General features: G+C 59.2%; 53 protein-coding genes (2 of these 53 only partly in view). 27 read left to right on the plus strand and 26 right to left on the minus strand.

From position 1 onward, the window contains the following. From H4317_RS16075 to H4317_RS16095, 5 genes are all read left to right on the plus strand, one after another. Window positions 1-448 carry the 3' portion of a hypothetical protein gene (locus H4317_RS16075; RefSeq protein WP_185887582.1) on the plus strand. 257 nt of this gene lie to the left of the window's left edge, so only the last 448 of its 705 coding nucleotides appear in the window; the start codon falls outside the window, past its left edge; the stop codon is at window positions 446-448. Window positions 449-463: 15 nt separating this feature from the next. Then, window positions 464-1,009, plus strand: a complete 546-nt coding sequence (locus H4317_RS16080) for a hypothetical protein (protein WP_185887583.1) — start codon at window positions 464-466, stop codon at window positions 1,007-1,009. Window positions 1,010-1,051: 42 nt separating this feature from the next. Further along, window positions 1,052-2,290, plus strand: coding sequence for a pyridoxal phosphate-dependent aminotransferase (locus tag H4317_RS16085; RefSeq protein WP_185887584.1), 1,239 nt, complete (start codon window positions 1,052-1,054; stop codon window positions 2,288-2,290). Window positions 2,291-2,378: 88 nt separating this feature from the next. Continuing rightward, window positions 2,379-2,870 (plus strand): hypothetical protein, encoded by a 492-nt coding sequence (locus H4317_RS16090; protein WP_185887585.1) that lies wholly within the window; start codon window positions 2,379-2,381, stop codon window positions 2,868-2,870. Between the two features lie 59 nt (window positions 2,871-2,929). After that, window positions 2,930-4,477 carry a serine hydrolase gene (locus H4317_RS16095; RefSeq protein WP_185887586.1) on the plus strand — a complete coding sequence of 516 codons (1,548 nt, stop codon included), beginning with the start codon at window positions 2,930-2,932 and terminating at the stop codon, window positions 4,475-4,477. 108 nt (window positions 4,478-4,585) lie between these two features. Here the strand turns inward: H4317_RS16095 and H4317_RS16100 are convergent, their stop codons facing one another. Next, complete coding sequence (locus H4317_RS16100) at window positions 4,586-5,626, minus strand: NAD(P)-dependent alcohol dehydrogenase (RefSeq protein ID WP_185887587.1); 1,041 nt, start codon at window positions 5,624-5,626, stop codon at window positions 4,586-4,588. A 159-nt stretch (window positions 5,627-5,785) separates the two neighbouring features. Here H4317_RS16100 and H4317_RS16105 point away from each other — a divergent pair, with 159 nt between their 5' ends. Then, window positions 5,786-6,433, plus strand: coding sequence for a cytochrome b/b6 domain-containing protein (locus H4317_RS16105; RefSeq protein ID WP_185887588.1), 648 nt, complete (start codon window positions 5,786-5,788; stop codon window positions 6,431-6,433). Between the two features lie 10 nt (window positions 6,434-6,443). Here H4317_RS16105 and H4317_RS16110 read toward each other — a convergent pair whose 3' ends face one another. Together H4317_RS16110 and H4317_RS16115 are read right to left on the minus strand one after the other, a co-directional pair. Then, window positions 6,444-7,172, minus strand: a complete 729-nt coding sequence (locus H4317_RS16110; RefSeq protein ID WP_185887589.1) for a DUF1990 domain-containing protein — start codon at window positions 7,170-7,172, stop codon at window positions 6,444-6,446. Next, window positions 7,165-7,734, minus strand: coding sequence for a DUF1990 family protein (locus tag H4317_RS16115; protein WP_185887590.1), 570 nt, complete (start codon window positions 7,732-7,734; stop codon window positions 7,165-7,167). Before H4317_RS16115 ends, H4317_RS16110 begins: the two co-directional genes overlap by 8 nt. A 236-nt stretch (window positions 7,735-7,970) precedes the next feature. Here H4317_RS16115 and H4317_RS16120 point away from each other — a divergent pair, with 236 nt between their 5' ends. The 3 genes from H4317_RS16120 (at window position 7,971) to H4317_RS16130 (ending at window position 11,037) form a co-directional block, all read left to right on the plus strand. Beyond that, on the plus strand, window positions 7,971-9,176 hold the full coding sequence (locus H4317_RS16120) for a glycosyltransferase family 87 protein (RefSeq protein WP_185887591.1): 1,206 nt from the start codon (window positions 7,971-7,973) through the stop codon (window positions 9,174-9,176). Window positions 9,177-9,261: 85 nt separating this feature from the next. After that, on the plus strand, window positions 9,262-9,948 hold the full coding sequence (gene nfi / locus H4317_RS16125) for a deoxyribonuclease V (RefSeq protein WP_185887592.1): 687 nt from the start codon (window positions 9,262-9,264) through the stop codon (window positions 9,946-9,948). 60 nt (window positions 9,949-10,008) lie between these two features. Next, the gene (locus tag H4317_RS16130; RefSeq protein ID WP_185887593.1) at window positions 10,009-11,037 is read left to right on the plus strand and encodes a T9SS type A sorting domain-containing protein; all 1,029 of its coding nucleotides are present in this window, start codon (window positions 10,009-10,011) and stop codon (window positions 11,035-11,037) included. Between the two features lie 28 nt (window positions 11,038-11,065). Here the strand turns inward: H4317_RS16130 and H4317_RS16135 are convergent, their stop codons facing one another. Then, a complete protein-coding gene (locus H4317_RS16135; RefSeq protein ID WP_185887594.1) occupies window positions 11,066-11,971 on the minus strand; it encodes a glutamate--tRNA ligase family protein in 906 nt (301 codons plus the stop codon). Window positions 11,972-12,160: 189 nt separating this feature from the next. Between H4317_RS16135 and H4317_RS16140 the strand changes: the two genes are divergently transcribed. The 7 genes from H4317_RS16140 to H4317_RS16170 all read left to right on the plus strand — a co-directional run bounded on the left by H4317_RS16140 (window position 12,161) and on the right by H4317_RS16170 (window position 19,116). Continuing rightward, a complete protein-coding gene (locus H4317_RS16140; protein WP_185887595.1) occupies window positions 12,161-12,532 on the plus strand; it encodes a hypothetical protein in 372 nt (123 codons plus the stop codon). A 66-nt stretch (window positions 12,533-12,598) separates the two neighbouring features. Beyond that, a complete protein-coding gene (locus H4317_RS16145) occupies window positions 12,599-13,660 on the plus strand; it encodes a serine hydrolase domain-containing protein (RefSeq protein ID WP_185887596.1) in 1,062 nt (353 codons plus the stop codon). 145 nt (window positions 13,661-13,805) lie between these two features. Further along, on the plus strand, window positions 13,806-14,525 hold the full coding sequence (locus H4317_RS16150) for a pirin family protein (protein ID WP_185887597.1): 720 nt from the start codon (window positions 13,806-13,808) through the stop codon (window positions 14,523-14,525). Between the two features lie 60 nt (window positions 14,526-14,585). Continuing rightward, window positions 14,586-15,164 carry a nitroreductase family protein gene (locus tag H4317_RS16155; RefSeq protein WP_185887598.1) on the plus strand — a complete coding sequence of 193 codons (579 nt, stop codon included), beginning with the start codon at window positions 14,586-14,588 and terminating at the stop codon, window positions 15,162-15,164. Between the two features lie 4 nt (window positions 15,165-15,168). Next, window positions 15,169-15,879, plus strand: coding sequence for a pirin family protein (locus H4317_RS16160; RefSeq protein WP_185887599.1), 711 nt, complete (start codon window positions 15,169-15,171; stop codon window positions 15,877-15,879). A gap of 316 nt (window positions 15,880-16,195) precedes the next feature. Continuing rightward, window positions 16,196-18,643, plus strand: coding sequence for an alpha/beta hydrolase family protein (locus H4317_RS16165; protein ID WP_185887600.1), 2,448 nt, complete (start codon window positions 16,196-16,198; stop codon window positions 18,641-18,643). 185 nt (window positions 18,644-18,828) lie between these two features. Then, window positions 18,829-19,116, plus strand: a complete 288-nt coding sequence (locus H4317_RS16170) for a YMGG-like glycine zipper-containing protein (RefSeq protein WP_185887601.1) — start codon at window positions 18,829-18,831, stop codon at window positions 19,114-19,116. Window positions 19,117-19,194: 78 nt separating this feature from the next. On the opposite strand, the gene H4317_RS16175 is transcribed toward H4317_RS16170, so the two are convergent. Then, the gene (locus tag H4317_RS16175; RefSeq protein ID WP_185887602.1) at window positions 19,195-20,244 is read right to left on the minus strand and encodes a methyltransferase domain-containing protein; all 1,050 of its coding nucleotides are present in this window, start codon (window positions 20,242-20,244) and stop codon (window positions 19,195-19,197) included. A gap of 37 nt (window positions 20,245-20,281) precedes the next feature. After that, entirely contained in the window at window positions 20,282-20,875 is a 594-nt protein-coding gene (locus H4317_RS16180; protein WP_185887603.1) for a nitroreductase family protein, read from the minus strand. A 140-nt stretch (window positions 20,876-21,015) separates the two neighbouring features. Between H4317_RS16180 and H4317_RS16185 the strand changes: the two genes are divergently transcribed. Then, window positions 21,016-21,951 (plus strand): D-2-hydroxyacid dehydrogenase, encoded by a 936-nt coding sequence (locus H4317_RS16185; RefSeq protein ID WP_185887604.1) that lies wholly within the window; start codon window positions 21,016-21,018, stop codon window positions 21,949-21,951. 77 nt (window positions 21,952-22,028) lie between these two features. On the opposite strand, the gene H4317_RS16190 is transcribed toward H4317_RS16185, so the two are convergent. After that, a complete protein-coding gene (locus tag H4317_RS16190; protein WP_185887605.1) occupies window positions 22,029-22,553 on the minus strand; it encodes a GreA/GreB family elongation factor in 525 nt (174 codons plus the stop codon). Window positions 22,554-22,708: 155 nt separating this feature from the next. After that, on the minus strand, window positions 22,709-22,849 hold the full coding sequence (locus tag H4317_RS16195; protein ID WP_185887606.1) for a hypothetical protein: 141 nt from the start codon (window positions 22,847-22,849) through the stop codon (window positions 22,709-22,711). Window positions 22,850-23,001: 152 nt separating this feature from the next. Between H4317_RS16195 and H4317_RS16200 the strand changes: the two genes are divergently transcribed. Both H4317_RS16200 and H4317_RS16205 read left to right on the plus strand, forming a co-directional pair. Continuing rightward, a complete protein-coding gene (locus H4317_RS16200) occupies window positions 23,002-23,565 on the plus strand; it encodes a hypothetical protein (RefSeq protein ID WP_185887607.1) in 564 nt (187 codons plus the stop codon). A gap of 105 nt (window positions 23,566-23,670) precedes the next feature. Continuing rightward, window positions 23,671-24,618, plus strand: a complete 948-nt coding sequence (locus H4317_RS16205) for a 1-phosphofructokinase family hexose kinase (protein ID WP_185887608.1) — start codon at window positions 23,671-23,673, stop codon at window positions 24,616-24,618. Window positions 24,619-24,639: 21 nt separating this feature from the next. Here the strand turns inward: H4317_RS16205 and H4317_RS16210 are convergent, their stop codons facing one another. Beyond that, window positions 24,640-25,368 (minus strand): DUF72 domain-containing protein, encoded by a 729-nt coding sequence (locus H4317_RS16210; protein WP_185887609.1) that lies wholly within the window; start codon window positions 25,366-25,368, stop codon window positions 24,640-24,642. Between the two features lie 76 nt (window positions 25,369-25,444). Further along, on the minus strand, window positions 25,445-27,439 hold the full coding sequence (locus tag H4317_RS16215; protein WP_185887610.1) for a T9SS type B sorting domain-containing protein: 1,995 nt from the start codon (window positions 27,437-27,439) through the stop codon (window positions 25,445-25,447). 325 nt (window positions 27,440-27,764) lie between these two features. Here H4317_RS16215 and H4317_RS16220 point away from each other — a divergent pair, with 325 nt between their 5' ends. The 3 genes from H4317_RS16220 to H4317_RS16230 all read left to right on the plus strand — a co-directional run bounded on the left by H4317_RS16220 (window position 27,765) and on the right by H4317_RS16230 (window position 30,727). Continuing rightward, window positions 27,765-29,369, plus strand: coding sequence for an ABC-F family ATP-binding cassette domain-containing protein (locus H4317_RS16220; protein WP_185887611.1), 1,605 nt, complete (start codon window positions 27,765-27,767; stop codon window positions 29,367-29,369). 267 nt (window positions 29,370-29,636) lie between these two features. Next, window positions 29,637-30,212, plus strand: a complete 576-nt coding sequence (locus tag H4317_RS16225) for a hypothetical protein (protein ID WP_221899170.1) — start codon at window positions 29,637-29,639, stop codon at window positions 30,210-30,212. A gap of 50 nt (window positions 30,213-30,262) precedes the next feature. Next, the gene (locus H4317_RS16230; RefSeq protein WP_185887612.1) at window positions 30,263-30,727 is read left to right on the plus strand and encodes a hypothetical protein; all 465 of its coding nucleotides are present in this window, start codon (window positions 30,263-30,265) and stop codon (window positions 30,725-30,727) included. Between the two features lie 194 nt (window positions 30,728-30,921). Here H4317_RS16230 and H4317_RS16235 read toward each other — a convergent pair whose 3' ends face one another. Then, window positions 30,922-31,794: a DUF4238 domain-containing protein gene (locus H4317_RS16235; protein WP_185887613.1), complete on the minus strand. Its 873-nt coding sequence runs from the start codon at window positions 31,792-31,794 to the stop codon at window positions 30,922-30,924. Window positions 31,795-32,026: 232 nt separating this feature from the next. Here H4317_RS16235 and clpB point away from each other — a divergent pair, with 232 nt between their 5' ends. Then, window positions 32,027-34,645, plus strand: coding sequence for an ATP-dependent chaperone ClpB (gene clpB / locus H4317_RS16240; protein ID WP_185887614.1), 2,619 nt, complete (start codon window positions 32,027-32,029; stop codon window positions 34,643-34,645). Window positions 34,646-35,499: 854 nt separating this feature from the next. On the opposite strand, the gene hemF is transcribed toward clpB, so the two are convergent. The 11 genes from hemF to H4317_RS16295 form a co-directional block, all read right to left on the minus strand. Continuing rightward, window positions 35,500-36,441, minus strand: a complete 942-nt coding sequence (hemF, locus tag H4317_RS16245) for an oxygen-dependent coproporphyrinogen oxidase (protein ID WP_185887615.1) — start codon at window positions 36,439-36,441, stop codon at window positions 35,500-35,502. A 58-nt stretch (window positions 36,442-36,499) separates the two neighbouring features. After that, on the minus strand, window positions 36,500-37,417 hold the full coding sequence (locus H4317_RS16250; protein ID WP_185887616.1) for a universal stress protein: 918 nt from the start codon (window positions 37,415-37,417) through the stop codon (window positions 36,500-36,502). 51 nt (window positions 37,418-37,468) lie between these two features. Beyond that, window positions 37,469-38,197, minus strand: a complete 729-nt coding sequence (locus H4317_RS16255) for a sulfite exporter TauE/SafE family protein (protein ID WP_185887617.1) — start codon at window positions 38,195-38,197, stop codon at window positions 37,469-37,471. Between the two features lie 80 nt (window positions 38,198-38,277). After that, window positions 38,278-38,748 (minus strand): FixH family protein, encoded by a 471-nt coding sequence (locus tag H4317_RS16260; protein ID WP_185887618.1) that lies wholly within the window; start codon window positions 38,746-38,748, stop codon window positions 38,278-38,280. A gap of 28 nt (window positions 38,749-38,776) precedes the next feature. Then, window positions 38,777-40,186, minus strand: a complete 1,410-nt coding sequence (gene ccoG, locus H4317_RS16265) for a cytochrome c oxidase accessory protein CcoG (RefSeq protein WP_185887619.1) — start codon at window positions 40,184-40,186, stop codon at window positions 38,777-38,779. 97 nt (window positions 40,187-40,283) lie between these two features. Continuing rightward, window positions 40,284-41,165 (minus strand): cbb3-type cytochrome c oxidase N-terminal domain-containing protein, encoded by an 882-nt coding sequence (locus H4317_RS16270; protein ID WP_185887620.1) that lies wholly within the window; start codon window positions 41,163-41,165, stop codon window positions 40,284-40,286. Between the two features lie 5 nt (window positions 41,166-41,170). Beyond that, window positions 41,171-41,431, minus strand: coding sequence for a hypothetical protein (locus H4317_RS16275; RefSeq protein WP_185887621.1), 261 nt, complete (start codon window positions 41,429-41,431; stop codon window positions 41,171-41,173). Further along, the gene (locus tag H4317_RS16280) at window positions 41,425-41,625 is read right to left on the minus strand and encodes a hypothetical protein (RefSeq protein ID WP_185887622.1); all 201 of its coding nucleotides are present in this window, start codon (window positions 41,623-41,625) and stop codon (window positions 41,425-41,427) included. The genes H4317_RS16275 and H4317_RS16280 overlap by 7 nt, the downstream gene beginning before the upstream one ends. Before the next feature lie 29 nt (window positions 41,626-41,654). Then, window positions 41,655-43,865: a cytochrome-c oxidase, cbb3-type subunit I gene (gene ccoN, locus H4317_RS16285; protein ID WP_185887623.1), complete on the minus strand. Its 2,211-nt coding sequence runs from the start codon at window positions 43,863-43,865 to the stop codon at window positions 41,655-41,657. Window positions 43,866-43,982: 117 nt separating this feature from the next. Next, window positions 43,983-44,132, minus strand: coding sequence for a cbb3-type cytochrome oxidase assembly protein CcoS (gene ccoS / locus H4317_RS16290; protein ID WP_073284721.1), 150 nt, complete (start codon window positions 44,130-44,132; stop codon window positions 43,983-43,985). A 12-nt stretch (window positions 44,133-44,144) separates the two neighbouring features. Then, window positions 44,145-46,592, minus strand: coding sequence for a heavy metal translocating P-type ATPase (locus tag H4317_RS16295; protein WP_185887624.1), 2,448 nt, complete (start codon window positions 46,590-46,592; stop codon window positions 44,145-44,147). A 196-nt stretch (window positions 46,593-46,788) separates the two neighbouring features. On the opposite strand from H4317_RS16295, the gene H4317_RS16300 reads away from it, so the two are divergent. Further along, a complete protein-coding gene (locus tag H4317_RS16300; protein WP_185887625.1) occupies window positions 46,789-47,280 on the plus strand; it encodes a hypothetical protein in 492 nt (163 codons plus the stop codon). A gap of 21 nt (window positions 47,281-47,301) precedes the next feature. After that, complete coding sequence (locus H4317_RS16305; RefSeq protein ID WP_185887626.1) at window positions 47,302-47,691, plus strand: group III truncated hemoglobin; 390 nt, start codon at window positions 47,302-47,304, stop codon at window positions 47,689-47,691. Window positions 47,692-47,769: 78 nt separating this feature from the next. Here the strand turns inward: H4317_RS16305 and H4317_RS16310 are convergent, their stop codons facing one another. From H4317_RS16310 to H4317_RS16320, 3 genes are all read right to left on the minus strand, one after another. After that, window positions 47,770-48,078 carry a cupin domain-containing protein gene (locus H4317_RS16310; RefSeq protein ID WP_185887627.1) on the minus strand — a complete coding sequence of 103 codons (309 nt, stop codon included), beginning with the start codon at window positions 48,076-48,078 and terminating at the stop codon, window positions 47,770-47,772. 181 nt (window positions 48,079-48,259) lie between these two features. Continuing rightward, complete coding sequence (locus H4317_RS16315; protein ID WP_185887628.1) at window positions 48,260-49,312, minus strand: response regulator; 1,053 nt, start codon at window positions 49,310-49,312, stop codon at window positions 48,260-48,262. Continuing rightward, window positions 49,290-50,891, minus strand: coding sequence for a sensor histidine kinase (locus H4317_RS16320; protein WP_185887629.1), 1,602 nt, complete (start codon window positions 50,889-50,891; stop codon window positions 49,290-49,292). The genes H4317_RS16315 and H4317_RS16320 overlap by 23 nt, the downstream gene beginning before the upstream one ends. Before the next feature lie 173 nt (window positions 50,892-51,064). Here H4317_RS16320 and H4317_RS16325 point away from each other — a divergent pair, with 173 nt between their 5' ends. Next, window positions 51,065-51,391: a thioredoxin gene (locus tag H4317_RS16325; protein ID WP_185887630.1), complete on the plus strand. Its 327-nt coding sequence runs from the start codon at window positions 51,065-51,067 to the stop codon at window positions 51,389-51,391. 305 nt (window positions 51,392-51,696) lie between these two features. Here the strand turns inward: H4317_RS16325 and H4317_RS16330 are convergent, their stop codons facing one another. Continuing rightward, window positions 51,697-52,092 carry a hypothetical protein gene (locus H4317_RS16330; protein WP_185887631.1) on the minus strand — a complete coding sequence of 132 codons (396 nt, stop codon included), beginning with the start codon at window positions 52,090-52,092 and terminating at the stop codon, window positions 51,697-51,699. A gap of 347 nt (window positions 52,093-52,439) precedes the next feature. Here H4317_RS16330 and H4317_RS16335 point away from each other — a divergent pair, with 347 nt between their 5' ends. Further along, window positions 52,440-56,520 carry the 5' portion of a T9SS type A sorting domain-containing protein gene (locus H4317_RS16335; protein ID WP_185887632.1) on the plus strand. The gene runs 68 nt beyond the window's last position, so 4,081 of the gene's 4,149 nt are visible here — the first part of the coding sequence; the start codon lies at window positions 52,440-52,442; its stop codon lies off the right edge, out of view.

Below are 56,520 nucleotides of genomic sequence, written 5' to 3' on the forward strand. Positions count from 1 at the left end.
TTTTGCCCGCATTGATGATGGCGAAGACCTGCCCGTGGACAAAACCGCGTACCTCTGGAAGCAGCAGCAGGAAAACGAGCCGGCTCCGTCACAGGTGCACGTGCTGCTGTCGGTGCTTAAGAGCAAGAAAGGCCTGCGCGATACGGCCGCCGTGCTGGCCCAGGCCCGCGACTCCGACGACTACCGTGGCTTGGTGGGCGAAGTGGTAGGGGCCATTGCCGGCGCCCCGGCCCGCACCGCCGAAGTCATTCTGCAGCTAGGAGCGGTGGTTGGCAATCTGCTGAAGGAAGTGGAAGACAAGCCGCTGTTCACGCAGGTCATCAGCTTCACCGACATCAACGGCGACTTCGACAACCTGGGCAAAACGCCGGTGGTGAAGATGAACAACTACGTGCAGACCACCCTCACGCTGGTCGTGCGCGACCCTTCCCGCGAGCCAGCCGCGTAAGGCCGAATGCACCGCATGAAGACGTTTTCGGAAGTATTGCTGGCGGCCCTCATCAGCGACGCGGTGGTGGCCCTGCTGCTGGGGCTGCTGCTGAAAAGCCGCACCGAGCGGATTGCCCACGAAATCAGGACCCAGTATGAGCAGCTGGCAACCACGTTCCGCTCGCGCTTTAGCTGGAAGGAAAAAGCCCTGGCCGAGCTGCTGGCGCCGCTGCACATGCAGCTAAACCGCACCGAGCGGGCCTTTCGGCGCTATGCCGCCGGCAATCTGTATCTGGAGGCCCGGATTCTAAAGGAAGGCAACGAGGCCATCCGCAACCTGCTTATCGAGAAAGGCTACCTGATTCCGCTGGACCTGCTGCCCGACGCCGACCGACTGATAGAGCACTATGATATCTGGCTGGAGGAATTTGCCCGCGTGCGGGATGCTGCTCAGCCCGACCTGGGCACACCCTTCGTGTTTGTGGGGCCGCAGGGCTATCCGTTTCCGCGCTCCTCCGCCGACAAGTTTCAGCAGACGTACCAGCAGCTGTGGCGCGAGGTATACGGCACTATTTCCTGATGCTGGCTAGGTATTGACAGGCCCCGGTCTATCTTTAAGCCCATGCTCCAGCTTTCTCAGCGCGGCGTGGCCTTACCCCCTTCGCCTTACCGCAAACTCACGCCCTTCGCCGAATCCGCCCGCCAGCGGGGAATTATCGTTCACCCCCTCAACATCGGCCAGCCCGATATTGAAACGCCGCCTTCCATGCTGGAAGCCGTGCAGCGGGCCAGCATTCAGGTGCTCGAATACAGCCCCACAGCCGGCTACCCCAGCTACCGCCGCAAGCTGGCCGACTACTACCAGCGCCTAGGCCTGGAGGTGGATTCCGACGATATCATCGTGACAACTGGCGGCAGTGAGGCCATATCGTTTGCACTGCTGGCCTGCCTAAATCCCGGCGACGAGTTTATCGTACCGGAGCCGTTCTACGGGCCGTATTCGGCGTTTGCCGTGGCTACGGGCACGCACGTGGTACCCATAACGGCCCGGCTGGAAGACAACTTCGCGTTGCCACCCATTACGGAGTTTGAGCAGAAGATTACGCCGCGCACTAAGGCAATTATGATCTGCAGCCCCAACAACCCCACCGGCTACGTGTACAGCCGCGCGGAACTGGAGCAGCTGAAGGAGCTATGCCTGCGCCACAACCTGTACCTGCTCTCCGACGAGGCGTACCGGGAGTTCTGCTACAACACCGAATATACCAGCGCCCTGAACCTGCGCGGCGCCGACGACCATATCGTGCTGCTCGATACCATATCGAAGCGGTATAGTGCGTGTGGAGCGCGCATTGGGGCTATTGTCACAAAAAACCACGCTCTGCGCGACGTATTTTTCAAGTTGGCCCAGCTGCGCGTAAGCCCGCCGGGCCTGGGGCAGCTGCTAGCCGAAGCCGCCGCCGACCTGCCCGCTACCTACTTCGACCACACCAAAACCGAATACTTAGCACGCCGTGACCTGATGCTGCGCCGCCTGCGGGCCATGCCCGGCGTGCAGGTGCCCACCCCGAGTGGCGCGTTCTACGTCATCTGCCACTTGCCCGTAGATGATGCCGACCGGTTTGCGCAATGGCTCCTGGAGGAATTCAGCCACTACGGCCAAACCCTGATGATTTCGCCGGCTTCCGGTTTCTACGCCACGCCCGGCCTGGGCCGCCAGCAGGTACGCCTAGCCTACGTTGTCAATCAGGATATCATCAGCAAGGCCATGGACTGCCTGGAAGCAGCCCTACAGCAGTACCCAGGCCGCGAGGAGAAACAGCGTGTGGCTGCCGCGGAGGTGCGGGAAACGTTCGGCTGAGTATGCTGCCGGTTGCCGTCCAATCAGCCGGGCGGCTGCGAGCGGGCTTCTCATACTTTTCGGGCTGATTCTTGCGTTCTGCTTTCTGATGAAACGTTTGCTGCCTCTTTTGCTTCTGCTACCACTTGGCATGGCGCCAACCGGGGCACAGACCATACTGCCCGAATCGGCGCGGCAGCTCACGCTGCGCATCAACGGGCAGACCGTAGCCGCCGACACGATCAGCTCCCGCTTTTTTCTCGGCGAAGACCGGGCTCTGCGCCTCAACATCGTGCGCGCCGACGATCCGGACGGCGAAGGCCTGACCATCATCATCGACCGGTTCCCGATTCAGGCGGGCAGCTACAGCTTCCAGGAGATTCTGAGTGGCCGCAACCGCGACGCTTCGTACCGTTTCGGTAAGATATCAGCCTACTCCAAATCCTGCGGCCAGAACACCGGTAACGTCACTATTACAGGGGTAAATACCGCCCGGCACTGGCTGATGGGCACTTACTCGTGCCAGGTGTGTGAAGCCGGACGGGGCGGGCGGCGCTTTACGCTGGAAGGCACATTCCGGTACCCCGTGGAGAAGGAGTAAGCAGTGGCAAAACTGCTGTACCTTCCGGGCAGATTCTGGCTTTCATCCGTTCTTTTTGCATGCTTCTTTCCGTTTCCCCCCGCCTAACGCTGGCGGCTGGCCTGCTGCTTAGTGCTGCTCCGGCCGTCCTGGCCCAAACGACCACCACTCCCAACCGCTTCGTCACCGATAGCCTCGACAGCTACATCCGGCGCGGTATGCAGCGCTGGCAGATTCCGGGCCTGGCCGTGGTGGTAGTGAAGGATGGGAAAGTAGTGGTACAGAAGGGCTACGGCGTGCGCGAAGTGGGCAAGCCCGCGCCCGTGGACGCCACCACGCTGTTCATGATTGCCTCCAACACCAAGCTCTTTACGGGCACGGCGCTGGCCAAGCTCGATGGCGAAAAGAAAATCAACCTCGACGAAAAAGTAACCAAGTACCTGCCCGATTTTCGGCTCTACGACTCGCTGGCGTCGCAGCAGGTGACGGTGCGCGACCTGATGAGCCACCATTTCGGCTTCAAGACGTTCCAAGGCGACTTCACGTTCTTCAAATCCAACCTGGAGCGTGCCGAAATTGTGCGGCGCATGCGGCTAATGAAGCCCGGAGGCCAGTTCCGCCGCGACTATGGCTACTGCAACTCGGGTTTCGTGGCGGCCGGCGAGGTGATACCAGCGGCCACCGGCGGCACCAGTTGGGAAAACTACGTGCGCCAGAACCTGCTTCAGCCGCTGAACATGACCAGCACCGATGTTAGCTCAACGGGCTTTGGGCAGCGGCCTAATATTGCGCACGCCTACTCCAACACGTTCGGGCCGCTGGCAGAAGTGCCCTTCGACAACTGGGACAACATGGCGCCCTGTGCCAGCATCGTTTCCAACGTAACGGACCTGAGCAACTGGCTGCGTTTCCAGCTGGATAGTGGCCGCTACGAGGGCAAGCAGGTGATGCCTTGGGCGGCGCTGCGCAAAACCCGTGACGCCAACACCGTTATCAGCAGCCGCAAATCGACCATCTACCCCATGCACTTCGTCACGTACGGGTTGGGCGTGGAGGCCGCCGACTACAACGGCAAGCAACTATTCTGGCACACAGGCGGCGCGTCGGGGCAGGTGAGTAATGTGTGCTTTGTGCCGGAAGCCGGCCTGGGTATTGCGGTGCTCACTAACAACGACAACCAGAGCTTCTTCGAGGCGTTGCGCTACCAGCTGCTCGACAGCTACTTGGGCGTGCCGTATGTAGACCGGAGTGCCGCGGCGTGGCAGCGTAAGGTACGGGCCGAAGCCAGCCAAACCGACCCGACGAAAGAACTGGCGGCCCGCGTCAGCAAAAAGAACAAGCCCGCATTGCCACTCAAGGCCTACGTGGGCGAGTACGAGAACAAGCTGTTTGGCCGCATCAGCATCAGCCAGAAAGGCAAGCAACTGCTTGTTACGCTGCCCAACCATCCCGGCCTCACCGCCACCCTCGACTACATGGACGGCCAGGAGTTCCGGGCCACGTATTCCGACTTAGTGTTCGGCGTGATGCCCGCCAAGTTTGAAGCGGAGGGCAACAATGTGAAGACTGTAGAGCTGCGCGTCAACGACTACGTAGAGTACGACCCATACGTGTTCAGCAAACTGTAATACCAGCAAACACAAAAAAAGCCCGCCTATCATCATCATGATGACAGGCGGGCTTTTTTGCTTACCAGCTAAGTTAAAACAAGCTGTACCGGTTCACAGCACCACTGCTTATAGCGTAGCCAGATCAATCACGAAGCGGTATTTCACGTCAGACTTCATCATCCGCTCGTAGGCTTCGTTGATGTAGTCCATACGGATAACCTCCACATCGGACATGACGTTGTGCTCGGCGCAGAAATCCAGCATTTCCTGGGTTTCCTGGATGCCACCGATGAGTGAGCCGGCAATGCGCCGCCGCTTGGCAATTAGGTTGAAGGCGTGCAGCTGCGGCGCTTCCGGTGGCACACCCAGCAGCACCATCGTGCCGTCGCGGCGCAGGCTGGCCACGTAGGGCGTCAGGTCCATGGGAGCCGACACGGTATTGATGATCAGGTCAAAATAGTTGCCGATGCCTTTCATGGCTTCGGGGTCTTTGGTTACCACGAATTTGTGGGCGCCCAGGGCTTTGGCGTCGGCTTCCTTGCCGGGCGAGGTGCTGAGCACGGTTACTTCGCACCCCATAGCGGCCGCAAACTTCACAGCCATGTGACCCAGGCCACCAAGACCCATCACGGCCACCCGGTCGCCCTGCTTGGCGTTCCACTGCCGCAGCGGCGACCAAGTGGTAATGCCGGCACAGAGCAGCGGCGCCACGCGGGCCAGATCCAACTTCTCAGACACGTGCAGCACGAATTTCTCCGTCACGACAATGTTGTTGGAATAGCCACCGTAGGTGGGCGTGCCGTCTTTCTCGCGGGCATTGTATGTGCCCACGAAGCCCTTGTCGCAGTATTGTTCCAGGCCGTCGGCGCATTCAGGGCAGTGTTGGCAGGAGTCTACCATGCAGCCCACACCGGCTAAGTCGCCGGGCTTGAAGCCCTTCACATGCGCGCCTACCTCCGTGACGCGGCCTACTATTTCGTGGCCCGGAACCATAGGGAAAATGGAGCCGCCCCACTCGTCGCGGACTTGGTGTACGTCGGAGTGGCAGACACCGCAGAACAGAATTTCAATACGCACATCGTGCGGGCCAACGTCGCGGCGCTGGAAATCAAACGGGGCAAGGGGGGCATGGGTCGCCGGAGCGGCATATCCTTTAGATGCAATCATGCGTGTGGTTTTGAAGAAAATGGAGCAAGTTCGAATGGGTGTAACTGTATTCTACGCCGAAGGTTCTTCGCAAAGCCCCTACGCCTCCAACACCGGATTGTAAACGGCCGTAACGGTGTACCTTACGCCCCTGTTCTTTCTTCTACTACCACACATACGATGCCCTCTTCTTCTACCACTATTTCTGTAGCACCCCGGCACAATTCCGCAGGGCTACGCTTCTGGCACTGGTCTAATGCGGCCTTGGTGCTGGCCCAGCTTCTGACGATTCTGTTCATGTTCGTCATCGTGAAGGTCAAGACCTTGGCTCCGGAATTCAGCAAAGTGCTGGCCGAAAAAGGCGTGAACATGGCTCCCGAAGACCTACGTGGCCTCACACGTATTGTGTCGCACCGCATCTGGGACTGGCATATCTGGATCGGCATTACACTGTCGGTGCTGCTGGCTTTCCGTGTGGTAGTTAGCTTTCTGCAGCGGGGCCGGCAGCGAACCGGCGCCAAAATAGCCGCCCTGAAAGGCCGCGCCGCTCAAGGCGACATAGTAGCCCAGCAGGGCGTGTGGGTGCGCTATGCCTACCGGGGCTTCTATGTAGTGCTAGCCGTGATGGTCGTTACGGGCCTGATTCTGGTGTTCGAGGACAACTTCCGCAGCATTGAGCACACGGCCAAGGAAGTCCATGAATTCACGATGTACCTCGTCATTGCGTTTGTGGCCGCCCATATTGCCGGCGTGTTCCGCGCCGAAGTCACCCACGACCCCGGCATTGTGTCGGATATGATTAACGGCGGGGCATCGGACGAGGAATAGCCTAATATTATCAGGACGTAGCCTTATTCATCTGCTCCTGCGCCGCGTTGTGCATGGCGGCGGCCTTTACGGGTGGCGCTTCGGCTGTCGAGGGGCTGGACCAGCCTTTGCGCAGCATCTCCTCCACTTGGGCCTTCAGCCGCTTCTGCGATTCGCGGGAGAAGCGCTTCTGCAACATCCGTCCGAATAGCTTAAAGCCCAGCCAATAGAACGGGTTGCTAATGCGGCCAGTCTGTGAAAACGAGTGAATCCGGAACACCACGCGGCCCGTCGTTAGGTTTTTGTGGACCATGAAATCAATCTGGCCCCGCTCGAAATGCCCTTCCAGGGTGCGGTAGTTGTAGCCCCACACCTGCTCCTGCTGGCCATTTTCGAGTGTCCGCCGCTCGTCCGTGACGCCCCCGATGCGCACGCCAAACCAGAACGTGAACAGCAGAAACCGGCCCCGCAGCACCATCACGCGCTTTTCCAGCGGCTGGTCGGGCAGGAAGATGCCGGTGATGAGGCCGGGCGGCGGAAATGTGTAGTTGCGCAGTACTTCGCGGGCCGCAGCCCAGGAGCCATGCGCTTCCGGCGGGCCGGGGGCTTCCAGCGGCAGTTCGGTTTCGTGGTCGTCCACGTTCCAGCCGGCCTCCCGGGTGTATTCGTGCGTGCGTTCGAGGTCGAAGTTGTAGCCCGCGTTGGTGTAAGACTCGAGGCGAGCTTTCTGCAGCTCGTAGAGGGGAATGGGCTTAGGCATCCTGCGTGACTTCAGTTTCGGTGTCGGCTTGCTTTACGGTTTCTACGTGTACCGGCCCCAGCGGCAGGCCGCCGCTGTAGTCGGCCACGCGCTGGCAAAATGTTTCCCAGGTTTGCTGCTGCACCTTGCGGCCCATGCCCAGCGTGTCGTAGGTGAAGGCCACTAGTCCGTCGCGGGAGCGGGCCCAGGAGTGGATTTCGAAGTGCACTGTATCGGGCAAAGACGGGTGTGGACAGAGTGTAAACCGGATGCGGCCCGCCTCAGGGTGGTTTTCCAGCGTCACAAACTCGAAGTAGTCGTCGCCGATTTCTGTCACGCGCACGTCGCCGTTCCAGGGGCCCAGAATCTTGATGCGGAACTCGTCATCAACGCGCAGGCAATGGTCCTGGCCCTGAGATTTTTCGAAGTCAGCCAGAAAATCCGGCGAGAAGTCGGGCACATGGCATTTCACATATTCCAGTAGCTCGGCAGCCGGCTGGCGGGGGTGCTGCACGTCTATCCAGTAACGACGCTCAAAAAAGGCGCCGCTGCCGGTGTGGGCGGGTTGTTCGGATTTCGACATAGCTGAACAGATAAAGCCCTGGGGCTTCTCTCCTAAACGAGCCGACCGGGAATGGGGTTGGTACGCCCTATCTGGAATGCCTACTCTGCGCTCTGGCTAGGGCAAACCCAGTTGCTCCGGGGTTATTAGACTTCCACCAGAGCTAAGTCAAATGGTTTTGCTCCGGTAGGTGTGCGTCTGATAGCGCAAGGCAAGCCGGCCAATCGGTGTACTTTTGCGCACTTTAGCTTCCGTCTATGCTTCCTGCCCGCTATTCTCGTGTCCTGCTGAATCCTCGTTTCGTGGCCCTGCTCTACGCGGTGCTCACCCTTATCGTCACGGCGCAGCACTACCTGAAAGGGCCGCAGTCGTACGATAACTACAAGATTTTCACCTGGCCGTTTTATCATCTGCTGGCGGGCCGCGACCTATACGCCGAGTATCCGGAGCTGTATAGTGCGCCCTTTAAATACAGCCCCACTTTTGCGCTGGCTATGGGCGCGCTGGCCGTGCTGCCCGATTGGCTGGGTCTGCTGCTCTGGAATGTACTCAACAACGTGGTCCTGTTCACGGCCGGGCGACGCCTCTTTCCGGATGCGCGCCGTAGCATGCTGTTTCTGTTGCTGGTGCTCGTGGACATGATGACGGCGCTGCACAACAGCCAGAGCAACGCCCTGCTGCTGGGCCTCATGCTCTGGACCTACATCCACCTGGAGCGCGAAAAAACGGGCTGGGCAGCGGTGTGCGTGGCCTTGGCGTTTTTCCTGAAGATTTACGGGCTGGGCATTGGGCTGCTGTTTCTACTGTACCCGAAGCAGCTGGCGCGCGGGCTGGCGTGGGGACTGGCGGCCACAGCGGTGCTGGCGGCTGCACCGCTAGTGGTGGTGTCGGGGACAACGCTTGCCGGTATCTACCAGAGCTGGTACACGGTAGTGTCGGGGTTCAATACGGCCGTGCAGCTTTCCCTGATGGGCGTGCTGGACACCTGGTTGGGCATCAGCGTGTGGAAGCCGGGCGTGCAGGCCGTTGGGCTGCTGCTACTGCTGCTGCCGCTGGCCCTGTACTGGCGGCAGCGCCAGCACCCCGACTTCCGGCGCCTGTATGTGGCGCTGATTCCGGTGTTCCTGGTGGTGTTCAATCAGGCCGGCGAGTCGCCGATGTACATCATGCCGGTAGCGGGCTTTATGTTCTGGTGGCTGCACTACCGCCACACCACGCCGCTGGCCACCCCATTGCTGGTACTGGTGCTGCTCTTCACCACCTTCGCCTCCACCGACCTATACCCGCATTCCCTGCGCTCCGGCTTCTTCGACACCTACAAAATCAAGGCGGCTCCCATGATTCTGGTCTGGGCCCTGATTCAGAGCCAGCTGCTGCTGTTTCCGCGTTGGCGCGACCGGCTGGCGGCTGCATCGGAGGCAGAAGCAGCCGGTGCTGAGCCGGTCCAGCAGAATATCAGCTGAATAAAGCGGGGCCGAAGCAGGATTGAGCAAACATTCCGCCGGGGTTTGCTCGTAGCAGGGAAACTTCCTCTTTCTGCTACGCTCTATGGCTTACTACCGCCCACCCGGCCCGCCCGCCGATCCACAACTTGTGCGCGACCTGACGCACCTGCAGGAGACTATGCGTGCTCAAGTGCACCTGCTTCCCCTGCCCCAGGCTCCCACCCTCATTGCCGGCTGCGACTCTTCGTTTCCTACCTCTGACACCATTCTGTCGGTGTTTGTGGTGTTGCGCTTTCCGACGCTGGAACTGGTGGAGAAGGTCTATCATACCAGCACCGTCGAGCTGCCGTACATTCCGGGGCTGCTTTCTTTCCGCGAAGCGCCTAATCTGCTGCTGGCGTACCAGAAATTGCAGCATAAACCCGACATCATTATGGTGGATGGGCACGGCATTGCGCACCCGCGCCGCATGGGCATTGCGGCCCATCTGGGCGTGCTGCTAAACAAGCCGACGTTTGGGGTGGCTAAGCAAAAGCTGACTGGCACCTACCAGGAGCCTTCCCTAACCAAAGGCAGTATTTCGCCTTTACTCGACAAAAGCGGTGAGCTGCTGGGCGAAGTCATCCGCTCCAAAGACAAGGTGAATCCGTTGTTTGTGAGCCCCGGCCACCACTGCGACCAGGCCACAGCCACACGCCTTACCCTAGCCTGCCTGCGCGGCTACAAACTCCCTGAGCCTACCCGCCTAGCTGATTACTGGGCCGAGGAATTTAAAAAAGAGCTTATCTAGGATATTACACCATACAGAAGTTTCTATATTAGAGCATCTTCCATCATCATTTCAATTACTATGAAAAGAACCTTTACCCTCCTGCTACTTCTCACTGCCGGCTTGACTGGTACTGGGCTGCACGCGCAACAGCTGTTTTCCAACGGCGGCTTCACTACCGGAGCCACCGCTAAAGACGGCTCAGCAGCGCCCACTGGCTATACCTGGAGCGAAGTACAAAACGACGCCGGCGTGACGACTATCAGCAACACCAACGCTGGTTTCTCGTCGCTGAAGAGCAGCAACTTTGAGCTGGCTGATGACTTTACGGTGCCCGCTGGCCGGCGCTGGACCATCAACTCGGTAGGCGTATATGGCTACCAGACTGGGTATGCCGGCACCACTTCCCCGTTTACGGCCATCTACATCCGTATCTGGAACGGCCCGCCTTCCAGTGCTACTTCGCAGGTAATCTACGGCGACTTGGTAACGAACCGCTTCACCAGCAGCACCGATGCCCTATCGTACCGCATCTTCAACTCGCTGTATCCTGCGCCGTCGGCCACCGGTACCACGCGTAGAATCTGGCGCGTGGTGGCCACGCTGCCTACGCCCGTATCATTGCCAGCGGGTACATACTGGGTTAGTTACTCTACTACTACCACTACCACTACGGCGCATTTCATGGTGCCCGTCACAACGGTTGGGCTCCGCCAGACACCCGGCGCCAACGCTCAGCAGACGGGTTCTACCGGGGCCTGGGCCCCCATTCAGGATGCTGGCAACCCAGCTGGCCCGATTGTAAGCATGGACATGGCGTTTGATCTGCAGGGTACGTCGGTGCTGGGCACTACGGCCGCCACGCCGGAGTTTGCGCTCCGTGTAGGTCCGGTTCCGGCTTCCAGCCTGGCCACAGCGGAGTTTACTTCTCTGAAAAAACCAGCCACTTTCGTCCTGACCGACATTCAGGGCCGCAGTGTATGGAAAGCCAGCAGCGCCGTGGGCAGCACTTCGCTGCAGGTGCCTCTGGACGGCATGGCTGCCGGCACCTATCTGCTCACCATGACGTCGGAGCTGGGCAGCAGCCGGGCGCGCCTGTTGAAGCAATAGTTTAGCACGCTGGCTGCGGCCGGCGCCGTTATATTCCGGGGGAGTCGTTGAGGGCCTGCAGCAGGCTCCCCAGCGACTCCCCCGCTGCTTGCGGTAACTCTAGCAACCGCGCCACCGCCGCATATACTACTTTAGGTGAACCAGCATCGGTCAGAATCCCGCGCTGCTGGCCCGTTTGCGTGGATTTGGAGAGTTTCTGGCCAGCGCTATCCAGCAACAGGCCATGATGCAGAAACTGCGTCTGCTGGAATGGCGCGGCCCCTGGTAGCTGCGTAGCCAGCCACAATTGCGCCGCGGTACTGGGCAGCAGGTCGAGCCCGCGCACAATGAAATTGACGCCCAGCCGCACATCATCCACTACCGAGGCTACTTGATAGGCTGCCACACCATCCTTCCGGCGCACAACAAAGTCGCCCAACTCTTCCGCTAACGGTACAGTCAGGGGGCCTTGCTGCAGATCAGTGAAGCGTAGCTGCGTAGCGGCTGGCACCCGCGCCCGCCAAGCTGTTTCGGGCGTATCGAGTGACATGGCCAATTCCCGGCAGGTGCCGGGGTAACGGCCGTTGGGAGCAGCAGTACGGGCCAAGTCGGTGCGGGAACAGCGGCAGGCGTAGAATCCGTGTAGGTACGCAGCCCGGGCGGCCTGCAGGGCTGATTCGTACGCAGACAGGTATAAGCGCTGCGAATAGTTACGCTCGAAATCGTCGGGGCCGGAAGGGCCGGCATCGTAGTCGAGGCCCAGCCACTGCAGTGTCAGGAAGATATTATCGAGATACGTTGGTCGGAACCGCGCCCGGTCCAAATCGTCGATGCGCAGGTGCAGCCGGCCGCCTACCCGCCGCGTGAGCAGCCAGGTAAGGGTGAAGTTGACGGCGTTGCCGAGGTGCAAAAAGCCACTGGGCGTAGGTGCCAAGCGCGAAACGACGGAAGACAAGATAGATGGCTATATTGTGGAGACTGGCAAATTACGGGGCCGGATATTACTGTCGCCTATACTACCTGTCGCATCATGCAAATCGGTACCGCTGTTAACCTATTCTCCGCCGGCGTATTGGCTTTTATGCTATCCAGCTGCTGCGGCATCTTTGTTCAATGCGACGCATGCGAGCCAAATGCAAGCCTTGTGCTCAACTTCGAGACGAATCTAGGCAACGGCGGCTTTCAATCCAGCGAAATCCGCTCGGCCTATCTTGTGCGCTATACGTTCAACGATTACCAGCGGCCCCTAGATACGCTTCGGCAGCCTACCAGCTACCAATACAACTACCCTTACTTCGAAGAGTCGGGTGTGACGCTTGCCAGCACCGAGCACAGCTACCGCATTGTGGTACCAGCCGCCCAACGGCAGTACGACATCACTGACATTGAGCTGAGCTACGAAAAAGGCACCGGCTGCTGCGCCTGCGACCAACTGCGCCGCCGCAAGTTCAAGCGCGACAACGTCGTCGTTATTGCTGACGCCCCTAACGCCGAGGGGGTGATTCTGCGCCGCTAGCGCGGGGCATTAAACCTGAAAGCTGTTCGGCTATCCATAGAGCATCTGCTATACTTGTAGTTGCTCATGAAACAACTCCTACGCTTTTTGCTTTTGAGCTTGCTTGTGGCCGCGCGGCCTGCTCATTCCCAGCAAACTCTCTATTTCCCACCTGCTACCGGCAGCACCTGGGCCAGCACCGCGCCGCAAGCCCTGGGCTGGTGCCAGCCCCAGCTCGATTCGCTGCTCAATTTCCTCGGCCGCAAAGGCACCAAGTCGTTCATCGTGCTGAAAGACGGGCGCATGGTGGTGGAGCGCTACTATGGCACCTACACGCAGGATTCTATCTGGTACTGGGCCTCCGCCGGCAAGTCGCTCACGGCTATGCTGGTGGGCATTGCGCAGCAGGATGGTCTGCTCAGCCTACAGGACAGCACCACCCGCTACCTGGGCCGGGGCTGGACCACGGCTCCGGCCGTGAAGGAGCGCCTCATTACCGTACAGAATCAGCTTACGATGACAAGCGGCCTCGATGACACGCCGCCTACCCCCTGCAACAACGAAAGCCAGACGCCCAACTGCCTGCTCTACCGCGCTGATGCTGGCACCCGCTGGGCCTACCACACCGGCCCCTACCGCCTGCTGCAGGATGTACTGGCCACTGCCAGCGGCCTCACCATCAACCAGTATACCAACCAGCGGCTGGCCTCCCGCATCGGGATGAGTGGGGCGTGGGTGAACGACGTGTACTATAGCCGGGCCCGCGACATGGCACGTTTTGGTCTGCTCACACTGGCCCGCGGCAACTGGAACGGCACGGCCGTGCTGCGCGACACGGCCTATTTCCGGCGCATGACTACTCCTTCCCAACCCATGGCCACTATTGAGTGCCGGCCGCTGGCTGCCGCTCATCCTGCCTCCCAAAAGGTAACGCTGTACCCGAACCCGACTGCAGAATCCGTGACGGTGGGTCTGCTGCCAGGCAGCAGCCAGCTGCGCCTGCTTGATGCGCTAGGCCGGCCGGTGCAGCACTGGCCGGCTGCTCAAACCACGCTGTCGGTAGCGGAGTTGCGCTCCGGTATGTACTTGCTACAATGGCTGGATACGCAGGGCAGCGTGTTGGCTTCCAAGCAGCTACTCAAACAGTAAGCCCCTACTGCTGAGCGCTCCACCCCAATACGTCTTAGAAAAATCTAAGAAGGAAATAAACTTTTGCAATATAATTGATGTATGTACATATATTTGCAACCAGAACCAGCAAACTACTCTACTTTTCCTTTAGACTCTTCTAGCCATGCAAACCCTGCTTCATACCGCCACTTCCCGCGGACACGCCAGCCACGGCTGGCTCAATTCGTACCACACGTTCAGCTTTGCGGGCTACCAGAATCCGCAGCGTATGCACTTTGGAGTATTGCGCGTCCTGAATGATGATACCGTAGCCGCCGGTATGGGCTTCGGGGCCCATCCCCACGACAACATGGAAATCATCAGCATTCCGCTGGCCGGCACGCTGGAGCACAAGGACAATGCCGGCAACCACGGCATTATCCGGAGCGGCGACGTGCAGGTGATGAGCGCTGGTACCGGCATTGCGCACAGTGAGAAAAACCACAGCCAGAGCGAGGAAGTGAAGTTTCTGCAGATCTGGCTGTTTCCGAACAAGCGCGGCGTGCAGCCCCGCTACGACCAGCAGAATTTCGAGCCCGAAGGCCGCCACAACCAGTTCCAGCAAGTGCTTTCGCCCAACCCCGATGATGCGGGCGTCTGGATCCATCAGGATGCGTGGTTCCATCTGGCCGATTTCGATGCCGGCTTTGCGGCCGACTACCAAGTGAAGCGCCCCAGCAATGGCGTGTATGTATTCGTGCTGGAAGGCGACGTGACCGTGGCCGGCCAACCTTTGCACCGCCGCGACGGTTTCGGACTGTGGGAAACCGACTCGTTTTCCATTCAGGCCGACAGTTCTGCCCGCCTGCTGCTTATGGAAGTGCCCATGCAGCTGCCGCAATAACCGATTCCGGCCGCCTCACTCATCGTTCATCCCAAGAATTCTGCGCTAGCCGCACTACTCATGAAACACGCCCCCACTACCTACCCGGTCCACGAAATAATTCGCAAGCGCTGGAGCCCTCGGGCGTTTGCAAGCTACCCTGTAGCCCCCGAAACACTGGAACAGGTATTTGAAGCCGCTTCCTGGGCCGCCAGCGCCATGAATGAGCAACCCTGGCGCTATATATACGCCCATCACGCCGACCAGGAAAACTTCCAGAAAATGGTGGATTGCCTGATGCCTGGCAACCAGCCCTGGGCTAAAAACGCGCCGGTGCTCATTCTGGCTCTGGCCAAAACGCAGTACGACAATGGCACCCCCAACGGAGCCGCCCTCCACGATTTGGGCTTGGCAAACGGCAACCTGATTCTGGAAGCTACAGCCTTGGGGCTGCATGGCCACTTCATGGGAGGTTTCGACCGGACCAAAGCGCAGGAAACATTCCAACTGCCCGAAAACCTGCAGCCCGCCGTCATGATTGCATTGGGGTATCAGGGGGAAGCGGAGCAGCTGGAAGAGCCGTTTTTGAGCCGCGAGAAAGCGCCGCGCCAGCGCAAAGCCATCGGCGAAATTGCCTTTCATCGTCAGCTTCCAGCTTAGCACCATGCCACACCTGCTCACTAGCGCCGCAAGCCGGGGCCTGAAGGATATCGGCTGGCTGCAAAGCAATTTCTCGCTCAGCTTTGGGCCCTACGCCAACCCCGCCCGCAGCGGATTCGGGCTGTTGCGTGTCTTCAACGACGACTTCGTGCAGCCCGGCAACGGGTTTGGGCTGCATGCACACGCCAACATGGAAATCATTTCGGTGATGCTGGCCGGGCGCATGAACCACAAGGATTCGCTGGGCTACTCCGAGGAGGTAACAACGGATTGGGTGCAGATTATGAGTGCTGGTAGCGGCCTGCGCCACGAAGAGCACAATATCGGCGACGACGAGGTGAACTTTCTGCAGATCTGGATTGAGCCCAAGCTGCAGAACGTGACGCCCCGCTACCAGCGCCGCCACTTCCCGGCCGAAAAGCGCCGCAACCTACTGACCACCATCGTCAGTAATGAGGAAGGCACGGCGCACTGCTGGATCAACCAGAACGCGAAGCTGGCGCTAGGCTACTTTGATGCCGGCCAGCAACTCACGTATGCCCTGAATCCACTCAACAAAGGCGTATTTATCTTTTTGATGGAAGGCGAGCTGACCGTGAATGGCCAAGCAGTAGCGCAGCGGGAAAGTATTGGCCTTTGGGAAACTGCTGAGGTGCAGATAGCATGCTCCGCAGAAAGCAAATTCATCCTGATTGAAGCGCCTATCAACCACTGAGCAATGCGCCATGCGCTATGCACCAAACTGTCCTGCCGAGGTTCTGCCTCCGCAGGACAGTTTGCTTTTATAGAGGTCCATTTGGACACAGATAGGGCCTGAGTATTTGCATTCGAAACGCCGAGTTGAAGCAGGCTTATGTGCGTGCGTTCGGCTGTCAGGCTATATAGTTCAGCTTGTACTATTTCATTGCCACAATTAATTCCTTAAATAGTCCTTAACCAAGCCACAACCTGCAGATAATGACGTTACTATAGGCTGCAACTTGGATTTTATTCCGAAATTCGGGGCCAAAGTCGTTTGCTCAATCTATAGTATGAAACAAACTTTCCTCTTGCTTGCCCTAAGTCTGGCGGGTCTGGCCAGCCGGGCTCAGAACCTGCCGTACCAGCTACCGCCCAAAGCCATTGCGACGCTGGCCGAAGCTCCGCCAACGCCGCGGGTCAGCATTTCGCCCAACGGACAGTGGATGCTGATGATGGATGTGCAGGATATGCCGGCCATTGCTGATTTGTCGCAGCCGGAGCTCCGGCTGGCCGGCCTGCGCATTAATCCGCGTACGAATGGCCCCAGCCGGGTTAACTATGCCACTACGCTCCGTCTGAAGCGCCTGCCCGACGGCAAGGAGCTGTTGGTGCAGGGGTTGCCCGCCAACGCCCGCATCAGCGAGGTGAACTGGTCGCCGGACAACTCCCGGATTGCCTTCACGCACACCACGGACAACCATATGGAGCTGTGGCTGGCCGATGTATCAGCGGCTTCGGCGCGGTTGGTGCCTAACCTGTTTCTGAACGGCGTGTTCGGCTCTTCGTACGAGTGGGTTTCGGACAGCAAAAACCTGATTGCACGCGCCATTGTGGGCGGACGCGGCGAGGTGCCCTCGACTTTGGTGCCTCCTACCGGCCCTACCATTCAGGAAAACAAAGGCCGCACGGCCGCCGCGCGCACCTACCAAGACCTTCTGAAAAGCCCCGCCGATGAGCGGCTGTTCCAATACTTCGCGCTGGCCCAAACCGTGCGAGTAGGGGTTGATGGCCGCATGCAGCCGCTGGGCGAGCCGGGCATCATTCAGCAGGCCTCGCCTTCGCCGAATGGCCGCTTCGTGTTGGTAAAAACGCGCCACCGTCCTTTTTCCTATACGCTGCCCGTGAGCAGCTTCCCGGTGCGGGTAGATGTGCTGAGCATGGAAGGCCCCGTGGTGAAAACCCTCGATGACCTGCCGCTGGCCGACAACGTACCCACCAGTTTCGATGCCGCCCCGACGGGCCCACGCGCCCACGGCTGGCGCGAAGACGCTCCGGCAACTGTGTACTGGGTAGAAGCCCAAGATGGTGGTGACCCGAAAACCGCCGCTCCCGTGCGCGACAAGATTTTTGCTCTCGCTGCTCCGTTTGAAGGGTCGGCACTGGAGCTGGCCGCGCTACCGTTGCGCTTCGCCGGAATCTACTGGGGCACCGACAAGCTGGCGCTGGTGGAAGGCTACCGCTGGGCTGACCGCCACGAAACGATGTGGACGCTTGACTTGGCTACCAAAACCTCGCTCACTGTACTCTTCGACCGGTCGTCGCAGAATACCTACACCGACCCTGGCACGCCTTACCTGACCCGCAACGCGCTGGGCCGCTCCGTGCTGGCCACCGATGCGTCCAGCAGCACAATCTACTTGTTTGGCATGGGAGCTTCGCCGGAAGGCGACCGTCCTTTCGTGGACGAGTTGAACGTGCGCACGAAGAAAAGCCTACGCTGGTGGCGCTCGGCGGCACCCTACTACGAGGTGCCGCTCACAATTCTGGATGCCGGCAAACGCCAGCTCGTGACGCGCCGTGAGGCCGTGAACGAGGCCCCCAACTATTTCCTGCGCGACACGCGTGGTGGCCGGTTGGTAGCTCTCACCCGCTTCACCAACCCCTACGCTAGCCTCGGCGGCCTGAAAAAGCAGGTGCTCAAATACAAGCGCCCCGACGGCGTAGAGCTGACCGCCAACCTGTATCTACCGCCGGCTTACAAGAAGGAAGATGGCGCGCTGCCCACGTTGCTGGAGGCCTATCCCGTAGAATTCAAGGATAAGAAGGACGCCGGCCAGGTAAAAGGCTCTCCCTACGCCTTCACGCGCCTCTCGTGGGGCTCGCCGGTATACTGGGTGACGCAGGGCTACGCGGTGCTGCAGGGCACCAGCATTCCGATTGTGGGCGAAGGCGACAAACAGCCCAACGACACGTACACCGAGCAGCTTGTGGCCTCCGCCAAAGCGGCCATCGACGAAGGCCAGCGCCTGGGCGTGGTGGACCCCAAACGCGTGGCCGTAATGGGCCACAGCTATGGGGCCTTCATGACGGCCAATCTGCTGGCGCACTCGAGCCTGTTTAAAGCGGGTATTGCACGTAGCGGTGCCTACAACCGTACGCTCACGCCGTTCGGCTTCCAGGGTGAGGAGCGCACTTACTGGCAGGCTTCGGAAGTCTATAACGCTATGTCGCCGTTCAACTACGCCGACAAAATTAAGACCCCAATTCTGCTAATTCATGGTGAGGCCGACAACAACTCCGGCACGTTCCCGATGCAGAGTGAGCGGTTTTACAGCGCCCTGAAAGGCCACGGTGCCACGGTGCGCTACGTAGTGCTGCCTGCCGAGTCGCATGGCTATGCGGCACGCGAGTCCATCATGCACATGCTCTGGGAAATGAACTCGTGGCTGGACAAATACGTGAAGAACCCAGCAGCGGCGGAAACCGCCCCGACTGTTACGGAGGCTCCCGGCAACTAGCAAAAAGCTCCCGACCTTAGTCAAGCACCCTGAACATGTCGTTCAGGGTGCTTTTTTTATGTTCTACAGCAGAAAACCTAGCCGCGTGAAGCTGGAGTGTAAGATCATGGCCAACTGGTAACCCAATCCTGACAGTCTGCGTTTTAAGGCACATAATCAGTTTACTACCTCTAACCTCAGACGTCATGAAAACTCTCAAGATATATGTAGCCATGCTGTCGGCCGTACTTATGCTGGGCAGCACAGTGGCTTCGCCGGAAGTACATGCCCAGACCAAGAAAAGCTGGAGTAAAAAGGCCAAAGGTGCCGCCATTGGTGGTGGCGCTGGCGCCGCAACCGGTGCAGTAGTAGGTGGCGGTAAAGGTGCTATTGTAGGCGGCGTAGTAGGTGCCGCCGCAGGTGGCGTTATTGGCCGCAAAAAAGACAAGAAGAAAGACCCGGTACGCTACCAGGAATACTCGAAGAAAGACTAGTGCAATTCAAATCGGCGCTAGTTAAAAAAGGCCCCGCACCAACTGGTGCGGGGCCTTTTTATAGTATAGGACTAGTGCTTAGCAGCCGCATGAAGCAGCCGCCGTGTTGTCGGAAGCTGCGGTGGCCGGAGTCGGGCCGCAGGGGAAGAGGCCGAAGTGCTGCTCCTTGTTGCCTAGCACCTGGAAGTGGGCGCCGTAGCGCGTGTGGCTCACCATATCGGCGGTGTTGCCGCATACCAGCATGGGCCGGCCGGTTTCGAACAGGTGGTGGTCGTCGAGGGCGAAGGTGTGGGCGTGGCCGGGAATGGTGCCGTTGTAGATGGCCACCTGGCCGTGGTCTTCGCACCGATCTTCGAGGTCGAGCTTGAAGGCGCGCACCGTGAGCGAGTAGAACCTGATGTTGCCGACTTTCTGCTCGATTTCGGGGTTGTCGATAGTGAGGCGGCGGCTGGCCGTGAGGCGGTAGTCGCGGATGCCGAGGCTGTGCAGCAGGCGCCGGAAATCCTCGGTATAAAGCGCGCCGCTAAGGCACTCGCCGTACAGCACCGGGTCCTGGCGCAGGCTTTCCGGAATGCGGCGGTCGGCAAACACATCGGCAATATGCAGCTCGCCGCCGGGCTTCAACACCCGGAAAATCTCGCGGTAGGTGGCTTCTTTGTCGGTGCTGAGGTTGAGCACGCAGTTGCTGACCACCACGTCCACGCTGTTGTCGGCCAGGTCGGCGGTGTGCAGGTCCTCGATGTAACCGTGCCGGAACTCTACGTTGGGCCGGGCATAACCGAAACGGGCCGTATGCGCATCAATATGGCGGCGTGCCACGGCCAGCTGCTCCTCGGTCATGTCTACCCCGATAACGTGGCCGGACTCGCCTACCAGCTTCGAGAGCAAATAAGCGTCGCGGCCGCTGCCCGAGCCCAGGTCGAGCACGGTGCAGCCTTCTACCAGCGGGGGCACAGCCACGCCGCAGCCGTAATATTTTTCCAGCACCTCAGGTTCCAGCTGAGCCAGAATGCGCTTGTGCGCCTCCGGAATATCGTCAGTGCAGCAGGCGTTGGTTTGCAGGTCCTGCTGGGTTTGCAGCTGGCGGCCGTAGTAGTCCTGAACCTGGTGTTGGGTGAGTTCTTCCATACAAGAGTAAATGTAGGCTGTAAATGACGTATCGGCCTTATTCCCGCACCCAGGCCACCTTTTCAGCTAGTGGTTTGCGGATGTTTTTGCCGGGTTGCTGCTGCACATAGCCGAGCGAGAAAAAGCCCAGTAGCCGGTCATCGGGCCCCAGCCCCAAAAACGGTTTGGCTTCTTCCAGATACGTAATGCCGCCGCTGCCCCAGTAGCCGCCCAAACCATACGCAGTAGCTGAGAGATGCAGATTTTGCACGGCGCAAGCCACGGCCTCAATTTCCTCTACCTCCGGCACTTCGGCGTGGCGTTTCATGCCAATGGCAATGACGTGGGAGCAGCGCAAGGGGTTGGCTGCCAGCTTCTCATACTTGCCCTGCTGAAATTTCTCACCGGCCCGCTCCCGGTACAGCGTTGCCTGAAAATCGGCGAGCTTCTGCAAGCCTGCCCCGCTAAACACCACAAAGCGCCACGGCTCAGTGCGCTTGTGTGTGGGCGCCCAATTGGCATTTTCGAGGAGCTGCTCAATAACACCATCGGGAATGACCTGCCCTGGCACGAACTGCACAGGCTGAATGCTACGCCGAGCCCGAATAAGACGATTGAATTCTTGGGTATCGAAGGATGTGGGATGCAACATGAAGGCGAATGTTGATACTGGAGTAAAGAACCTGCGAACAGGAAGTAAGTTGCCTGAGTTGTGGCACAGCCTGAACGTATAATGCGGGCTTTTTGGGGCAATATGCAACCTACAACAGTTCTTTTCAGATAGAGTACGGTATGCAGCTTTTCGTTTTTACCACTCTTCACGACACCGCGCGGCAGCTGCTGCGCAGCCAACTACCGGCCGAAGTACAGCCGGTATTCCGGCAGGAACTTCCTGCTGATGACCAGCAACCTGCTTTCCAGCGTGCAGACGTGCTATTGGGTAACCCACCTCTGGAATGGTTTGCCGCCGGCCCGCCTTCCGGCCTCCGGTTCTGGCAGATTGATTCGGCCGGCATCGAGCGGTACCAGGATATAAACGTCAGCTTTCCGGTGGCCAACGTCGGCGACTTTTTTGCGTGGCCCTGCGCCGAAACCATTGTAGCGGGCATTCTGGGTTGGTATCGGCATATTCCGGAGCTGGCCGTGCTGCAAAGCCGCCGCGAATGGGTGGGCGCACCAATTCGGAGCCGCGTGGGGCTGTTACGCAACAAACGGGTGATAATTCTGGGTAGTGGCGCTATTGGGCAGGCCGTGGCCGAGCAGCTGGCTGGCTTCCGCTGCTACATCAGGTTCTTGGCCCGCACTGACCCTAAGGCGCAGCTGCATTCTACAGAAGAGCTGCTAGCTGCGCTGCCCGAAACCGACGTGGTAGTAAACTGCTTGCCAGGCAGCGCCGAAAACTTCTTTTCTGCCGAACTGGTGCAGGCGCTGCCCGCACACAGCCTGTATGCCAGCATCGGGCGCGGTAACACCACCGACGAGCCGGCCCTGGTAGCGGCGCTGCAGGCCGGCCAACTGGCCGGCGCAGTCCTTGACGTAACGGCCCAGGAGCCGCTACCGACTGACCATCCTTTTTGGCAGATGCCCAACGTGCTGCTCACCCAGCATAGCGGCGGTGGCCAGCCTCACGAAGACGAAGGCAAGGTAAAAATCCTGCTGCGCAACCTCCAGCACTTACTACGACAGGAGCCCCTGGAAAACGTAGTGACGCTAAAGAAGGGGTATTGATTCTGAGCCGCCAAAGCCGGATATAATACTACTCATCAGTTAACCGCCGAGTACGCCTGGGAAGCAACCCCTGGAATTCAAACGCCTTCGTAGCAGATTTCGGCTATTTCTACCGTTTCCTCCTTCGGGCCCAGCCGCAACGACACAATCTGGCCCAGCTGGCAGCCCTGTATTACGCGCGCTATAGGCGCAGTGAAGGCTATTTTGCCGTCCGCCACCGATGCCTCATCAACCCCCACAATAGTGAAGCGCCGCTCTGCTCCTGATATGCCGCCGCTACGGGTGCGCAGCATAACGGTAGCACCAAAACGCACTTCCGTTGGAGGCTGGGTGCGGGGGTCTACTAGCCGGGCACTGGCAATACGGTCATTCAGGGCACTGATGCGGGCATTGTAGATAGTCAGCTGCCGGGTGCGGTCAGCTTCGTTTTCGCGGTTCGACTCGGCACGGGCGCGTCCGGTTTCTAAGGCAGTCAATTCGGCACGTAGCTGCTCCAGGCCCTGCGGCGTAACATAGTTGGGAGTGCCCGCAGGCAAGGGGGCACGTGAAGGCACAATCGGCGCCTCCAGCGAATCGTCTTCTTTGGTAAATGCGCGACTCATGGCCCTTCCTAACGCAGGGCTGCAGCTAGGGTTATGGTGCGGCACCGCGTTCCAGACGCACTTTACCACGCCGGTTGCCCGCCCATTAGCACACAGGTATGTAGCCGAGCGCAGGGTCGCGCGGCAGGCTTGCAGCTAGTTGCTCAATTACTGGTTTACTGGCCTGGAATCACGCCCAGCAGGTGCAGAACCCAGCCGAATAAATAGAAGCCCGGAATCAGCAGAATGTAGGCCCACCAAGGCAGGTAGCTGAGCCGATTCGCCAGCCCCATTGGTCGTCTTTGTCTGGTCAGCATGGTCGGGAGCCAACGTTAGTGTGTTGACTAAGAGAAGATACGCATTTTCACCCCCCATTGTCAAGCCCTCTGGCCGGGCAGAAATCAAACACCTACAGCAACTTCCACACGGCTCATCCGGTACACCGTACACGGCTTATTCCTCCCTCACCATGACCACGCTCCGCTCCTTCTCCGCTGATAGCGAAACAGCCCTTTGGCACCAGGTGGCCACCGACATGGCCCAGCAACCCGACCTGCTGGAATACAGCGCCGAACTGCAGCAAAACGGATTCCGCATCCGCTTCGAGCTAGACATTGACCTGGGCGGCGGCTTTGAGGGAGGGTATGAACTCACCTCATTCACGGCGACAGTGCCGGGCCAGCAGGCACTGAATTTTGCCCTGCACGAGCAGGACTGGGTGCATGAACTGGGGAAGCTGCTGGGCCTAACGGACGTAGAACTTGGCGACACAGAACTGGACGATGCCTTCATCATTACGACCAACAACCCGGATGAATTGCGCACGCTCCTTCTCTCCGATCCGGCTGTGCGCCACACCCTACTCAAGTATCAGGAGCTGCGCCTTGAGCTGACACCCGCTAGCCACGCCCCCGATGCAGAAGTGCTGCTCACTTTCACCAAGGAACAGGCTCTTACTGACCCAGGCCAATTGCAGGAAATCTACCACCTGCTCTATCTGCTACTGCAGCAGCTTCAGGTTATGGCCAATTAGTGCGTACCGTGTAGCGTGCACTACCTTGGGCGGCCAACCCCGCCCCCAGTTGGCCATATTCCACGGCTGTTCCTTCGGCTTCTCACTACCTATTTTCTCTTCTCCATGCAGTACATCGTCACGCTCACGCTCAACCCAACCGTTGATAAGAGTACCACGGCCGACCAGATTGTTCCGGACCAGAAGCTACGGTGCGCAACGCCCAAATTCGAGCCGGGTGGGGGCGGCATCAACGTATCGAGGGCACTGAAGCGGCTAGGCGCCGACTCGGTGGCGGTGTTTCCCGCGGGCGGGCCTACTGGCACGCTGCTACGCGAGCTGCTGGCCCAGGAGCAGATTCAGCAGATGCCTGTGGAAACGGTGAGCCGCACCCGCGAGAATTTTATCGTGGTAGATGCCTCCAACGGCCAGCAGTACCGCTTTGGGATGCCAGGCACAGAACTGTCCATGGAAGAGCAGCAACAGGTGCTAACGACCCTCAGGAGCCTACCGGCCAAGCCCGATTTCCTGGTGATTAGCGGAAGCCTGCCGCCCGGTGTAGAGCCCGATTTCCTGGTGCGCGTCGTGCATGCGGCCAAGGAAATGGGTATCAAGGTAGTCGTCGATACATCAGGGCCGGCGCTGCAGCAGGTGCTGAACGAAGGCGTGTATCTGGCCAAACCAAACGTGGGAGAGCTGAGTAAGATGGCGGGCGTGGATGAGCTGGACAACGAAGCGGTGGCGGCATTTGCGCAAAAGCTGGTGCAGGGCGGCAACTGCGACATTCTGGTTGTGTCGCTCGGGCCCCAGGGTGCCTGTGTCGTCACCAAAGATTCCGTAGACCATATTCCGGCCCCCGCCGTGCGAAAGCGTAGTACCGTGGGGGCCGGCGACAGTATGGTGGCGGGTTTAGTCTACGGGCTGTCTACGGGCCTCTCGATACGCGAAACGGGCCGTCTGGGCGTAGCGTGCGGTACGGCCGCTACCATGAACCCCGGCACAGAACTGTTCAAAAAGGCCGACGTGGAAAAGCTCTACCGCTGGCTGCTGCAGTCTATGCCTATGGCGGCCTGACCAACATAGAGCATACGACTTCTATGGGAGGAATTTCTGCAGTTGCCGGGCATTTAGCACGCCTGCTCCGCCAATACCGTTGTTGAAGTACACATACACTTCTTTTACGCTTGGCTCAGCCTGAATTTCCTGGGCTACTCGCTGCAGAAACTCCTCGCTGTAAGCAGAGGTGTAGAGCACCGGCACGCCATGAAAGCGGTAGTATACCTGCGGCGTATTGACTATTACGTCGTCGGGTAGCGGGGCTGGGTAGCTTTGCCCGCAGAAGCTAATGCCATGGCGCGCCAGCGTCCGGAATATTTCCCCATCCCACCAGCTCGGATGCCGAAACTCCAGCACGTTGTGAAACGCTGGGTCCAGTAGTTCCAGAATACGGTCCAGCAACTCTTCTGTGTAGGCTGCTTTGGGTGGCAGCTGAAACAGCACGGGCCCCAGCTTCTCTTTCAGGCCTTCCCGCACGGTGCCGTAGAAATCGGAGAGTATAGGGGCGGCCTCGGCGTTGAATTTCTTGTAGTGCGTTACCTGGCGCGGCGCTTTCACAGCAAACCGGAAGTCGGGCGGGCTTTGCGCATACCAGCCCTCAAACACCTTCAGCTCCGGCATCCGGTAGAAGGTCACGTTTACTTCCAAGGTGTTGAACTGGGTGCAGTAGTACGCAAACCACTTGCGCGGCGGCAGGCCTTCCGGGTATAGCACGCCCTTCCAGTCGCGGTAAGAAAAGCCGGAGCAACCGATGTAGATAGCAGGCATACAGGAGCAGATGCAGTGTGTGGCTGCTCTTACGCAAAACGCGTGGCTGCAGTGCTCCTGCCGCTCGTCCTATGGCTTACCGCACCACGTCAAACCAGCCTTTGTAGCGGGTGCCATCGGCCAGTTGGCAGAGATAGTAATACATGCCGGCGCTGGTGCTTTCGCCGCCGTAGTCGTTGCGGTAGTCGGCAGAATAATAGAGCTGGCGCCCCCACCGGTTGAAAATGGTCAGCTGCGTGTTGGGGTGGCGCTCCAGATTCTGAATTTCGAATACATCATTGCGGCCGTCTCCATTGGGAGTGATGACATTGAAAAACGCCAGGCAGGCGTCGTCCGGGCTGATGCGCAGCGAGGTAACACAGGTCGTCAGGGCCGGATTGGCTACCTGCAGTACGGCACTGGCCCCACGCACTACATCTACCAACACCGTGTTCGTGCCCTGCCCGCTTACAATGGTGCCATCCGTCACAGACCACTGGTACGCACCCAGCGGGCCCTCAATGGTGTAAGTAAGACCCCTATTAGCTGCCAGACAATACAGCCCTGCTCCTGTAATTTGGGGCCCTGGTTTCACCTGCACCTGCCGCGACACCGAATCGGTGGGACAACCGGACGATGCTATACCGCGCACCGTGACGGTGCCTGTACCGCCGGTCAGCCAGTTCACCTGCACGGTTCGGCCGGTGGCTGGCTCTACTATGGTACCGCCCTGGGCCGTCCATCTGTACTGCGGAAAGTTTGCCCCCAGCGCCGTATAGGTGCCCAGCGCCTGAGCACACAGCACCGAGTCGCCGCGCAGGCCGGCAGGTGGCGCTACCCCCATCACCGTGATGCGGAAGACAGCCACTACAAACTTGCTGTTGCAGGCCTGGTCTGCTACCGATATAACCACATCGTAGGGAGCAGCGCGGGCCAGCCCACAGTCAGCTTGCAGCCGGAATATGCCTGCTACTGTACCGGAGCCAGCTACGCTGACGATGCCCGGCGCACTGCCAGTACCGGTGCCGGTCTGTCCGTTCAGAGTAGCATCAATTGGGCCAGCGCCATCGAGTAGTACACTGCTTACCGTCATTGTCAGCGGCTGTGCGTCCGGATCAGTAGCCGTAACGGTGAAATCCAGTGCCTGTCCTTCGGTCACTACAAAATCCTGGCGGACAGTGCTGGCTGCCGTGAAAACGGGCGGCTGGTTGATGCCACCGCCGCAGTTGCGCACCGTAATCTGAATGTCACGGCGTACGGTCCCCAGCAGCGCCTCCTGCCCATTAATTATGCGAAACTCCCGCACATCGATGGCGAGCAGAAAGGTCCCGACCTGCGTGCCCAGGTAGCGCGCAATGCCGCTACGGGCATCGACGGCGGCATAGCCCGTGGGCCCGAAGGGAGCCTGGGCGCTAAAGTCCGGGCCATAAGTTACTGGCGCGTCTGGCACTACATTTTCATTGGGAGTAGCCAGGCTGTAGCTGAGCCGGTCCCCGTCGGCATCATAGGCATTGTTCACCACGAGCGTCGTGTCGCCAAGGCAGATGACTGCGCCGGCATTGCTGGAAAAGACGGGCGAGGAATTGACCAGCATGGGCGGCGTCATATCCACCGACAGCGCCATGGCACTGCCTTCTGAATAGGCCAGATTGGCAATACCGGCGTTGCGGTTGCGGGAAATTATGGTGGCCAGATAGCCCTGGCTTATAGCCGGCAACGAAACTGTGGTGACATAGATGGCCAGCGTTACGCGTGGTGCCCGCTCGGTGCAGCCTGGCAACAGCGCCGGCGTAATCTCGCTGAAGCTGCGCCGCCCCACATTGACCTGTACCAGCTGCCGCGGATTGGCTTCCTTGCTGAAAACGGTGATGGGCAGAGTCGCGCTGCCATTCGGAGCCGCAGAGCCAACTTCCTTGTTGAAATAGACCCGGGCTGTAATCTGATACCGGTACGGATTGGCCGTTGTTCCTCTGGCATCCAGATATACGTAGCTCAACTCACCGCCCACCAGATGCGTGGCCGTGGTCGTCCGGAGCCCGGCAACCAGCCACAGGAGCGTGAGTAGACATATCCGTAGTAGAGTAGCTGGCATAGAATTGTGGCTGATACTAAGCGTGTAGCCTAAGATAAGCGTTTACAGTTGCACTCACTTCAGGATCCTACCTCAAGAGGACTACTAGTAGCACCTTCTGTTAACAAGGCTTATTATAAGAAGTCCGGTAATCAGCGAGCCTTCTTGCTACTGGTATTGCTAACAATGCTGCGCAACCTACCGGGATGTAGTAAACAGAAAAGCATACTTTTGCCTTATCAAGCAGCAAAATCCCAGAGTATGTAATAGTTGATTTCTTTCAAAAACTGAGTAGCCACCCTCCCATAGGTGTGGCTGTATTCTCCTGCTTTTTGCGAAAGAACTCATGCTACTACTACAAAACCTTGGGTATAATCACCCGAACAAAGACGTGCTGTTCGATGGCCTGAATCTGTCCATCGGCCGCCACCAGAAGGTTGCCCTTATTGGCAACAACGGCGCTGGCAAATCTACCTTATTGCAGCTACTAGCTGGCGAACTGAAACCAACCACCGGGCTCATACAAACTGAGGCCGCGCCCTATTATGTCCCGCAGCATTTCGGGCAGTTTGATGCCTGGACGGTGGCGCAGGCGCTGCATATCGATGCCAAGTTGGCTGCACTGCATGAAATTCTGGACGGCCAAGCCACGGAAGCCAACCAGGCTACCCTGGACGACGACTGGACACTGGAAGAACGCAGCCACGATGCCCTGCGGCACTGGGGTCTGGCCGACGTGAACCTCACCCAACGCCTCTCTGACCTCAGCGGCGGGCAGAAAACCAAGATATTCCTGGCGGGCCTCACCCTGCATCAGCCCGCGCTGGTGCTGCTCGATGAGCCCAGTAACCACCTCGATACCGCTGGCCGGCAGCTACTGTATCACTACATCCGGACTACCGCCAGCACCCTGCTGGTAGTAAGCCACGACCGGCAGCTGCTGCACCTGCTCGACGCGGTGTGTGAGCTGAGCAAGCGTGGCCTGACGCTGTACGGTGGCAAGTATGAGTTCTACGCTGAGCAAAAACAGGTGGAAAGCAACGCCTTGCAGCAAGACGTACAGAGCCGCACCTCAGCCTTGCGCAAAGCCCGCGAAACAGAGCGGGAGGCGCTGGAACGCAAGCACAAGCTCGATGCCCGGGGCCGGAAGCACCAAGCCAAGGCTGGTCTGCCCACCATTGTGCTCAACATGATGCGCAACAGCGCCGAGAATAGCTCTTCCCGCCTCAAAGGCATTCACGCCGAGAAAGTGGAGGCTCTGGCGAAGGAGCTAAGTGAGCTACGCCAAGAACTGCCCGACCTCGACAAGATGAAGTTCGGCTTCGATGACTCGGGCCTGCACCGGGGCAAAATCCTGTTTGATGCCCACGGCCTCAACTACCGCTATGGCCCACACCCGCTGTGGCCCGAAGACCTGAGCTTCCAGATTGTGAGCGGCGAGCGGCTGGCGTTGAAAGGCCTGAACGGCTCCGGCAAAACCACGCTGCTCCGGCTGTTGCTTGGGGAACTAGAACCCACCCGCGGTACCCTGCTGCGGGCGGCCAGTAAAGTAATGTTCATCGACCAGGAATATTCGTTGCTCCAGCCTCAGCTTTCGGTATACGCGCAGGCCCAGCAGTTCAACACGGCAGGCTTGCAGGAGCACGAGGTAAAGATCCGGCTGACGCGTTTCCTGTTCACATCCGCGTACTGGGACAAGCCCTGCGGCACGCTGAGTGGCGGCGAGAAGATGCGGCTGCTCCTGTGCTGCCTCCACCTCAGCCATCATGCTCCCGACCTTATTATCCTGGATGAGCCCACCAACAACCTCGACCTGCAGAACCTGGAAATCCTGGCCGCCGCCCTCCATGACTACCGTGGCACTATACTCCTGGTTTCTCACGATGAGTTGTTTCTGCAGCAACTTGGCGTGGAGCGGGCAATCCATCTAAGTCCGGCACCAAGCACCTAAACTGCATTTCCTGAGTTTCCTACACCACTCAAAATAAAATAGCGCGTCTTTACTTTGAAATACAAAGTTCTTTTACATTCTTTGCATTACATTACCGCATGTCGATTCTTGCGGGGCTTACACTACCGTCAAGAACAGGTACCGGAGCCTTACTTTTCGCCGGTGTTTCACTGCCACGGTGGTGCCTGTTGTCGCGCCTCAAGTACGCTGCTTACGGAGCATTCATCTCTAAAATCTTCCCTTATCATTCTTCACACAACTTCGGTCATGACACTCACCAAAAGCCTTTCTATTGTTGCGCTGGTTACCGGACTGCTACTGCTCATTCCGTTGGTGGCCATGCAGTTTACCCAGGAAGTAAACTGGACTTTCTCTGATTTCGTCTTTGCTGGCGTGTTGCTTTTCGGAACGGGCACAACGTATGTCCTGATTGCGCGGAAGTGGAACAATACCGCCTACAAACTGGCCGTGGCCGTGGGGGTGGTAGCGGGGCTCATGCTTGTGTGGGCAAATGCGGCCGTAGGGCTTATCGGGAGCGAACATAACCCTGCCAACCTGCTGTATCTCGGCGTCCCGATTGTAGCACTCGTCGGGGCTTTTGTGGCGCGCTTCCAGCCGCTGGGCATGTCCAACGCTATGTTCGCAGCGTCGCTCACGTACGTGGTGGTTACTCTAATCGGGCTGTTTGTGTGGAAGCCTACGGGGGCCGCTGCCGAACCCTCCGTACATCTGCTGACTGTGGTCGTATTTAATGCCGTTTTCGCTGCTATATGGGCCGTTTCGGGTTGGCTGTTTCGCCGTGCCAGCGCTACTGGCTCAGGTGCAAATCGGCAACTAGCCTAGACCCATAGAGTACTACACCGCGCTATTCACAAACCTTACGCAATACTCCAATGACCACAGCACAAGTTGTGACGGCTGGCATCCTGCTGCTACTCCTGGGGCTTCTGTATCTGTTGGTAGCAAGCAGGGGCCGCAGTGGCGCCTACAAATGGGCTGTAGGCGTGGCAGTGGTAGCTTCCCTCTTGCTCGTGTGGGGCAATCTGGCCGTAGGCTTCATCGGCAGCGAAGACAACCCCGTCAACCTGCTCTACGGTGGGGTGCTTCTCGTCGGCTTCATCGGGGCGGTTGTGGTGAAACTCCAGCCGCAGGGCATGGCACGCGCCATGTTTGCTACGGCGCTTGCACAGTTTGCCGTGCCGTTCATTGCGCTGCTCATCAAGCGGCCCGAGCTGAACATGGGTGTACTCTGGGTAATCGTGCTCAACACGGTTTTTGCCGGGCTGTGGGTGGCGGCAGGGTGGCTGTTTCGGCGGGCTAGTATGGCTGACGTGGGTTTGGGCGGGCAGGTGAGGTAGGGAAGTTTGATTGAATATGCAAAAGCAACGCCCCGTAGCCTGAATGGTTACGGGGCGTTTTTGTGTGCTATTCCTAGACATTCGTATGGCAACTTCCCCTGCCTCTCCGCCTGTTGCGCCCGCCGCTAAGAGAAACGGGGCTTCATTGGGTATAACGGCCCTAGAATCGGCCTAATCATTTTAGGTTAGGCAACTTAAGATAAATCTAAAAACATTTTCTCTAAAAATTTATCGTTGATTTTATTTTGGTGCACTTTGTAGTAATTAATCATAAATTTTAAATAGTCATCACGCTTGCAACACACAAACCTTTTTGCAAGGTGTATCATAGCAAGGTCCTTTTCTATAGAAAATACATCAGGAAGTTGCTTCACCTTTCGAATCTTGGAGACAATAACAGTTCGGTTTGATGACAGAGGCAAGATGAGTTCATTGTCAAGACCTTCATTTACTGACTTTGGGTTGAATATGATTGGGAAATCACCTGTAATTGGAAAGCCTCCGTCGTGGTAAGTTATATTCCACTTGTAGCCATTATAGCTGTCGTCTTTTGTTTTTGGCGAATTAAGGCCCATTGCTGCTATTGCGGGACGAAGCATTTTATGTATATCAGGCTCGCTCATAATTCGCGCTTTAATCTCTACCTTTTGTTCCTCTGAACAACCGTGAAGTGTCAAGCCAAAATCTTCAATCGATAAATTAGGTATGATAGTGTTATATAGTTCATCCATAGCTGGATTACGCCACCGCATTGTTTCAACAAAAAATTTAAGCCCTAGAATATTTTCTATAGTGATGATTTTGTCAGTATGCGTTGACTTTTCTATTGCCGCTACTGTAATTGCAGAAATAGATTCTAAGTGAGAATACATGTTTTCCACAATTACACTTTTTTCGCCGCCAAGATTCGTCGTATTTCTATGTTTCTCATAAAATTCATTTTCAGGTCTACTTTTTCGAAAAACATTTAATTGTTTGTCATAGACTGTGAAGTACCCATTCTCATCTGTGAACCCTCTCAAGTAGAACTGAGGGATATAGTGGTGCTTTTTAGATAGGGTTGACATAAATCAATAATTAAGGCGTTGGATGTCTAATGCTTTTTAAGTGATAAAACTAGACAAGTTCGTGAGTATGGAGCAATTATAACCAATGAATTTCTGCTTTTTTGTCCGAATACGGGATATTATACAGAGTATTGCCCGCCAAAACGTCAGCAAAACCATCCTCGCACCCCGTTTGCTAGTCCCCTCGTAGAATCTTCCACTGCGAAGTCTCACCCTACGACGAAAGCAAACCATGAACTTTAATAACTATACCATCAAGGCGCAGGAGGCCGTGCAGAAGGCCACCGAAATTGCCGGCGCCAACCAGCAGCAGGCTATTGAAACCGGCCACCTGCTGAAGGGCCTGTTCCAGAGCGACGAGAACGTGCTGTCGTTTGTGGCCAAGAAGCTGGGGGCCAACCTCAACATCCTCACGCCCCGCCTCGATGCCTTGGTGGCCGCTTACCCCAAGGTGAGCGGCGGCTCGCCCTACCTCGCCAACGAAACTGCCGCCGCTTTGCAGCGCGCTACCGGCTACCTCAAGGAGTTCCAGGACGAGTACGTGTCGGTGGAGCACCTGCTGCTGGGGCTGCTCAGCGGTAAGGATGCCGTGGCGACCCTGATGAAGGACGCCGGCTTCAACGAGAAAGACCTGAAAGCAGCCATTCTGGAGCTGCGCGGGGGCCGCAAGGTCACGTCGCAGTCGGCCGAGGACCAGTACCAGAGCCTCAACCGCTACGCCCGCAACCTCAACGAGCAGGTGCGTACCGGCAAGATGGACCCGGTGATTGGTCGCGACGAGGAAATCCGCCGGGTGCTCCAGATACTGAGCCGGCGCACCAAGAACAACCCGGTGCTGCTGGGCGAGCCGGGCGTGGGCAAAACCGCCATTGTGGAGGGCCTGGCCCAGCGCATCGTGGCCGGCGACGTGCCCGAAAACCTGCGCGACAAGGTGATTATGAGCCTCGACATGGGCCTGCTCATTGCCGGGGCCAAGTACAAGGGCGAGTTTGAGGAGCGCCTTAAGGCTGTCATCAAGGAGGTAACCGACTCGGATGGGCAGATTATCCTGTTCATTGACGAGATGCACACGCTCATCGGGGCCGGCGCGGGCGGCGACGGCGCCATGGACGCGGCCAACCTGCTCAAGCCGGCCCTGGCCCGCGGCGAGCTGCACGCCATCGGGGCCACCACGCTCAAGGAGTACCAGAAGTACATTGAGAAGGACAAGGCTCTGGAGCGCCGTTTCCAGGCCGTGATGGTAGACGAGCCCACCGTGGAGGACGCCATCAGCATCATGCGCGGCATCAAGGAGAAGTACGAGCTGCACCACGGCGTGCGCATCACCGACGACGCCGTTATTGCCGCCGTGGAGCTGAGCTCGCGCTACATCACCGACCGGTTTCTGCCCGACAAGGCCATTGACCTGATGGACGAGGCCGCTGCCAAGCTGCGCATCGAGCTGAACTCCATGCCCGTGGAGCTGGATGAGGTGCAGCGCCGCATTATGCAGCTGGAAATTGAGCGCGAAGCCATCCGCCGCGAGGAAAACCACGACCGGGAAGCCGTACTCAACAAGGACATTGCCGACCTCTCAGCCCGCCGCGACGACCTGAAGGCGCAGTGGGAAAACGAGAAATCGGCCCTCACCAGCATCCAGACCGAGAAGGAGAACATTGAGCGCTACAAGCTGGAAGCCGACCAAGCCGAGCGCCAAGGCGACTACGGCCGCGTGGCCGAGCTGCGCTACGGCAAGATTCAGGAAGCCGAAGCCAAGCTGAAGGAGCTGCAGGCCCAGGCCGAAGCCGACAAAGGCAAGGAAGGCGGCTCGATGCTGCAGGAAGTAGTGACTCAGGAGGACATTGCCGACGTGGTGGCCAAGTGGACCGGCATTCCGGTGAGCAAGATGCTGCAGTCGGACCGCGAGAAGCTGCTGAACCTGGAGGCCGAGTTGGGCAAGCGCGTGGCCGGCCAATCGGAGGCCATTGCGGCTATCAGCGACGCCGTGCGCCGCTCCCGGGCCGGGCTGCAGGACCCCAAGCGGCCAATAGGATCCTTTATTTTCCTGGGCACCACCGGCGTGGGTAAAACCGAGCTGGCCAAGGCCCTGGCCGAGTACCTGTTCAACGATGAAAACGCCATGGTGCGCATCGACATGAGCGAGTTTCAGGAGCGCCACGCCGTGTCGCGCCTGATTGGGGCACCTCCCGGCTACGTGGGCTACGACGAAGGCGGCCAGCTGACTGAGGCCGTGCGCCGCAAGCCCTACTCGGTGGTGCTGCTCGACGAAATCGAAAAGGCCCACCCCGACGTGTTCAACATCCTGCTGCAGGTGCTCGACGACGGCCGCCTCACCGACAATAAGGGTCGGGTGGCGAACTTCAAGAACACCATCATCATCATGACCTCGAACACGGGGGCCGACATCATTCAGCACAATTTCAAGGAGCTGAACGAGTACAACCACGACGAAGTGGTGGACCGCACCCGCGAGGAAGTGATAGAGCGCCTCAAGCAGCACATGCGCCCCGAGTTCCTGAACCGCATCGACGAAATCGTGATGTTCCAGCCGCTCAAGCGCAAGGAAATCCGCAAGATTGTGGACATCCAGTTCCGCCAGATTCAGCAGCGCCTGGAAGAAGCCGGCATCCGCCTGGCCGCCACCGACGAGGTGCTGGACTACCTCGGCGAGCAGGGCTTCGACCCCACCTTCGGGGCGCGGCCGCTCAAGCGCGTCATCCAGCGCCTGGTACTCAATGAGCTGTCGAAGGACATTCTCTCGGGCCGCGTGAGCAAAGACGCTGTGGTGGAAGCCGTGCTGGAAGACGGCGGCATCCGTTTCAACAACGTGGAGATGCCCGCTGTGGGATAAGCGTAGAGTAGATTGAATAGAAAAGCCCCGCCGGCGTTGTGCCGGCGGGGCTTTTTTTGCGTGATTAACTACTATTTCCGGCTGAACCGATAGTTGGAGTTAAAGAATCTGGGGGCCATTTTCTTCTCCAGAACGTGCGGCAGCTTGTGCGTCTGCTCGTAAGCTGTTACGGCGGCTTGCTCACGTTTCCGGCTGAATCTGGTGAGCGTAAAAACGGCTGGTACCCAAGCCGGAGCAGTGCCAATACCAATCATTAGTGCTGCCGCAGTTGCATCAGGGCAGAAGTATCCTCCGCATCCTCGACCATTGTTATCAGCTAGCGTACCAATTCCGGCTACGGCTGTCGATACGGCACTCCCTCCAGCTAGCCAGCCACCGGTACTCCGCTTGCTCATGAAAAGATTATGCAGAGCGCGAACCGTATCAGGGTGCGTGTATAACGGCGGGGGTAATGCTGCAGGCACAATCTGACTAGATACCAATTCTGTCTGCTGAGCCGAACATGGCTTTCCAGCGGACCACAGCACTAGAAGCACTACGCTAAGCCATTTCACATAGCCGGAATATGGTTCATCCTTCTCATGTGCTGTTGCCGGAATAACATTTAGTAGGTGAGAAGGACGAGCCATAATCGAAATGGAGTAAATTGATTGCCACTCGAAATATAGAAGTATCCCTCAGCGAATTATCGTTTCTGTCACCAAGCGCCAAACCTGATAATGTCTGATTTCTTCAGGCTGATTTCGGCCTTCTCATTCTCCTGAGGGAAGCTTATTATTCTTCTGCTTCCTACAAAACTTAACTTGTAAAGTCAGATAGTCTCAACTATTTGCAGCAGCCCGTAACAAGGCGCACTATACCACGGAAACGTCGGTGAACCAATCGACACCTTTGCGCAGCCAGGCCTGGGTAGCGGCTTCTGCCGAACCAAGCTCAGGCGTGAGGTTGTAGTGCCACTCGGCCTGGGGCGGTAAGCTCATCAGGATGCTTTCGGTGCGGCCGCCGGTTTCCAGCCCGAAGCGCGTGCCTCGGTCGATGGCCAGGTTGAACTCGGCATAGCGGCCGCGCCGCACCAGCTGCCACTGTTTCTGCTGCTCGGTGTAGGGCAGGGCGGCATTCTGGCGCATGATGGTGCCGTACGCCCGGCCATAAACTTCGCCTACATCCTGCACGAAGGCGAACAACTCCTCAAACGAGCCGTCTTTGCCCACGGTGAGGCGGTCGAAGAAGATACCGCCGATGCCGCGCGTTTCCTGGCGGTGGGTGAGGTAGAAGTAGTCGTCGGCCCATTGCTTGAAGCGTGGGTAATAGCTTTCATCGTGGCGCTGGCACACCTCCCAGATTTGCTGATGAAACCAGCGGGCTTGCTGCTCGTCCACGTAAATCGGAGTCAGATCCAGGCCGCCGCCAAACCAAGCCTCGCCGTTGCCGGCCTCAAAATAGCGCACGTTCATGTGCGAAATCGGCACCATGGGGCTGCGCGGGTGCTGCACCACCGACACACCGGTGGCGAAGTAGCGCGGGTCGGGCATGAGCAGTTGCCGGGCCGCTGGCTCGCTCATCTCACCCCATACTGCCGAGAAGGCCACTCCGCCTTTCTCCAGCACATTGCCGTGCTGAAACACGCGGGTACGGCCTCCTCCCCCACCGGCATGCTGCCACAAGTCCTCGCTGAATTTCGCGCCGCTGCCGTCGGCCGTTTCCAGCCGGTGGCAGAGCCAGTCCTGAAACTGGCGCATCCAGTTTTCTACTAAAGTGCGCGGAGAAAGAAGGGTTTCGGGAGCAGAGCTATACATGGAAATCAGTAGCGAAGAGTAAGGAAAAACGCGTCAGCAGTTACTGTTACAGGCAGTGTTAAGCCCAATGCACGGCGTGGTAGTTGGGTAGCACCACCTTGCGCTGCTCCTGCTCCAGCCGTTCGGCGCATCGGTCGCAGCAGGCGGCGCTGGGTGGGCGCTCCGCCGTGCGCAGTACCAGCACCGGAATCTGGGTGTGGTAGGCGCGGGTAGTGGTGTAGCACGAGTCGAAATACTGGAGCAGCTGGGCACTGCTGGTAGGCGCTATCACGAGCAGCTGGGCCTGCGTACGGGCACAAAACTCACTCACGGCTTCCAGCGGTGCATCGTCTTCGAGCAGGTGGGGCGTAATAGTGGTCCAGGTGAGCTGAGTGCTGGCGCGACTCAGGGCCTGTTTCAGCTGGCGGCGCTGCCCCCGCGCCGCAGGCGGATAGAACTGCACTAGGTCTACATCGCCAGGGAAGGCACTTTCCAGGGCCGAAAGCCGGGGCAGCACGTTTAGATGCAGAGACGCAAAATCGGCGGAGAAAACCAAGCGGCTGGGCAGAGCCCGGCGGCCGGGCGGCACCACCAGTACCGGGCAGCTTACCAGCTCCGTAATGGCGGCGGCGTGGTTGCCAGGCGCTTCTTGGCGGCCGCAGTCAATGTGCTCAAGGCCCATCACCAGCAGGTCGGCGGCGCAGGCGCTGGCTTCGGCCCGTACATGGTCGTGGAGGCAGCCGCTGAGCACCCGGTAGCGGTACTTGATGCGGCGCCCGTCCTGGCGGGTGAGCTGCTGGTAGCGCAGGCGCTCCACTAGGCTTCGCAGACGCTGTTCCTCGGCGGCCAGGTCGGCGGCGGATTGGCCGATATCCGTAGCGGGAATGCAGCACAGCAGCACGACTTCCGCCGGCCAGCGCACGGCCAGCTTGTTGACATAGGCGAGGGTGTGTTCGGCCGCAGCCGTGTGGTCAAGAGGGACGAGAATGGTTTTCATGCCGTGTGATGGAGAGAGTGCAAATCCTGAATTCGGGAAGGTGCCGAGAAGCTAGTGGCAGTAGTGCACGGTGTGCGGCCGGGCAGTGGCGGCGGGCACGGCAGCGGCCGGAAGCTGAGGGCTCAGATAGGGAATGCCCAGCCCCAGTCCGCGCACAATAAAGAGCAGCGCCAGCACCGAAGCCGCGTAGGGCACGGCCTGCCGCATGCGGGTGCGCCACACCAGCGGCACCAGCTGCCCGCTCAACGAAAGGCCCAGCATCAGGGGCAGCGTACCCAGCCCGAAGCAGACCATGTAGGCGGCCGCGCCCATTACGCCTGGGGCGCTAAGCGCGCCGGCCAGGGCCAGATACACCAGCCCGCAGGGCAGCAGCCCGTTCAGCAGGCCGGTAGTATAAAGTGCCGACAGCGACGGCCGCTGAAACAGGCGGGCCAGTGTGTTTTTCACCCAGGCCAGTGGCCGGCTGAAACCCAGCGCATCGGCCAGCCGGGCGGTGTAGCACTCCGGCACGGCCACCAGCAGCAGAATCAGCACCCCGGAGGCTACTGACAGACTTTGCTGCACGCCGGCCAGCCGCAGCCCCTGCCCTAGCAGGCCGGCGCCGGCGCCCAGTGTAGCATAGGTGGTGGTGCGGCCCAGGTTGTAGAGTAGCCGCCCGCCCACGTAGCGCCACGAAGTGCCGGTGCCACTGGCGCCAGGCAGCGCCAACGCAATGGCCCCGCACATGCCCACGCAGTGAAAGCTACCCAGTAACCCGAACAGAAAGCCGGCCCAAAGCATCAGCAGAAAAATAAAGCGAAGTGCTGTAAGAGCCAGCAAGTACGGCCGCGGGCCAAAGGCATTCCATGACGAAAATCAGCCTAGAAGCTGATTTTCTTCTCCACGAAATACGCCTGCTGGTCGGCCGTGAAATCCAGGCGCACCCGCCAGTGGCCGGGCTGCATTTTGCTGGTGTTGATATGCTGCTGCAGGTCGGCATTGGGCTGCAAAGGCAGGCTGAAATCCAGCTTCTGATTGGAGGGCCGGAAAAACCGGATGTTGCCCAGCACGGCTTTCCCGGCCAGGGCCGCCGGCAGTTGCACGGTCAGGCGCTGGGCGGCGGCTTCGTAGCGCAGGTCGACGGGGGCGGGCAGGGCGGCTGTGCGCGCCTCGGTTTCCATGCGCTGCTGGTAGGCCAGCTCCTGCTGGTAATAGTCGGTGCTGACCAGGTCTACGCTGCTACGCATAGCCTGCTGCACCATGTAGCCGATGTAGGCCGCAAACAGCACGAACGTGGCAATGATGGCGTAGGGCCAGATGCTGCGCTTGGCAGTAGAATCAGAAGTAGTCATGGGGATAAGTGCTTTTCCAGGCCCAGGCTTACTGCACCGGGCCGAGGAATTTGGTGCTGGTTTCGGTGATGAGCTGCTTGCCGCTGAACACCCCAATGCGGATTTCCTGGTTGGTGCGGTGCAGGACGGTGCGGGGCAGCTCGGCAAAGAACACGCCTTCCACTATGCCCTGCGCCGGCAGCTTCAGGCCGTTGGCACCTACCAGCGAAATCCGGCCCTGCGCCGGCTCCAGCACCCGCAGCGTTACGGGGTACGGGTGGTTGGTTTTGTTGATGACCGAGATGTTGTAGAGGTTGGTGATGGTGCCCCGGTCGGTTTTCTGGAACAGCTGGCCCGGCGTGCGTAGCACGGTAGCCGCGACATTATCCCGCGACAGCAGCAGGCCCGTCAGCGCCACCAGTAGCACCACCAGTACCCCGGACAGTGCCTTCATGCGGCCCGTAATCCGGAATTTGCGGCCTTGCGCAATGTCGTTTTCCGAGGCGTGCCGGATCAGGTTCGGCGGCAGGTCAATCATAGCCATGATGCTGTTGCAGGCATCAATGCAGGCCGTGCAGTTGGTGCATTCCAGCTGCTGGGCGCCGTTGCGGATATCGATGCCGGTGGGGCACACCTGCACGCACTGGTGGCAGTCAATACAGTCGCCGGCAGTGCGTGCCTGGTTTTTGCGCAGCTTCTCGCGCGGCTCACCCCGCTGGTAGTCGTAGGCCACCACCAAGCTGTCTTTGTCGAGCAATACGCCCTGCAAGCGGCCGTAGGGGCAGGCAATAGTACAGACCTGCTCCCGGAACCGCGCAAAAACAGCGTAGAACACGCCCGTAAAAATCACCATCGATGTCAGCCCGCCGAGGTGCGCCGTGAGCGGGTCGGTGATGATGCTAACCAGCGCATCGGAGCCGATGATGTAGGCCAGAAATGTGTTGGCAATCAGGAAGGAAATGAGCAGAAACAGCGCGTGCTTGGTGGTTTTGCGCCAGAGCTTGTCCCAGTCCAGCTCGCGCCGGTCCAGGGCTTTTTGCTGGGGTGCGTCGCCTTCCAGCCAGTACTCGATGCGCCGAAACACCATTTCCAGAAAAATGGTCTGCGGGCACACCCAGCCGCAGAAAGCCCGCCCATACACCACCGTAAACAGGATGATGAACACCAGAAACGTGAGCGAGGCCAGCAGCAGCACGAAGAAATCCTGGGGCCAGAAAATCTGACCCAGCACGATGAACTTGCGTGCCGGCAGGTTCAGCATCAGCAGCGGCAGCCCGTTCAGGCGCAGCCAGGGCCCGGCAAACAACAGCGCCAGCAACCCGTAGCTGATCCACGTGCGGGCGCGGTAGAGCCGTCCCGTGGGCTTCTTAGGATAGAGCCACACCCGTTTGCCGGCCGCGTCTACCGTAGCAATAGTGTCGCGGTAGGAGTCGTCGGGTTTGAACTCAGTGGTAGACATGGCAAGTGGTAGGCGGGCGTGTTGATTTGTTTTACAGATCGTCCGGCCGAGCGAAGCCGAAGCATGCGCTCAGCCGGACGGTCGTTTGCTGGCAGTATTAGAGTTTGACTACCGGTTTGCCAGCAGTTTCTTTCTCGCCCTGCGGCTCTTTGGCGCCAGCGGGTTTCGTGCCCTGCAGGCTCAGGATATAGGAGCTGACCTGCAAAATCTGCTTGCCGGACAGCTTGCCCTTCCAGGCGACCATGCCTTTGCTGGTGACGCCAAACTTCACGGTTTTGTAGACGTGGTTCACTTCGCCGCCGTGCAGCCAGTATTCGTCGGTCAGGTTGGGGCCTACTTTGCCTTCGGCGTTCTGGCCGTGGCAGGCGGCGCAGTTGCTGGCAAACAACGACTTGCCTTCACTCAGATCAGCGGGCGTAGCCAAGGGCTGATAGGTAGTCAGCTTGTTGGGGTCGTCGGCGTCGGGCGAAACCAGCAGGGCCGCTTGGCGCATTTCGGTTTCGTATTCGGCGCCCTGCAGCTGCCCGGCCTGGGCCACATGGTAGTAGCCCACGTAAGTCACGGCGAAAATGATGGTGGCGTAGAAGCTGTACTTCCACCACGGCGGCAGGTCGTTGTCAAACTCATGGATACCGTCGTAGTCGTGGTCGAGCAGCTCGTCGCGCACCTCGCCCTTCACCAGCGTCGCGTCGCCGACGAGCAGGCCCAGCACCCGGCCGCTCCAGGAGTGGCGCACGGTGGGCAGCTCGTATACTTTGCGCAACTGTGGCCGCATCTGCACCGCAATACCCACGAACGAAAGCAGCAGCACCAGCAGCAGGAAAATCAGCAGGCTGATGAGCACCCAGAACATGATTTGCTGGCTGCTCATGCCGGCAGCTTTGGCCGGCGCGGCGGCTTCTGGCGTCTGAGCCACCGCCTGCAGGCTGGTCAGCAGCAGAGCGGCTATATTCAGTGCAGCAGGAAAGCGGAATTTCATTGAAGTTAGCATGTAGGTACCCCCCTTTCTGGTGCGGCTGTATCGGTTGAGGTTTCGGCCGAATACTGCCGGCGGTGCTTGAGCTGCGAGGACACCATGGCGCCCGTGAGCACCACGGCCACAGCTACCAACCCCAGCAGGCCAACCACAAGTCCGAACAGAAAATCGGGGCCATCCGGGGCCGGGGCGGCGGGCGTTTGGGCGGCGGCCAAGTAGCCCATCAGCAGGCCCAGGCCGGTCAGGAAAAAGGTACGTTTGGTTAGCATAGCGCGTCGGGTTCGGCGTGGGCCTGTAGCGTGTCGTTGTCGTGCAGCGGCAGCTGGCTCATGGTGCTGATGTGCTGGCGGTTGGCCACCACCACGTACAGCAGCAACCCCAGGAAGAAGATGAAGAAGATGAAGAAGGAGATGAGCGGATATAGCTCAATGCCGGCAATGGATTGCAAGACGTTCTTGTACATGGCAGCGGGTAGTTAAGAGGCCTGATAGACTACTGAGCAGCGGCAGCGGCCTGCTCGGGCTTCACTTTGATGTCGGTGCCCAGGCGCTGCAGATAGGCAATCAGGGCTACTATTTCCTTCTCCGACTTCACTTCGATGTCTTCCTTCTTCAGGTCGCTCACGATGCTGGCTGCCTGGCGGCGGGCATCAGCCACGGCCTGTTGCTCGTAGCCGGCCGGATACGGTGTGCCCAGCTGGCGCAGCACCGAAATCTTGGAAGGCAGCGTGCTGTAGTCGATGTCCTGGTCGAAGAGCCATGGGTAGGCAGGCATGATGGAGCCCGGCGACATGCTGGAAGGGTCGAGCATGTGGTTGTAGTGCCAGGAATGCGGGTACTTGGCGCCTACACGGTGCAAATCGGGTCCGGTGCGCTTGCTGCCCCACAGGAAGGGCCGGTCGTACACAAACTCGCCGGCCTTCGAGTACTCGCCGTACCGCTCGGTTTCGGAGCGGAACGGGCGCACCATCTGGGTGTGGCAGTTCGAGCAGCCTTCCTTGATGTACAGGTCGCGGCCTTGTAGCTCCAGCGAAGTATATGGCTTCACGGAGGCAATGGTGGGCACGTTGGACTTCACGAGGAAGGTCGGAATCATCTCAATAGCGCCCCCGATGAGAATGGCAATGGTAGCGCCCACGGCCAGCTGAAACGGACGACGCTCAATCCAGCGGTGCCAGTGCCCACCCTCGGCGTGCGGGTCTTCGGCGGCGGGCAGCAGCGCCGGAGCCTGGGCTTTTTCGTTCGCCAGCAACGAGCCGGCTTTGGCCGTCTTGTACAGGTTGAACATCATCAGGAACACGCCGCTCAGGTAGAGCACCCCGCCAATACCGCGCAGGTAATACATGGGCACAATCTGCAGCACGGTTTCCAGGAAGTTGGGGTACTGCAGCATGCCCTCAGCATTGAACTGCTTCCACATTAGGCCCTGCGTGAAACCGGCCCAGTACATCGGAATGGCGTAGAACAGGATACCCAGCGTACCCAGCCAGAAGTGCGTAGTGGCCAGCTTTTTGGAGTGCAGCGGCGTGCGGTAGAGGCGCGGCCACAGCCAGTACAGCATCCCGAAGGTGAGGAAGCCATTCCAACCCAAAGCCCCCACGTGCACGTGCGCCACAATCCAGTCGGTGAAGTGGGCAATGGCATTCACGTTCTTAAGGCTGAGCATCGGACCCTCGAAAGTGGCCATGCCGTAAGCCGTTACGGCCACCACAAAGAACTTGAGTACTGGCTCCTCGCGCACCTTATCCCAGGCGCCGCGCAGTGTCAGCAGGCCGTTGATCATGCCACCCCAGCTAGGTGCAATCAGCATGATGGAGAAGGCCACGCCCAAGCTCTGCGCCCAGTCGGGCAAAGACGTGTAGAGCAAGTGGTGCGGGCCAGCCCAGATGTAGATGAAAATCAGGGACCAAAAGTGGATGATGCTGAGCCGGTAGGAGTACACGGGCCGCTCCGCTGCCTTGGGCAGGAAGTAGTACATCAGGCCCAGGTAGGGCGTGGTCAGAAAGAAGGCTACCGCGTTGTGGCCGTACCACCACTGCACCAGCGCATCCTGCACGCCAGCATAGGCCGAGTAGCTCTTGAACAGCGAAACCGGCAGGGCCGCCGAATTTACGATGTGCAGCACCGCCACCGTCAGGAATGTAGCAATGTAGAACCAGATGCCCACGTACAGGTGCCGCTCGCGGCGCCGGGCAATGGTGCCGAACATGTTCCAGCCAAATACCACCCACACCAGCGTAATGGCAATGTCAATGGGCCACTCCAGCTCGGCGTATTCCTTGCTGGTGGTCAGGCCCATGGGCAGCGTAATTACGGCCGACACGATGATGAGCTGCCAGCCCCAGAAATGGAGTTTGCTGAGCACATCCGAAAACATCCGGGTTTTGCACAGGCGCTGCAGCGAGTAATAGACGCCCGTAAAAATGCCGTTGCCGACAAAGGCGAAAATCACGGCGTTGGTGTGCAGGGGCCGGATGCGGCCAAAGGTGGTGAACTGGGTACCGAGGTTCGCCTCGGGACGGGCAAGCTGAAACGCCGCCAGCACACCCACCAGCATCCCAATAATGCCCCACACCACGGTTGCAATACCGAAGTCGCGGACAATCTTGTTATCGTAGAAAAACGTGTCAACGGCCCGCGAGAGAGGACGCGGCACCAGCGGCGGCTTGGGGGCTGCCTGTGGCAGGAGAGGTTCGACTTGCATAGCCGGAAAAGTGAGTGATTTACTTCTCCAAAGGTCTTGGCAGGCCCATTCTGAAAAGATGACGAACGTCAGCCCCGGGCTTGATTGATGTCAGGCGGCTCGGCACCCGCAATAGCACTATTCCGGATTTTCGTCGTCGAAGAGCATGCGCACAGAGGGTGTGTAGTCGTCTTCGTACTGCCCGGAGCGCACAGCCCACAGGAAGGCCCCCAGAAACAGCAGCGCTACCAGCAAGCTGATACCGATGAGCAGGAAAATAATGGTCATGATGGAGTGGTATTAGAGGTGGCGCCGGTGGGCGGCGTAACGCACCAGCAGCGTGGCAAATACCATCACGCTCAAAGAGCTGATGGGCATAAGAATGGCCGATACGATGGGCGTGAACCGGCCCTGCACGGCCAGCCCCAGCCCGATACCGTTGTAGCAAAACGACAGCACAAACGTGGCCAGCACCACCTGCAAACAGTCTTGGGAAAAGCGCAGAATGGTGGCTAGCTGCCCGAAGCTGCGGGCTTCCAAAATGGCGTCGCAGGCGGGCGAGAAGTTGGTGAGCGTGTCGGTGAGGGCAATGCCGGCATCGGCCTGCTGCAGGGCGCCGGCATCGTTCAGCCCGTCGCCGACCATGATGACGGTGCGGCCCTGCTGCCGGAGGGCGGCAATGTAGTCGAGCTTGTCTTGAGGGCTTTGGCGGAAGCGCAGCTCGGCCTGCTGCCCGAACAGGTTGCGCAGTCGAGGCTTTTCGACGTCGTTGTCGCCGCTGAGCACGGCCAACCGGTAGCGCCGGCCTAAGGTGGCCAGCACCGTTTCCAGCCCCTCGCGGTACACGTTGTGAAACATAAAGCAGCCATACACTTCCCCATCCAGGCTGACGTAGACGCTGGACTGCAGCGTATCGGCGGTAGTCTCGGCGGGCGCTGGGGCCGGAGCATCCAGCTCCACCAACGCTGCCGAACCTACCTGCACTGCCACGCCGCCCACCACGCCGCGCAAGCCCTGGCCCGGCACCTCAGCGAAGCTCGCAACTGGCTCTGAAGCAGCGGGCAGTTCCTGGGCCAGACGCTGGCTGAGCGGATGCGTGGAGTGGCGCACCAGGGCAGCTACGGCCCGCTGCTGCGCCTCTGTAAGCGGCAGGCCCACATATTCCACGGCCGAGCGGCCCACGTCGGTCAGGGTGCCGGTTTTGTCAAAGACGATGGTATCGGCGCGGCCCAGGGTTTCGACTACCGCAGAGTTTTTCAGGTAGAACTGGTGGCGGCCCAGTGTGCGCAGTGCCGCCCCCAGCGCAAACGGCGTGGCCAACGACAGCGCGCACGGACAAGCAATAACCAGCACCGACGTAAACGCCCGCAGTGCCATAGCCGAGTTGCTTTGCGCGTACCAGTAGGCCACCGCCCCTAGTGCCAGCAGCAGCGTAATGGCCACGAAATAGCGGCCCACTTTGTTGGCGTAGGTTTCGAGGGTGGCCTTGTCGTTCTTCTGGAAAGCGGGATTGTTCCAGAGCTGGGTGAGGTAGCCCTGCGACACTTCGCGCACCACTTCCAGTTCCACGGCCTCGCCCACCTGCCGGCCGCCTGCATATACTACTTCGCCGGCCTGCCGCGCCACTGGCACACTCTCGCCCGACACGAAGCTGTAGTCGATCTGGCCCGCGCCACGCCGCAGCACGGCATCGGCCGGAATGATTTCCTGGTGGCGCACCCGAATCCGCTGGCCCGCCCGCAGCTCCTTCACCGGCACCGACTGCTCCTGCCCGCCGGGGCCAAGCAGCGTGACGGCCACCGGGAAATAGGATGTGAAGTTGCGGTCGAAGCGCAGGGCGTCGTAGGTGCGCTGCTGCACCCATTTGCCAATCAGCATGAAAAACACGAGCCCCGTAAACGAGTCGAAGTAGCCCGGCCCGGTCTGCGTCACGACTTCAAACACGCTGGTCGTGAACAGGGCCGTGAGGCCGAGGCTGATGGGAAAGTCGAGGTTGATGTAGCGCTGCTGAAGGCCCTGCCACGCCGAGCGGTAGAAGTCGCGCGCACTCACCAGCAGCACCGGCACGGCCAGCAGCAAACTCAGCCACCCGAAAAACCGCCCCAGTGCCGCCTGCAAGGTTTCCGTGAACGAAAAGTACTCGGGCAGCGCCAGCAGCATCACGTTGCCGAAAGCAAAGGCCGCCAGGCCCAGCTGGTAGTACAGCCGGCGGTTGGCATAGTGGGGCTGCGCGCCCAGTTCGGCCAGCGTAATCTGGGGCTCGTAGTTGATGGCGGCCAGCAGTGTCACGACTTCCTGCAGCGAGGTGGCCCTTGGGTCGTAGCTCACGGTCAGCTCCTTGCGCAGAAAATTGACGCGCGACGCGGAAATGCCGGGGTTGAGCTTGAACAGGTTTTCGAGCAGCCAGATGCAGGAGGCGCAGTGCATCTGCGGGATGGTGAGCGTGAGGCGGGCCAGCGACTCGGAGCGGAACGCCAGCAGCTGGCTCTGCACCGATTCCAGGGCGAGGTAGTCGAAGCGGCCGGGCAGCTCCACGGGCTTCACTTTCTGGCCGGCGTGCTCATCGAGGCGGTAGTAGGTGCACAGGTTACTGGCGGCCAGCAGCTCATACACGGCCTTGCAGCCCTGGCAGCAGAAGTGCAGCTCGGGCTGCTCCGGCAGCCGGATAGGCTCGTCGGGGCAGTCGTCGCCGCAGTGGGTGCAGGCTAGGTGAGTGAGGGTTTCGGTGGAGGCAGGCGCGGTAGGCACAGGCAATGGGGCTGATGGCAGCCCCAAAGCTCCCCCACGCGCCGCGCCCGTCACCTGACGAATATCAGCCCCGCTCCTGATTCATCTCAGACGAGACAGCCGGGCAAACCCGTTCTGAACTGCCACCTTTGGGGTATTGTTCCGGGAGGCCGGGCCGGCGCTGCGCCCGGTCTGGCCTTCATTGCTGCTTGCGCTTATGCCTCGTTTTCACGCTACTGCTGCCTTGCTGCTGGTACTGTCCCTGTTTGTATGGGCAGGCTTGGTAGCGGGCATTTCCTTTCTGGAAGCCCCGCTCAAATTCACCGCGCCCGGCATAACGGTGCCGCTGGGGCTGGGCATCGGGCGCATCGTGTTTTCGGCCCTCAATAAAATCGAGCTGCTGCTGGCCGCTGTGGCCGTAGTCAGTGCGTTTTATCTGCGTGTGCCGGCCCACGTCGGCGCTACGCTGGGGATAGTAAGTGGCGTGCTGCTGCTCCAGACGTTCTGGCTGCTGCCGGCCCTCGATGTACGGGCGCTGGCGTTGCTGGCCGGCCATCCGGCTCCGCCCAATTCGCTGCACATGGTGTATATCGGGCTGGAAGTGGTTAAGCTGCTGATACTGCTACTTACCGGCAGTTGGGCGTTCCGGTGGGCGCTGCAGGCAGCCCGTGGGCAAACTCTCAACCGCCGCGCCCAGCAGCTTGCCTGATTTCCGTCTTTTTTTGTTATCATGTCTCTTCCCCTTCCCGATATTCAGTCTGAAGCCGATATCAAGCTCCTCGTCGATACATTCTACCAGAAAGTAAACGAGGATGAGCTGCTGAACCCAGTTTTCAACGGCTTTGCCCACGTCGACTGGGCGCGGCACCTGCCCATCATGTACGATTTCTGGAGCAGCATTCTGCTGGGCAGTTCGCGCTACCACGGCCGGCCGTTTCCCAAGCACATCCCGCTACCCATCGATGCCACGCACTTTCAGCGCTGGCTGGAGCTATTTGAAGCCACCCTCGACGAGCTGTTCGCGGGTCCGAAAGCGGAAGAAGCCAAGGTGCGCGCCCTCAACATTGCCACCATGTTTGAGTACCGTCTGCGCAAGCGCGACCCACTTTCGCTGCTATAAAGGCGCCATGCTTGTAACACAACAACGCCTCCACGAGCTACGCTTGTGGAGGCGTTTTGCTTGCCGGAGCGCAGCTGCTTACCGGTAAATCAGAATCCGAGCTGCTTCCAGGCAGGCCAGTGAGTGAGGCGCGCCAGCCGGAATAATGACATAGTCGCCGGCTGTAACTTCCGTGGGCGCATCTTCCTGCGTGATTATAAGCCGCCCGGCCAGCACCGTCACAAACACATCGACGGAGGCGTGGTGCGTGGACATTATTTCGCCGCTATGAAAGGTCTTGTAGATAACTTTTTGGCCATTTTTTTCCAGCAGCACAAGGGCCTTTTGCTCGCCGGCCGGGGTGTGGCTGCCAGCCAGCAGGCTGCCGCTTTTCAAAGGAGGATACATGCAGAGTTGGGTGAGGTGGAACGCAGACACACAGTAGCTACTGCGCTATGATGCCAAAGCACGACCTTCTGCAGAGACTTTCCCATGACGAATCTCAGCTTTCGGGCTGAGGTAGCGCTACGCTGTTGTCAGACGCCTCCCTCCTGCCACGGTACGGTGCGTACCCAAGCGCCCTAGTACCTTACCAGTGTGCCTGCCGCAGCTTTTCAGGGTGCAATACGCGGATGTTTTTGGGCGTCAGCTCTATCAGGCCATCCTGCTTGAACTCGCTGAGCGTCCGGATCAGCGACTCGGGCGCGGTGCCCACCATAGCAGCCATATCGTCGCGGGAAAGCTGAATGGTGGCATCGGTGGTGCCGCCCGCCTGCTCGTGCATGCGCAGCAGTGTATCGGCCACGCGGCGCCGGATGGAATTGTAGGCCATGCCCAGCAGCTGCTTTTCCCGCTCGCTTACGCGGCCCGCCAGCAGCCGGATAAACTGCTGCCCCACTTCCGGATTGCGCAGCAACAGCTGCGAAAAATCGTCGCGCGGGATGTACACCAGCTCCGAATCATCCACGGCCACGGCTGAGTCGGAATGCGGCGTGTGCTCAAGTAGCGGCAGGTAGCCGAAAAACTCGCCGGGACCATAGAGTCCCGTAATCAGCTCTTTGCCGCCGGCGGTGGCTTTCACGGTTTTTATCCGGCCGGCCTTCACAAAGTAAACCCGGGAAGGCTCTTCGCCTTCGAGGTAGATATCCTGCTTTTTGCGAATGGAGTACACTTTCCGGTCTGCCGACAGTCTTTCCAGGTTGCCCACGGCACGCGCATCGTCCAGAAACTCGCCCAGTCCTTCGCCCTGCAAATCGTACTCGGGCTTGAGATGCCGAAACCGGTTGAGGCGGCTAGTAATGGCGCTCAGCAGCTCGGTTTCGTCGAAGGGCTTGGTCAGGTAGTCGTCGGCACCCAGCTCCATACCGCGGCGCATGTCGGTGCGCTCGGTTTTGGCCGTCAGGAAGATAAACGGCACACCCGAAAGCTGCGGGTTTTGGTTGAAAATCTGTAGCACCCCGTAGCCATCCAGCACGGGCATCATAATGTCGCAAACCACCAAATCGGGCTTATGGGCTAGGGCCTGCTCCACGCCCAGCTTGCCGTTTTCGGCCGTCAGCACGTGGTAGCCGGCCAGCTCCAGAATTTCAGCGGTGTTTTCGCGGATAAACTCGCTGTCTTCAATCAGCAGGATGGTTTTCATAGGGAATGGTGATGTTGACGGAAGTGCCCACGTTTAGCTCGCTGTGCAGGGCAATAGTGCCGCCCATGAGCTCAAGGTAGCGCCCAATGATATAGAGGCCGAGGCCCGTACCGGGCACATTGGTAACATTGCGGGCCCGAAAAAACCGCTCAAACAGGTGCTCTTGGTCTTCGGGGGAGATACCGACGCCTTGGTCCTGCACCCGCAGCACCAACTGGCTCTGCCTGCAATCAGCCTGTAGCACCACCACGGAGTTTTCGCCGGAGTATTTGATGGCGTTGGACAATAGGTTGACCACTATTTTGCGCAGCAGCGAGGGGTCAATCCATATGGGGGCGGTGCACCCCATCTGCCGGTCTATGCGCTGGCCCGCTTTGAGCAGGCCCTGCACGTCGGACACCGTTTCGTCGAGTAATGCGGGCAGGTCTATGTTTTCGGGGTGAGCTTCAATCTTTCCTTCCTCAATTCGCCCCACCGACAGAAACTCTTCCAGAATGTCATTCAGATGATTGACGGAGGCCCGAATGCGCTGCAGGTGTTTCATGCGTTTGTCCTGCTGGTCGGTGCCGGGGTATTTCTCGATGAGTGTTGCGGAGGTGAGCACCGCCGTGAGCGGCGTGCGGAACTCATGCGAAGCCATGCTCACGAAGCGCGACTTTAGCTCGCCCAGTTCCTGCTCGGCGGCCAGCGCCTGCGTCAGTTCTTGGCTGCGCTGCTCCAGCTGTTCCAGCGTGTTCATCAGGGCGTGGGTGCGGTCGGCTACTTTCTGCTCCAGCTCCGTATTCAGGGCTTCTACGTGCTGGCGCTGCGCAATCAGCTCCCGCTCCGCTTCTTTCTTAAAGGTGATGTCGATGATATAGGCTACCACATACAGTTCCTCATCAAGGTGGAAATAGCTCAGGCTAACCTCCACCGGAAACACGGAGCCGTCTTTGCGCTGGGCCTGCAGGTCGCGGTTGTGGCCCATGTTGCGCACCTGCGGATTCGCATTAAAGGAGTGGCGAAGCTTTTCGTGCTGCCGGCCAGCGGCGTTGGGCACCAGCACTTCAATACGCTGCCCCACCAGCTCATTGGGCCCGTAGCCGAATAGCTGCTGAGAAAATTGATTGGCCGATACAATATTGCCAGGCTGGTCGCAGACGATGATGCCAATGGTGGCGTTGGCAAACACCGCCTCGAAGCGCCGCACGCTGTGGGCCAGTTCCCGCTCGGCTTGTTGCAGGCGGTTCTGTGGGGTAAGTCGCACCAGCACAAACGGCGTTGCTTCCATCTGAAAGCTGCTCAGCTCAATACGTGCCCAGAACGGCTGACCTTCATAAGGCATTATTTCCATCTCCGCTTCCTGCCGACCAAGCTCCCGGGCCTGCTCACAGAGTTGCTGCCACTGTTCTTCCGAAGCGCAGAGCTTGTGGGCCGAGCCAGTGAGGAAGTCCTGTTCGGAGGAATAGCCTAGCAACGCTGCTCCCGCGGCATTTACCTGCGTGAATTGTCCTAGTGCCGGGTCGTATAGCCCCACAAACTCCCTGGCTTGCGTGTAGAGCAGGTCAGCAAGGGCATAGTGAAAAGGCGCTGGAAGCATAGAATTGATAGAAAGCGGCAAGTGAAAGCCACGGCGGTAATACGGGGTGCAATATAAGTAAGTCGGGCCCGGGCAGGCAGCTGACAAAAGTCAGCCCACCGCTTGACGGCAGTCATCGGTGGCACGGGCAGGCAGCCGCTACTTTTACGGTTACACTTTTTAGCCTTCCTCTCATGTTTGCTTCCGTTCCTTCTTCCACGCAGGCCACCGAACCGGCAGTACTGCTGGTATTGCTGCCGATGGCTGCAGGAGCGACTAAGCCAGCATTTATGGCTTCGCTGGCGCGGTTGCAGCAGCAGTTAGGCGCGGCCATACGGGTCCTCAAAATTGAGGAAGCCAGCCACCCTACGGTGGTACACAGCTTTCAGACCACCGAATTGCCTGCTTTTGTGCTTGTGCGCCATGGTGTGGAGCTCTGGCGCCAGCAGGGCTTGCCCGAAGGCGAAACCATAGCCCCACTGCTTTTGAGGCAGTTGCGCCTAGCTGATAAAGAGGGCTAGAAGTAAAAACAAGATCATATAACAGCCCGAAGATGCCTCCAATGACAAATACCTAGTTCTAGGTATTTGTCATTGTCATTTAAACTTATATTTTTACAAAAAATTATTTACATAACACCATTTATAACATCCTTTTCCCCTCCCCATCTTTTGGTCCCTCCGCTCCTGTTCCCCCGTTTTGCAGGAGTGGAGGCACCATTAGATACAAGCACTCCTCTTCTGATTCTCTAGCGCCCATACGATCAACGGCCGCCCCCAACTAATGAGGGCGGCCGTTGGTCGTATGGGCGGCTGGTTGTAACAGTCTAATCTACATCTACTGCAAAGTGCTTGGCTTTGAGGCGGCGGCGCACATACTTCGGCACAGGCTTGCCCTGCTGATGCGCGGCTATTATTTCTTCCTCGCGCGTTTTGCTGAAGCGTACCAGCTTGCTGATGCCAATACCAGCAGGCACGCCCCCGAGTGCGGCAATACTAATAACTGCCCCGCCGGCATTGCCGCCAGAATCACCGCTGCTCAGGCCTCGTGCAATAGCGCCGGTAGCACCTATCCCGATAGCCGCAAATATGCCGCCGCCCGTCCGGCGCTGCTGAAACAAGTTCCGAACTGCCTGACTACTATCGGCGACGGGCGAAGGGGCCTGGGCGAGAGCAGCTGTAACATTCAGCAACAAGGTAGTTGCCAGTAAAAATGTGCGCATGAACTGAAATAAGGGTAAAAAGGATGAGTGCAAGTTGCCTATAAATGTAGGCTAGCAGGATAGTGTGCGGCAAGCACAACTGCCCAAAACGGCTCCTTTTCGAGCTGCCCTGTTATGGGTCAACTATAATTATATCCAGATAATACAAACACGTGGAAAAAGCGGCATCTTTACGAACGGCTTTGCCATACTACTCTACTACAGCCTCTCATTATCACACCTATTCTTTCTGATTAGCACTTATCAGACAGTCAAAGATTCACTCTATTAGTCCAGCACGCCCTCATGCGCAGTGCTTTTTGAGCCATTCCGCTTTTACCTTTTCTTTTCCCACCATTTTCCTGTTTATGTCCCACACTTTACCCCTTACAGGCAAGCCCGCTAGGCGTGTCTCACAAGCCGGTCTGCGTGGTCTGCGGCCTCTGATGGCGGCGGCCCTGGGCTTGCTTTCCATTACCGGTTCGTATGCGCAGCACCGTGCGTTAGCGCTGCCCGCTCCGGCTGAAAAAGCAATTCGACCGGCTGTTTCGGCTCCGGCAGCCTTGTTGCCTGCCAAGAAGGTGGTTGCAGTGGCCCAGCGCGGCCAAGCAGCCATTAGCTCCACCGCTACCGGTGGTAACTGGAGCGACGCTACCACTTGGGTAGGCGGCGTAGTACCTACCAGCGCCGACGACGTTACGGTGGCGGGCGGGGCTACCGTAACGCTGGATGTAGCGGGTAGCTGCGCCTCACTCACAGTGCAAGCCAATGCTTCGCTGCTGACTTCTGCTACCACGGCGTACTCGCTGCAGGTAGCCGGCAACGTGACCAACAACGGCACCCTGGACCTGAGCAGCAGCGCTACGCTGGGTTCTGACTTGCGCTTCACGGGGGCGGGCAATGCCAGCTTCACCGGCACCGGCACCACCGACCTGCAGACAGTGTCGCTGGCCAAGGCGGTACGCGCCGACATCGTGGAAATGAACCTGCCGACGCTGTCGGTGAAGGGCACGGCGGGCGGCAACGACGGTTTCCTGTTCACCCGCACCACTGGCACCACGCCAGCCGATGACATGACCGGCACCCTGAAAATTTCGGGTACGGCTACTATTAGCAACCGGGTGTTCGGCAACGCGGCCTCCTACATTATTCCGGCTACCGGCGGCTTCTGGCTGAACAACGCCAACTTCACCGTAACGCCCCAGACCGGCTCGCCTTCGGTGGCAGGTTTGCTGCGCATTTCGGCCGGCACATACAACGTTGGCGTCACTATCGGCAACTCGATTAGCTTCGCTACGGGCGCCGTGTTTACGATGGAGGGCGGTACGCTCAACTCGGCGGGCCGGGTAACGTCGTTTACCAGCGCCACGGCCGCGGCCGCCATTACCTTCAATATGAGCGGCGGCACCATCAACGCCAGCACCGTAGGCAACACCTCCGGTACGCCTTCGTTCGGCATCAATGGCACCACCACCATTTCGGGTGGTACCATCAACCTGGTGCAGCGGAGCACCGCCACCACGCCTCTTGACTATTATGTGGCTGGCACGTACAATTTCACGGGCGGTATGGTGAATGTGGGCACGGCCGCTACGGCCACCAACTTCGACTTCCGAATCCGGGGTACGGTTCCCAACCTCACCATCGACAACACCACCAACCCCAAGTCAGCCGTATTGCAGGGACAGACCAATGGCTATGGCACGGTACTGGTAACGCCGGGCGCTGGCCTGAATCTGAATGGTTTCCTGCTGTTGCAGCTTGGTTCTACCATCACTAACAACGGCACTCTGACCGGCACGACGACCGGTAGCACGCTCTACTTCGCCGGGTCGGTGCCCCAGACGCTGGGCGGCTCCGGCACCTTCACCACCATCCGTACCATTTCTGTTGACAACAACGGCGGCGGTGCCACCCTGACTGTACCCATCGTGACGACCCGCGTGAACATGTTCACCGGCAACCTGAACGGCACCAGCAACCTGACCATCGGCGATGCTTCGGCTATCTTCTTTGTTGTTCAGATTGGCGTTGCGAGCAATACCAATACCAGCGGCTCGTTCGCCTCGGCTCCTACGTTCAACATTGGTAGCGGCGCACTGCAACTGATTTACGCCCCCGAAGCCACGGCCCGCACCACTGGGTTTGAGGTTCCTGCTACCCGCATCGTTGATGTGGTAAGCATCAGCAACCCGGCCGGCGTAACACTGGCAGGTGGCAACCTGCTGGTTCCCGGCGTTTCTAACGCTTCGTTGCTGCTCACGGCTGGCATCCTGACTACCTCGGCGGCTAATACGGTCATCATTGGCCCAGCTGCCGGCGCATTTCCTACCGGTCTGGCTACTTCCTATGTGAAAGGCCCACTCGGTATTACGGTGAATAGCGCTACGGCTGTGAACCGCACGTTTGCCGTTGGCGACGCGGCCGGCTGGCGTCCGGTAGTAGTAACGGGCATTACCGCCGCTACTGACCAGACCTTCACGGCTACCGTGATACCTGGTGCTACGGGCGGCACCGGTGTTTCGCCGGTTACCAACCTGAACCCCACCCGCTATGTACGCCTCGAAAACTCGGCCAACCTGCCGGCTACGGCCCGTGTGCAGCTGAGCTACGGTGCTGATGATGTACTGGGCAACGCGGCCACGGCTACGGTAGCGCAGGCGGCTACGGCCAACGGCGCGTATGCTTCCATCGGTGGTGCAGCGGCTACTGTTCCCACTACGGGTATCGTATCTACCCTCGACCTGACGCCTGGCAACGACTTTTTCGTGCTGGCCAACACCGAAGGTGGTGTTCTGACCACGTCGGTAGCCAGCGTATGCGGCGGCACCAACTCGGGCACGCTCACGCTGGCCAGCAACATTGGCACCATCACGGGATATGAAGCCAACACGGGCAGCGGCTTCGCTGCCGTGCCCGGCACCAACACCGGCTCGACGCTAACGTTCAGCAACCTGACCACCACGACTACGTTCCGCGCCGTCATCCTGACGGCCGATAACCGCACGGTGTATTCTGCCCCCGTAACGGTGACCGTAGAAGCGGCTCCGACGGCCACGCTGACGGCTGCTACGCCAACCACGTTCTGCGGCCCCGGCACGCTCACGCTGAATGTGACGCCCGTAACCGGCGCTACCTATCAGTTCCTGCTCGATGGCGCACCCATCAGTGGTGCTACCAGCGCTACTTACACTACTACCGTATCAGCCAGCGGTGCTTACTCGGTGGTAGTAACCAGTGCCACGAGCTGCACCAGCACCTCGGCAGCAGTAGCCGTAACCGTGAACCCGGCGACGACGGCGACGTTCAGCTATGCTAACACTACGCTTTGCGCAGGCAGCAGCGCCGTAACGCCTACTATCACGGGCACTACCGGCGGTACGTTCAGCGCCACCACGGGCCTGAGCATTGACGCCACCACTGGTGCTATTGCGCCTGCTACCTCCACCCCCGGCACCTACACCGTGACCTACAGCGTGGCTGGTACCTGCCCTTCGTCGGCTACGGCTACCATCACCATCACGACGGCGCCGGTGGCTACGTTCTCTTACGCAGCGACTACCTACTGCGCTTCGGGCGCTGCCACGGCGGCTCCGGCATTCGGCACGGGCGCTTCGGCTGGCACGTTCAGCAGCACGGCGGGTCTGACGATTAATGCTACGACCGGCGTGATTACGCCCGGCACGAGCACGCCCGGCACCTACACCGTAACCAACACTATTGCTGCTGCTGGCAGCTGCGCTGCTGCTACGGCTACGGCTACCGTGACCATCTCGGCTGCTACCACGGCTACCTTCACGTATGCTAATGCCACGCTCTGCGCAGGTGGTACCACTGCCACTCCTACCATCACAGGAACTGCAGGTGGCGCGTTCAGCAGCACCACCGGTCTGACACTTAACGCCACCACCGGCGCTATCAACCTGAGCACAAGCACTGCCGGTACTTATGTTGTAACATATAGCGTTGCAGGCACTTGCCCTTCCACTGCTACGTTCTCGGTGACCATCAACGCCCGGCCGGCCCAGCCGACGGTGGCCCCGGCCTACAACGGCACGACCACCACGCTCACCAGCTCCAGCGCCACGGGCAACCAGTGGTACCTGAACGGCACGCTCATCCCCGGGGCCACCAGCCAGACGTACGTGGTCAACTCGGCCGCCCAATTTGGCCAGTACACGGTGGTCGTGACCAACGCCACCACCGGCTGCGCCTCGCTGCCTTCAGCCCAGCTACTGGTTAACTCCAGCGTTAAGGTGCTGGCCGGCTCCTCGCTGAGCGTGTATCCGAACCCAACCACCGACGGCAACGTGACGGTGGAGCTGAGCGGCTACACCAACGCCACCGAGCTGCACGTCTACAACGCCGTGGGGCAGTTGGTACATCACACCACGGCCGCGGGCAAGAGCGGCGTGCAGACCGCCACGCTGGACCTGCGCCAGCTGCCAG

The sequence above is a fragment of the Hymenobacter sediminicola genome (assembly GCF_014250515.1).
Lineage (GTDB): Bacteria > Bacteroidota > Bacteroidia > Cytophagales > Hymenobacteraceae > Hymenobacter > Hymenobacter sediminicola.

What these genes read in the sequence shown, in the direction of transcription:
- H4317_RS16080 (WP_185887583.1), top strand. Translation starts at nt 464, where the DNA reads ATGAAGACGTTTTCGGAAGTATTGCTGGCGGCCCTCATCAGCGACGCG.
- H4317_RS16085 (WP_185887584.1), top strand. Translation starts at nt 1,052, where the DNA reads ATGCTCCAGCTTTCTCAGCGCGGCGTGGCCTTACCCCCTTCGCCTTAC.
- H4317_RS16090 (WP_185887585.1), top strand. Translation starts at nt 2,379, where the DNA reads ATGAAACGTTTGCTGCCTCTTTTGCTTCTGCTACCACTTGGCATGGCG.
- H4317_RS16095 (WP_185887586.1), top strand. Translation starts at nt 2,930, where the DNA reads ATGCTTCTTTCCGTTTCCCCCCGCCTAACGCTGGCGGCTGGCCTGCTG.
- H4317_RS16100 (WP_185887587.1), bottom strand. Translation starts at nt 5,626, where the DNA reads ATGATTGCATCTAAAGGATATGCCGCTCCGGCGACCCATGCCCCCCTT.
- H4317_RS16105 (WP_185887588.1), top strand. Translation starts at nt 5,786, where the DNA reads ATGCCCTCTTCTTCTACCACTATTTCTGTAGCACCCCGGCACAATTCC.
- H4317_RS16110 (WP_185887589.1), bottom strand. Translation starts at nt 7,172, where the DNA reads ATGCCTAAGCCCATTCCCCTCTACGAGCTGCAGAAAGCTCGCCTCGAG.
- H4317_RS16115 (WP_185887590.1), bottom strand. Translation starts at nt 7,734, where the DNA reads ATGTCGAAATCCGAACAACCCGCCCACACCGGCAGCGGCGCCTTTTTT.
- H4317_RS16120 (WP_185887591.1), top strand. Translation starts at nt 7,971, where the DNA reads ATGCTTCCTGCCCGCTATTCTCGTGTCCTGCTGAATCCTCGTTTCGTG.
- nfi (WP_185887592.1), top strand. Translation starts at nt 9,262, where the DNA reads ATGGCTTACTACCGCCCACCCGGCCCGCCCGCCGATCCACAACTTGTG.
- H4317_RS16130 (WP_185887593.1), top strand. Translation starts at nt 10,009, where the DNA reads ATGAAAAGAACCTTTACCCTCCTGCTACTTCTCACTGCCGGCTTGACT.
- H4317_RS16145 (WP_185887596.1), top strand. Translation starts at nt 12,599, where the DNA reads ATGAAACAACTCCTACGCTTTTTGCTTTTGAGCTTGCTTGTGGCCGCG.
- H4317_RS16150 (WP_185887597.1), top strand. Translation starts at nt 13,806, where the DNA reads ATGCAAACCCTGCTTCATACCGCCACTTCCCGCGGACACGCCAGCCAC.
- H4317_RS16155 (WP_185887598.1), top strand. Translation starts at nt 14,586, where the DNA reads ATGAAACACGCCCCCACTACCTACCCGGTCCACGAAATAATTCGCAAG.
- H4317_RS16160 (WP_185887599.1), top strand. Translation starts at nt 15,169, where the DNA reads ATGCCACACCTGCTCACTAGCGCCGCAAGCCGGGGCCTGAAGGATATC.
- H4317_RS16165 (WP_185887600.1), top strand. Translation starts at nt 16,196, where the DNA reads ATGAAACAAACTTTCCTCTTGCTTGCCCTAAGTCTGGCGGGTCTGGCC.
- H4317_RS16170 (WP_185887601.1), top strand. Translation starts at nt 18,829, where the DNA reads ATGAAAACTCTCAAGATATATGTAGCCATGCTGTCGGCCGTACTTATG.
- H4317_RS16175 (WP_185887602.1), bottom strand. Translation starts at nt 20,244, where the DNA reads ATGGAAGAACTCACCCAACACCAGGTTCAGGACTACTACGGCCGCCAG.
- H4317_RS16180 (WP_185887603.1), bottom strand. Translation starts at nt 20,875, where the DNA reads ATGTTGCATCCCACATCCTTCGATACCCAAGAATTCAATCGTCTTATT.
- H4317_RS16185 (WP_185887604.1), top strand. Translation starts at nt 21,016, where the DNA reads ATGCAGCTTTTCGTTTTTACCACTCTTCACGACACCGCGCGGCAGCTG.
- H4317_RS16190 (WP_185887605.1), bottom strand. Translation starts at nt 22,553, where the DNA reads ATGAGTCGCGCATTTACCAAAGAAGACGATTCGCTGGAGGCGCCGATT.
- H4317_RS16195 (WP_185887606.1), bottom strand. Translation starts at nt 22,849, where the DNA reads ATGCTGACCAGACAAAGACGACCAATGGGGCTGGCGAATCGGCTCAGC.
- H4317_RS16200 (WP_185887607.1), top strand. Translation starts at nt 23,002, where the DNA reads ATGACCACGCTCCGCTCCTTCTCCGCTGATAGCGAAACAGCCCTTTGG.
- H4317_RS16205 (WP_185887608.1), top strand. Translation starts at nt 23,671, where the DNA reads ATGCAGTACATCGTCACGCTCACGCTCAACCCAACCGTTGATAAGAGT.
- H4317_RS16210 (WP_185887609.1), bottom strand. Translation starts at nt 25,368, where the DNA reads ATGCCTGCTATCTACATCGGTTGCTCCGGCTTTTCTTACCGCGACTGG.
- H4317_RS16215 (WP_185887610.1), bottom strand. Translation starts at nt 27,439, where the DNA reads ATGCCAGCTACTCTACTACGGATATGTCTACTCACGCTCCTGTGGCTG.
- H4317_RS16220 (WP_185887611.1), top strand. Translation starts at nt 27,765, where the DNA reads ATGCTACTACTACAAAACCTTGGGTATAATCACCCGAACAAAGACGTG.
- H4317_RS16225 (WP_221899170.1), top strand. Translation starts at nt 29,637, where the DNA reads ATGACACTCACCAAAAGCCTTTCTATTGTTGCGCTGGTTACCGGACTG.
- H4317_RS16230 (WP_185887612.1), top strand. Translation starts at nt 30,263, where the DNA reads ATGACCACAGCACAAGTTGTGACGGCTGGCATCCTGCTGCTACTCCTG.
- H4317_RS16235 (WP_185887613.1), bottom strand. Translation starts at nt 31,794, where the DNA reads ATGTCAACCCTATCTAAAAAGCACCACTATATCCCTCAGTTCTACTTG.
- clpB (WP_185887614.1), top strand. Translation starts at nt 32,027, where the DNA reads ATGAACTTTAATAACTATACCATCAAGGCGCAGGAGGCCGTGCAGAAG.
- hemF (WP_185887615.1), bottom strand. Translation starts at nt 36,441, where the DNA reads ATGTATAGCTCTGCTCCCGAAACCCTTCTTTCTCCGCGCACTTTAGTA.
- H4317_RS16250 (WP_185887616.1), bottom strand. Translation starts at nt 37,417, where the DNA reads ATGAAAACCATTCTCGTCCCTCTTGACCACACGGCTGCGGCCGAACAC.
- H4317_RS16255 (WP_185887617.1), bottom strand. Translation starts at nt 38,197, where the DNA reads ATGCTTTGGGCCGGCTTTCTGTTCGGGTTACTGGGTAGCTTTCACTGC.
- H4317_RS16260 (WP_185887618.1), bottom strand. Translation starts at nt 38,748, where the DNA reads ATGACTACTTCTGATTCTACTGCCAAGCGCAGCATCTGGCCCTACGCC.
- ccoG (WP_185887619.1), bottom strand. Translation starts at nt 40,186, where the DNA reads ATGTCTACCACTGAGTTCAAACCCGACGACTCCTACCGCGACACTATT.
- H4317_RS16270 (WP_185887620.1), bottom strand. Translation starts at nt 41,165, where the DNA reads ATGAAATTCCGCTTTCCTGCTGCACTGAATATAGCCGCTCTGCTGCTG.
- H4317_RS16275 (WP_185887621.1), bottom strand. Translation starts at nt 41,431, where the DNA reads ATGCTAACCAAACGTACCTTTTTCCTGACCGGCCTGGGCCTGCTGATG.
- H4317_RS16280 (WP_185887622.1), bottom strand. Translation starts at nt 41,625, where the DNA reads ATGTACAAGAACGTCTTGCAATCCATTGCCGGCATTGAGCTATATCCG.
- ccoN (WP_185887623.1), bottom strand. Translation starts at nt 43,865, where the DNA reads ATGCAAGTCGAACCTCTCCTGCCACAGGCAGCCCCCAAGCCGCCGCTG.
- ccoS (WP_073284721.1), bottom strand. Translation starts at nt 44,132, where the DNA reads ATGACCATTATTTTCCTGCTCATCGGTATCAGCTTGCTGGTAGCGCTG.
- H4317_RS16300 (WP_185887625.1), top strand. Translation starts at nt 46,789, where the DNA reads ATGCCTCGTTTTCACGCTACTGCTGCCTTGCTGCTGGTACTGTCCCTG.
- H4317_RS16305 (WP_185887626.1), top strand. Translation starts at nt 47,302, where the DNA reads ATGTCTCTTCCCCTTCCCGATATTCAGTCTGAAGCCGATATCAAGCTC.
- H4317_RS16310 (WP_185887627.1), bottom strand. Translation starts at nt 48,078, where the DNA reads ATGTATCCTCCTTTGAAAAGCGGCAGCCTGCTGGCTGGCAGCCACACC.
- H4317_RS16315 (WP_185887628.1), bottom strand. Translation starts at nt 49,312, where the DNA reads ATGAAAACCATCCTGCTGATTGAAGACAGCGAGTTTATCCGCGAAAAC.
- H4317_RS16320 (WP_185887629.1), bottom strand. Translation starts at nt 50,891, where the DNA reads ATGCTTCCAGCGCCTTTTCACTATGCCCTTGCTGACCTGCTCTACACG.
- H4317_RS16325 (WP_185887630.1), top strand. Translation starts at nt 51,065, where the DNA reads ATGTTTGCTTCCGTTCCTTCTTCCACGCAGGCCACCGAACCGGCAGTA.
- H4317_RS16330 (WP_185887631.1), bottom strand. Translation starts at nt 52,092, where the DNA reads ATGCGCACATTTTTACTGGCAACTACCTTGTTGCTGAATGTTACAGCT.